Genomic DNA, 56,693 nt, shown 5'->3' on the forward strand with positions numbered 1-56,693 from the left:
AACGTGCACACCCACCCGACCATGAGCGAAGCCATGCAGGAAACGTTCCATGGCGCGATCGGGCACATGATCAACTTGTAGGACGCGCGTTTCGTCGGGGTGGCCATGGCGCGATCGGGCACATGATCAATCTGTAGAGCCCGTCAGGGCACGATGATCAGCGGGCAGCGCGCCGAGTACAACACGCCCTGGCTCGTCGAGCCGAGCAGCAGTCCCGTGAAGCCGCCGCGGCCACGGCTTCCGACGATCAGCAGATCCGAATCGTCGGAGGCCTTGGCCAACGCGGCAACCGGAGCATCGTCGATTACCTGGGTCGTGATCCGCAGGCGAGGCAGTCGTCGCTTGATCGCATTGACATGCACGGCCAGTGCGCTCTCGATCTCGCGTTCGGCGTCGGCGAATGCCCGGTCCGACTGCTGGAACCCCGTCGAGTTCCATGCGGAGATCACGGAGAGCTGTGCGGCCCGATCGGTGGCTTCGTGGGCCGCCCAATCGAGAGCCTCCAGCGATTCGGGAGAACCGTCGACACCCACGGTCACGCGTCCGGTGGGTCGTGGCGGTTCCCCGTTGTCCTTGATGATCGCGAGGGGACAGACCGAATGGGAGGCGAGCGCGGTCGCGACCGACCCCATGAGGGCGGCGGTGAGACGTCCGGTTCCCGACGAGCCGACCGCGACCATCGACGACGAGCGAGACCGGGACAGCAGGGCGCCGCGCGCGGAGTCGACGACGACGTGGGTACGGATCTCGATGTCGGGGCTCTCCGTCTCGGCTACCTGCACTGCCGTCGCCACAGCCGCTTTCGCATACAGTCGCGCGGCGTCGAAATACACTTCCGGCACGGCATAGTCGATGAGTGGGGGCGCCGCGGTCTCCAGCGCGAACACGATGTCGAGGGTGGTCTGATGAATCGTCGCGGCGTGTGCTGCCCAGCGGACCGCGCCCAGTGCATTCGATGAACCGTCGATGCCTACGGTTATTGCTTCTGAGTACCTCATGGATCGAGTGTGCGCCGCTGCCGGCCTGCGGTAACGGGGCCAAGGTCCCATAGGGGCCGGGTCGGTGTCCCCACACCAGAACTCCCCTGATCAGCGGGGCAGCACGTCCGGATTCAAAATGCCACTCGGGTCGAAGGCCGCCCTGATCGCACGCATCGCCGCGAGATCGGTTGCGTCGCGGGCCAAGTCGATCCACTCCAGCTTGGCTCTCCCTATGCCGTGTTCTGCGCTGATGCTCCCGCCGTGTGCGACGACCAGCCGCAGCACGTGGTCGGTGACCCGCTCCCGCTCGTCCGCGGCGACGTCGAGCAGGTTGACGTGCACGTTGCCGTCGCCGGCATGCCCGAACACGATCGGGCGGACCGTCGGGAACTGTCGACGCAGTTCTGTGCCGAGCTCCGAGACGAACTCGTCGAGTTCGCGCAGCGGCGTCGACACGTCGAGTTTCACCGGCGGGGTCGTCGACGACGCGCTGATGGATTCGGTATGGCTCTCCCGGTATGTCCACAAGCGTGTGGCCGGACCCGGTTCGGCGACGGCGTCGAGTACGAGTTCGCCGCATTCGGCAAGAACTTCCACGAGGGCGTCGGTGGGATGTCCCGGGCCGGAGACCTCGACGAGGAAATACCACGGAGCGTCGACGTCCAACGGGGCGCGGAGGTCATGGTGTCGTCGAACCAGATCGATCCCGTCGGAACCCATGAGTTCTGAGGCCTCGAGCGTCAGTCCGGCGTGCGCGAGTCTGTCGGTCAGAGTCAGGCCCGACGCGATGTCGGGTACCGCGACCAGTGCGACGGCGGTCGTCGATGCGGGAGTCACCAGGTGCATCAGCACGCGGGTGATCACTCCGAGGGTGCCTTCGGCGCCGGTGAACAATCCCGGGAGATCGTAGCCGACGTTGTCTTTGACAAGGTGTTTCCACCGCAGGAGCACGCTGCCGTCGGCGAGGACCGCCTCGACTCCCAGCACACGACTTCGGGTGCCGCCGTATCTGATCATGCGGACACCGCCCGCATTGGTCGAGACGATCCCACCGAGTGTCGCCGAGTCGCGTGAGGCGAGATCGGTACCGAGCGCCAGGCCGTGCTCGCCAGCCGCGGCGTCGGCCTGTGCGACGGTGACCCCGGCACCCGCGGCGAGTATGCGGCCGACCGGGTCGATCTCCTCGATCGTGCGTAAACGTGTTGTGCTGAGGACGATTTCACCGTTCATGGGTATCGAGCCGCCGACCAGTCCGGTGTTTCCGCCCTGTGGGACGACCTGCACCGACGCGCGATGACATGCCGCGAGTACGGACGACACCTCCGTGGTGTCCGCGGGTCGCACCACCGCCGTGGTGTGTCCGATCCAATTGCCGGTCCAGTCGGTCACGTAGCCCGCGACGAGATCGGGATCGGTCAGTACATTGGCAGAGCCGACTATGGAGTTCAGCTCGTCGACGATGGCGTTGTCGCTCACGTTCGGCCCTCCGGAGACGCGCGGACGCTACGCGCCCGCTGCCAGCGTTACGTCATCAACGCTTCCGGTGGAAGCCTATAAGTTCGCCTGAGTCGACGCGCGATTCACTTCTTGGTTGGCTGTGTCTTCTCTGCGTCCTCGAGTTGCTTGAGCAGTGCGAACGAGAGGAACGTCATCGGACCGTGGTCCTCGAAGTCGCCTGCGACATTGCCTGCGATGCCGCCCTCGAGTGCGAGCTTGCTGGTCAGCTCGAGTTTGAGCTGTGGCGAGCCCTCCTTCAGATCGAGCTCATCGAGATCGACCCACACGATGTTCGGCCGTGTCGTCGACTCGAATACATAGCGCTTGTTTGTCAGGTCGAGAACGACCTGCCAAATCGTCTGCGAGGCATCGGGTTTGCCCGGGTCGGGGATGCGGAACGGCTGTGCAGCGTTGCGGATCACGCTGAACATGCTTGCCACCGACTCGAGTTGCGAACTCGGCTTCGGCAGACGCGACGAGTAGTAGGCGGCCCGCGCGAAGCGGTGCTCGGCCAGGGTGTCGCCCGGTAAGGTCTGGTCGCCGCCGAGACCTTCCCATTGCTTGAGCAACTCGATTTGTTGGTCGTAGGTGGGTGAATTGGTCATCACGTGATACCGCTTGTTGTGATAGACGTGCGGCTTCCCATCGAGATACTCGATGATCGCCGAGTCACCGGCCGCGTCGTCGAGCGCGAGGTGGATGGTCGGGGGCGTGCCGCCCGTGGGGTCTGGCATCTGGATGACCTGGACGTCGGTCTTCTCGATCCACTCCACTGCGTCTGCGACGGTTGCGAAGTTGTCGAGGAAGTACTGCAGCCAGATCGCCTGGCTCAGCGCAGGGCGTGATTCGTCGTACTCGCCGTAGGTCGACTCGGCCAGCCACAGCACGTGGCCGGCAAGGCCCACCTCGTTGAGACCGTCGACCGAGATGATGTCGAATGCCGCGGCGATCACACTGCCGTACTTCGACGTCCAGGTGAGCTCTCCCTTGACTCCGTCGTCGCGGCTGATACCGCGGGGTTGTGTCCACAGGTTGGATTTCAAATCCCTGTGAAAGTCCATGTTGCGGCCCACGACCACCGCTCCGTTGGCGTCCGGCCAGATAACACGTGTGCACATGTCGATGTCCTTGGTGTCGGATGTGGTGTTCTCAGAATCTGACACTAGGCCTGGCTGCGCTGGTCGGGTGGCCGTTCGCGACCTGGGGAGGCATTTTGGTCTCAGATCGGCAGGTTTTGGCGCTCGGATAGCCGCCGGCCGTGTCCCGAGATGGCGACGGCCGGTCGGACATGTCACACGCTACGACTAGAGTCGACGTGCTCGACCTAGGAGAACTCGATGGGCTGGACAGAACTGACGCGGTCATGGACGCCGCCGTGGTCCGTCGACATCCGCTCGACGCTGGGGCTACACCGGCGCGGCAGCGGTGACCCTGCGTTCCGGTACGCACCGGACGGCTCGATCTGGCGCGCCGTCCACACACCGGAGGGTCCTGGCACGTTGGCTGTCTCGGCCGACGGATCGTCGATCACCGGACGCGCCTGGGGGGCAGGGGCATCCTGGTTGCTCGACCAGATGCCCGACATGCTGGGCGCCGCCGACAATCCGGAAGAACTGACGCCGCGCGACGACGTCGTGGCCTCGCTCATCGCGTCGTCGGGCGGCTTACGTATCGGGCGGACCGGGCGCATGTGGGAGGCGTTGGTGCCCGCGATTCTGGAGCAGAAAGTGGTCGGCACCGAGGCGTGGCGAGCATGGCGTCATCTGCTCCGGCGGTACGGCGCGCCCGCGCCAGGTCCCGTTCCTCGTGACATGCGTGTGCCTCCGCCGCAGCGGGAGTGGGCCGCGATCCCGGTGTGGGAGTGGCACCGCAGCGGTGCCGAACCCGTGCGGATGCGGACGATACGAGGTGCGACGGCGATGGACGTCGATCGGCACCCGGACAAACTAGAGGTGCTCCGGGGGGTTGGTCCGTGGACGGTTGCCGAAGCGCGTGCACGCGCCGTCGGTGACGCCGATGCCGTGCCCGTCGGCGACTACCACATACCCGCACTCATCGGGCACACGCTGATCGGCGAGCCCGTCGACGACGCCGGAATGCTCGAACTGCTCGAACCCTATGCGGGACATCGCTATCGGATCGTGCGGATGGCAGAACTACATGGCACGTGGGCGCCGCGTCGCGGACATCGCATGTCCGTCCGCGACTACCGCGCCATCTGATCGGGGCTCACCCGATCGGGGCAAGAATACGCACTCGGAGCGCATCGAGACGGAGTGGATGAGTTCGTCTCTCAGACGCGGGTGTCGCGCTGAACCCGCAGCGTGTGCAGTGTGGTGGCCAGTGAGTCGTACTGCAGGGCCAGCAGGATGAATGCGATGACACGACGCTCGTCGAGGTGCCTGCGAAGCGATGTCCAGGTGGTGTCGCTGATGTCCTTGTCGGCGATCAATTCGTCGACGGCGCGTAGCATCCACCTCTCGCGGTCACCCCAGCCTGCGTCCGGGCCCGAAATGATGCGGGCGAATTCGGCGTCGTCGATTCCGGCGCGTTTGCCCAGGCGACGGTGATGATCGAGTTCGTACTCGCTGCCCCGCAGGTGTGCGACACGGATGATGACCATTTCGGAGTCGCGACGTGACAGCGAACCGAAGGGCATCAGCCGACTGGAGTAGAGCAGCCACGAGCGGAAGAGGCCGCGCGTGCGCCCGAGGGTGGAGAAGACGTGCGCGTCCCGAACCCCGATCACGCGGGCAGCGCCCCGGGCGAACACCCAGTTGAGAATTCCGAGCTCGCCCAGTGTGCCTGGCGCAACACGCGGACCCGCTGGCGAGCCACCGTCACTTTTCGTCATGGGCGCAACGGTAGACTACTGAATTCATGACCGACATCACACCACGGACCTTCAACAGCGTCGATGAAATGACGGCGGCGATCGGCGAGGATCTCGGGTACGGCGACTGGCTGGAGATCACCCAGGAGCGTATCGATGCGTTTGCGGACGCGACGGGTGACCACCAGTGGATCCACGTGGATCCCGAGCGGGCGAAGGACGGGCCGTTCGGCAAGACTGTCGCGCATGGCTATCTGACTCTGTCGCTGCTCCCGCTGCTCGCCGGCGGCATCTTCACCGTGAACGGCCCCAAACTCGTGATCAACTACGGCCTGAACAAGGTCCGCTTTCCCAGCCCTGTCACCGTCGGCTCCAGAATTCGTGCCAACGCGGAGATCGTGTCGATCGACGACAGTCCCGCCGGGATCTCCATGGTGGTGCGCAGCACGGTTCAGATCGAGGGCAGCGAGAAGCCTGCCTGCGTGGCCGAGACCGTGCGAGTACTCGTTTACTGATCGGCGGGTACCCGACGGGGCGTGGGAGTTCAGAAAGACATGTAGGGCGAGACGCTGCTGCGGTGCGAGTCGATACGCAGACTCGAGCCTAGTGGCGGGAATGCACGCTGCGCGCAGTTCTGACGTTCGCACACACGGCAACCCGCGCCGATGGGGGTGATGCTCGCCTGCGGGCCGATCTCGAGTCCATCGGAGTAGATCACTCGTGCCGCATGGCGCAGTTCGCAGCCGAGGCCGAGCGCGAATGTCTTGCCCGGCTGTCCATATCGCACGGCGCGACGCTCGACGGTGCGTGCGACCCAGAAATAGTCGCGGCCGTCCGGCATCTCGGCGATCTGTGTGATGATCCTGCCCGGGTAGGCGAAGGTCTCGTACACGTTCCACAGCGGGCACGTTCCGCCGCTCGACGAGAAGTGAAAACCCGTGGCGGATTGACGCTTTGACATGTTTCCCGCACGATCGACGCGAACAAAGGACCACGGCACACCGCGTAGATTCGGCCGCTGCAGCGTCGACAGTCGGTGGCAGATCGTCTCGTAGGAGACGGCGTAGAAGGCCGATAGGCGTTCGATGTCGTATCGGAAATCCTCTGCCGCCCCGTGGAACTGGGTGTAAGGCAATAGCACTGCCGCGGCGAAGTAGTTGGCCAGTCCGGTCTTGGCCAGTGCCCGTGCCTCGTCGTTGGTGAAGTTCGCCTCGTCCACCAGCTCGGTGAGCAGGTCGTCGAACTCGAGCAATGCGAGCTCGGCGGCGAGCTTGAATGCACGCTGTCCGGCAGACAGTGCCGCCGAGACCTCGAGACGCCTTGTGGCGGGGTCGAATTGGTGTAGGAGATAGTCTCCGAGGTCGACGCGGGGCGCGATCGTGACGCCGTGGACGCGTTCGAGACGATCGGTGATCTCTCGTCGGACGTCGCCGGAATGCATACGCATGCGTGCGTTCAGCTCCTCGGCCGCGACGTCGAGGGCGTGAATGTAGTTGCGTCGCTGATAGAAATAGTCACGCACCTCTTCGTGGGGTGCCGTGATCGATCCGCGCATCGCGCGGTCGCTGCGTTCGTCGGTTGCGGCGGCGAGCTGATCGATCGCAATCCGATAGCGGCGATGCAGATTGACCATCGCCTGTGCCATGTCGGGATGGGCGGAGACGATCGCCGTGATCTCCTGTGGGTCGATGGTCGTCGGTGGGGCCTCGACGTCATCGTCGAGCAGCGCCTCACGCAGTTCCGCAACGAGCCGGACGTCGTCTTGTGAGTCGAAGAACCCGCCGTCGACCCCGAAGGCCTCGGTGATCCGCGCCAGTACGGAAGCGGTGAGCGGGCGGGCATCGTGCTCAATCTGATTGAGATACGACGCCGAGATGTTGAGTGTTTGCGCCAGCGAGACCTGCGAGAGCCCGCGCTCGGAGCGCAGTTGGCGGAGGCGGGAACCGACGTAGGTCTTGCTCATCTGCCACCTTCTTGCACAGTTTCGACCGTCGAGGAATGACGACGTCTCGTCGGACAATCCTCAGGGTACGGTGACCCCGTGCGTGGGCGGTGGGATCGACGGTGGGTGCTGGCGGCGGTGGTCGCGTGCACGGTGTGCCTACCGGTCGCCTGTGGTGATGACGCCGCCGCCCCGACCGCGGCAGACGCCGTTCCCGCCGACCTACTGCTACGGCCCGCGCAGTTGCCCTCCGGCTTTGCGACGACCCAACTCAGTATCTCCGATCTCACCGGCGCCGATCGTGCGCAACTCGCTGTCGCCCGAGGCGACCGGGTGGTTCCCGACGAGTGCCGACCGGCAGCGGACGCAGCTTTCGTCGACGCGCTCACCGCGTCGAACTCCGCGGTGCTCGCCGCGAGTGCCGCCGACATCGGGTTGGTCCAGCTGGTGTCGACCGTGCGACGTGACATCGACGACGACATCCGCACCAGGACCGGGCGGTGCCGCAGCACCACGACCATGGTCGCGTCGGGTGCCCTCGCAGGCGCGAGCGTCAGGACGGAATCGACGACGCTCCCCGACCCTCCTGAGGTCGCACAGGGTGCGGGTCGCGGGGTCAGCGTCGAGCGGTCGTTCCTGTCCCGGTCGGACGTCTCAACGACGCTGGCCGACTCCACGGTCAGCACACAGATCGGGTACTCGGGGTACGCGTTGGTGAGGCGTCCCGGCGGAACGGTGTTCACGGTCAGCCTGACGGTCAACGGTCCAGCGAGCCGTGCGCAGAATCCAGCGCCCGACGCGGTGGTTCCGATGCCGTCTGCCACGTTCGTCGACCTCTTCGGGACCGCGTTGAGAGCCGCCGCGAGGTAGTCGGCGACAACGGCGCCGCGGTCCGCAGTGACGGAGCGGTGGTTGCATGCCATCGGAAAGTCGCCGCGCAGTGCTGTGGAGCCGGGGCAAACCGCGCGGCTGGGTGTGAAACACACCACATACGTGGTGTCGGGATTGGTGTGGATCGGCGGCAGGCTTGCGCTCGAACGCGTGACGGGTGGGCACAAGGCGCCACGAAAAAACGCAGTACGCGCGTACTTTTTGGCAGTGGCGGTGCGACTCTTCACATCACGAAATTTGCAAAATTAGCAAACTCTCGCCACCTGATTGGCCTGATTTTGCATCCAAAGGGGATTGGACCTGCGTGTTTTCGGTGTGGCACCCTTGGTTCAGGCGTTTCCGGGAAGTGCCGAAGAGTTCGCAAAAGGAGATCCTCGCCCGTGGCTGGGATCACATTGGCGGACACGACGCAGCTCGGAGGCCTGACACCACCCGGCCTGGGTGCGCACCCTGGCAGCTTCGGTCGGGATCAGAAAGGCCCCGGCATCCAGAGCCGGACAAGCATTCGTTCCGGGCGATCGGGACGAGCAGCACAACGAAAGCGAAGTGGCTAATGAGCAACGTCGGAAAGCCCCGCACCGCCGCGGAAATCCAGCAGGACTGGGACACCAACCCGCGGTGGAAGGGCATCAAGCGCGAATACACTGCCGAGCAGGTTGCCGAACTCCAGGGCAGCGTCGTGGAGGAGCACACCCTCGCACGCCGTGGCGCCGAGATCCTCTGGGAGGGCGTGAACGGCGACAACTACATCAACGCACTCGGTGCCCTCACCGGTAACCAGGCCGTCCAGCAGGTGCGTGCAGGCCTCAAGGCCATCTACCTCTCGGGTTGGCAGGTCGCGGGCGATGCGAACCTCGCAGCGCAGACCTACCCCGACCAGTCGCTCTACCCGGCCAACTCGGTTCCGGCCGTCGTGCGCCGCATCAACAACGCCATGCTGCGCGCCGACGAGATCGCCCGCGTGGAGGGCGACAACTCGGTGGACAACTGGGTTGTGCCGATCGTCGCCGACGGTGAGGCAGGCTTCGGCGGTGCCCTCAACGTCTACGAGCTGCAGAAGGCCATGATCCAGGCCGGCGCTGCCGGAACCCACTGGGAGGACCAGCTCGCGTCGGAGAAGAAGTGCGGCCACCTCGGTGGCAAGGTGCTGATCCCGACCCAGCAGCACATCCGCACCCTGACCTCGGCTCGCCTGGCTGCCGACGTCGCCAACACCCCGACCGTCGTCGTCGCACGTACCGACGCCGAGGCCGCAACCCTGATCACCTCGGACGTTGACGAGCGCGACAAGCCGTTCATCACCGGCGAGCGCACCTCCGAAGGCTTCTACAACGTGAAGAAGGGCATCGAGCCCTGCATCGCGCGTGCGAAGGCCTACGCTCCCTACGCCGACCTCATCTGGATGGAGACCGGCAAGCCCGACCTCGAGCTGGCTCGCCAGTTCGCCGAGGCCGTCAAGAGTGAGTACCCCGACCAGCTCCTGGCCTACAACTGCTCGCCTTCCTTCAACTGGAAGCAGCACCTGGACGACGCGACCATCGCGAAGTTCCAGAACGAGCTCGGCGCGATGGGCTTCAAGTTCCAGTTCATCACTCTCGCCGGCTTCCACGCCCTCAACTACTCGATGTTCGACCTGGCTTACGGCTACGCCCGCGAGCAGATGGCCGCTTACGTCGACCTGCAGGAGCGCGAGTTCGCTGCTGAGGCTCGTGGCTACACCGCCACCAAGCACCAGCGCGAGGTCGGTGCGGGCTACTTCGACCGCATCGCCACCACGGTCGACCCCAACACCTCGACCGCCGCTCTGAAGGGCTCCACCGAGGAAGGCCAGTTCCACTAGGAACCAGTCAGCCTCTCCGGGGTTTGAGCGAATCGGCAGGCGGCCCGCGACTCACGTTGCGGACTAGACCGCCTCTCCGGGGTTTGAGCGAATCGGCAGGCGGCCCGCGACTCACGTTGCGGGCCGCCTGTTGGCATATTCGGCACTCGTGGGCGTTCCCGACGAGTTACCCATGTGCTCGCGAAATCAGTTGTCACGTAATGGAATCTGAGCGGAGATGAGTGTGTCTGAGGCGTGGCGGGTCGGCGTTGTCGGCGCGGGCCAGATGGGTGCCGGAATCGCCGAGGTGTGCGCCCGCTCCGATGCGGACGTCGTGGTCTACGAACCCACACGCGAGCTCGTCGTCGACGGTCGCTCGCGGATTCTGCGGTCGCTCGACCGAGGGGTCTCGAGCGGCAAGCTCACCGAACGGGAGCGCGAACAGGCGTCGTTGCGGTTGCGCTTCACCACAGAGCTCGGCGATCTCGCCGATCGTCAGGTGGTATGCGAGGCTGTCGTCGAGGACGACGCCGTCAAGACCGAGATCTTCGCGGCCCTCGACAAGATCGTCGCCGAGCCGGATGCGGTGCTGGCGTCCAACACGTCGGCGATACCGATCATCACGCTCGGTATGGCGACGCAGAATCCCTCGCGGGTGATCGGATTGCACTTCTTCAATCCGGTCCCGGTGCTGCCCCTGGTCGAGCTCGTGACCACTCTGCACACCGCTCCCGACATCGTCACGCGTGCAGAGTCGTTCGCCAACGTGGTACTCGGCAAGCAGGTCATCCGGTCGGCCGACCGCTCGGGATTCGTTGTGAACGCGATGCTCGTGCCCTACCTTCTGTCGGCAATTCGTCTGGTGGAGAACGGATTTGCCACAGCCGAGGACGTCGATCGGGGAATGGTTCTCGGGTGTGCACACCCGATGGGTCCGCTTCGGCTCGCCGACCTCGTCGGGCTCGACACCGTCAAGGCGATCGCCGATCGCATGTACGAGGAGTCCAGGGAGCCGCTGTACGCGCCGACCCCGCTGCTGTTGCGGATGGTCGCTGCCGGCCATCTCGGCGAGAAGTCGGGGCAGGGCTTCTACCGGTACGTCGAGGCGGATCGGCCGGCGATGCGCTGACCGTGTTGCGGATCACAGGTTCTGCGCAATCCAGTGCTAGCAGATTGCTTGCAATAGCTAGCAAACATGGCATACTGGTCTGTGGAACCACTAGAACGCTGGTGCGGCACCTATCGAGAGCGGGAGCGACAGCGCGGTTCGCTTCTTCGATATGCCGTGTGCCGCAACTTCGTCTGGTGACCAATTGACTAAGGAGATCACCATGACCACCACCACCGAGCGTAACCTCCCCAGCCCGTTCTATGCCGTGGTCGGCGCGGGTGACCTGGCACTCAAGCAGGTGAGCGATGCCGTCGCGCAGATCAAGGAGCGCACCGAGGCTGCTAGCGAGACCGCACAGACCCGCTTCGAGGAGACACGCGGTCGTCTGAACGCGCTCCCCGAGGAGCTTCCGGGCACCATCGAGTCGACCATCGACGACCTGCGCACCAAGCTGTCGCCGGAGGAGCTGCGCAAGCTCGCCGACAGCTACGTCGAATTCGCCACCACCGTCTACACCTCGCTCGCCGAGCGTGGCGAAGAGGCTGTCGGACGTCTGTGGCAGCAGCCGATCGTCCAGGAGGGTCTGACCCGCGCGGAGAAGACCTACAACGACGCAGTCGATCTCACCGAAGACGCCCTCGGCGTCGTCTCGCATCAGACGCGTGCGGTCGGCGAGCAGGCGTCGAAGATTGCGACGCTGGTCAGCACCCGCGTCGGAGAGGCCGGCGACGCCCTCGACGATGCTGTCGACGACCTCGGCGACAAGGTCGATGAGGCCGCGCTCGAGGTGAACGAGAAGCTCGACGAGGCGAGTGCAGCTGTCACCGAGGCAGGCAAGACCGCCAAGGAGCGCAGCGCTGTCGCCGCCGCCAAGATCGACGGCGCGGCAGGCGCAGTCGAGGGCAAGGCGCGCACCGCCAACGCGTCGCCGGCCAAGAAGATGGCCGCGAAGCGGACGAGCACCACGCCGACCAAGTCGACCACTGCGTCGAAGTCGACTGCGACCAAGTCGACCCCGGCCAAGAAGACGACAACCGCCAAGAAGAGCACCAGCTAGTTTCTGGCTACATCCACTCGCATTCCCGCGAACTCGTTTCGTTGCCGCGACCGAAATCTCGGTCGCGGCAACGGAGACGGTTCGCGGGAATGCGCATTTGTGGGGGTCATGGCTGCGTGGCGGAGTCGCGTCGGGCACTGCGCTACGCGGGTGAGTCGATGGTCAGCACGGCCAGGACGTTGTCGTCTGTGCGGTAGGAGTGTGGCCGGTCGCTGATCCAGTGCAGGGATTCTCCTGGTCCCGCAGGCTTCTCGTCGCCTTCGGGACCCGCGATGAGATGTCCGCGCACCACTCGGACATGCTCGACGACGCCCGGCCCGTGCGCGGGCGACCGCCGCACCCCGCCGGATGTCACGTGAAGCCAGAAGACTTCCGTCGTCGCGCCGTCGTCGTGATGCTCGACGTGGAGCAGGCGTGCGGTGAGATGGGTGCCGTCGCCCTCGGTTCCCGACGCCTCGCCGAGAAGCGCAGTCAGAGGTACACCGAGTGGCCCGGCCACGGAATAGAGCGTGTCGAGCGTGGGATTGCGTTGCCCCGCTTCGAGTTCGGAGAGCGACCCTTTCCCGATTCCCGCAGCGCGAGCGAGTGCGGACAGGCTCAGTCCGCGTTCGGTGCGTAGCGCACAGATCCGTTCGCCGACCTCTCTGCGCCGATCGTCGCGCGCCGGTTCTGCGACCACGTGGTCGACACCTACCTTTCGCGGGGTCGTCACGACACCCGAATGGTGTTCTGTTTACGGAACGATACCGCTATGCTGGCCGTCGTGACCACTCCGGAGCGAACGGCGAACAGTGAGCCGATAGTCGCAGGCATCGTGACCGCGCTCGTCGGCTTCACGTCGTCGTTCGTGGTCGTGGTCGCCGGACTGCGCGCAGTGGGGGCGACTTCGACGCAGGCGGCGTCGGGACTGCTGGCACTGACTGTGACGTTCGCGGTCGGCATCATCGTGTTGTGTCTTCGCTACCGCATGCCGATCACTCTCGCATGGTCGACGCCCGGTGCGGCGCTGCTTGCCGCGATGGGAGCGAATTACCACTCGGGTTGGCCCGCCGCGGTCGGGGCGTTCGTGATCGTCGGTGTGCTGATACTCGCCACCGGACTCATTCCCGCGCTCGGTGATCTGATCGCGCGGATTCCGACGCCGATCGCGCAGGCGATGCTGGCCGGTGTGCTGCTGACCCTGTGCCTCGCGCCGATCAAATCCCTTGCCGTGCAACCTCTGCTGACCATCCCCATCCTCGTCGTGTGGTTGGTCGCGACGCGATGGCTGCCGCGCTGGGCGCTCCCGCTCGCGTTGGTCACCGCGCTCGTCGTGATCGGCGTCTACCTCGCGGTGCACGGCGTCGACAAACAGGCGCATACCGCGTGGTTCCCGCAGATGGCCTGGACCACACCACATTTCGACCTTTCCGCGATCGTCGGAATCGCCGTTCCGCTCTACGTGGTCACGATGGCGTCGCAGAATGTGCCCGGGGTCGCGGTACTGAAGTCGTTCGGTTATCACGCCCCCTGGCGGGCGTCGATGTACGTCACCGGTGCCGGTACGGTTGTCGGCGCACCCTTCGGTGGGCACGCGATCAACCTCGCGGCACTCTCGGCAGCGCTCGCCGCAGGTGGCGAGGCGGGACCCGACCGTTCGCGTCGGTGGATAGCCGGTGTCTCGGCAGGTATCTCGTATCTGGTCCTGGCGGCATTGTCCGGAGTGCTGGTCACCATCACGTCGATCGCGCCGAATGGACTGCTCGAGACCGTCGCCGGTCTGGCGCTACTGGGGACCTTCGCGCATGCGCTGCTCGGGGCGTTGTCGCAGGAGGAGTACCTGTTGCCCGCCGCGCTCACGTTCGTCACCGCCGCAGCCGGGATCTCGTTCTGGGGAATCGGAGGAGCATTCTGGGCGCTCGTCGTCGGACTCGTTGCACACGGCGTGCTCCGACGACGCGACGACTCGACCTGACGACGTGAACGAGCTCAGGCGGAGGCGGCGAGACGCTTCTTCTGGACGTCGACGTCGAAGTCGGCTGCGGGCCAGCCGAGATCGAGGCTGTCGAGTGCCTCGATCAACAACTCGCAGACCGTGAGTCGGGCGTACCACTTCTTGTTGGCGGGTATGACGTACCACGGTGCCGAGTCGGTATCGCAGCGATCGAAGATGGCCTGATATGCCTCGAGGTAGTCGTCCCAGTAGGCGCGCTCGTCGATGTCGTCGGGATTGAACTTCCAGTACTTGTCGGGCCGGTCGAGTCGCTCGGCGAGGCGCTTGCGCTGCTCTTCCTTCGACACCACCAGTGCGCACTTGATCACGGTTGTCCCGGTCTCGACCAGATCCTGCTCGAACTCGTTGATCATCTCGTAGTGCTTTTCCCATTCCGACTCGGGCACGAGATTGTGCACACGGACAGGGAGTACGTCTTCGTAGTGCGAACGGTCGAAGATCCCGATATGACCTGCGGGCGGCACTGCTTTGCGGATGCGCCAGAGGAAATCGTGCTCGAGTTCCTCTGCCGTCGGCTTACCGAAAGCCTTGATGGACAGCCCCTGCGGGTCGGCGAGCCCACCGACATGGCGCACGATGCCGCCCTTGCCCGCGGTGTCCATGCCCTGCAAGACCAGCAGCACCGACCGGTGATCACCGGATCGACCGTTGGCGTACAACATGTCCTGCAGGTCGTCGAGCGCTCGGCCGCGCTCGACGAGTGTCTTCTCGCCGAGCGACTTGTCGCCGTCGAATCCCGGTGTCGACCCGGCGTCGAAGTCGGCGATGGGGCCGGTGTTCGACGGACGTAGCGCCACCGAGGGGCGCTCGGTCCACGGTGAATGCTCTTGGTGCTCAGCCATCGAACCTGACCTCCTGCGGTGCAGCGACTTCGGGAAGCGGCGGTGGGTCGGTGACGAACACCTCCCGGGACCCGTTCGCTCCGGCGATCCCGATGATCGCACTCCACACCATCATTGTCAGGTAATCGATGAGTTCGTCGGCCGAGACGTCGCGATCTGTCATCCACCAGTCGACGGCTCGCTGGATGCCGCCGACCAACACGTGTGACCACACCTTCGCGCCGGAGGTGTCGGCCGACCGTTCTTCCATGCGCATCACGATGGCGGCGGTCAGGAGTTGGGCGACGAGACGTTCCGACTCGACCGACCCGACCGACGATGTCGGCGAGTTGGTGAGTGCGAAGCGGTACAGCGCCGGATCGTCGGCGACTGCTCGTACGTAGACGCCGATGACTGTTCTCGTCAGGGTGTACTCGTCGGCGTCGTCGGAGATCGCCTCGGCCAGTCGTGGCATGAGTGTGGTCTCGAAAAAGCGGACGGTCACTGCGGTGCCGAGGTCGTTCTTGTCGCTGAAGTACCGGTAGAGGACGGTCTTCGACACACCGATGTGCGTGGCAATCTCGTCCATTCCGGCGTCTGCTCCGAGGGTGCGCACGGCGTCGATCGTGCCGTCGGTCAACTCGCTTCGCCGCTCGCGCTTGTGCTTCTCCCATCGTTGGCGGCGACCATCGGGTTTGACCGGGTCGTCGGTGACCGCACTCAACAGCGCTTGCTCGACCCCTCGTGTCACATGGGCTGCAGCAGACAACGCGTTGCGCGCCGCGGCTGCCGGGTTGGGTCGATTGGCCATCACCCGGCCAGCCTAATGCCCAGGAGAGGGTAGAACTTATGGAGTGTCGACAGTCATTCCGGACGTATCCGGCCCGGAGGAGCAGCAACCCGTGAAGTCGACGCGGTCAGCACCGGGGTTCGGTGCCACCGACTCCGCGAGCGACGTACGACGACGCCGCGATCTCCGGAAGATGAAGGTGGTCTCGACCGGGTTCCTGGTCGTTGCCGCGATCGTCTACCTGTGCATGCGTTACCTCGAACACCGCGACGGAGCCGACGTCGCGGCATGGGTGGGATATGTGCGGGCGGCGTCGGAGGCAGGCATGGTCGGCGGTCTCGCCGACTGGTTCGCGGTGACCGCGTTGTTCAAGCACCCGCTGGGCATCCCGGTCCCACACACCGCGCTGATCCGCAAGAAGAAGGACGAGATCGGCGACCAACTCGGCGAGTTCATCGAAGAGAACTTCATGACACCGGCCGTCGTCGTCGAACGCGCCGAACAACTCGACATGCCGCGCAGGATCTCCATGTGGCTGGCTGATCCGGCCAACACGCCGAGGGTCTCCGACGAGGCCGCACGCGCGATCAAGCTCGCGTCGGAGATGTTGGGCGACGAAGACATCGAGCAGTTCATCCAGGCGGTCCTGCGGTGGGCCGCGGAGCCCGAGTGGGCGCCACCCATCGGGCGCATCCTCGAACAGCTGATCCACGAGGACCGACTCGAACCGGTCTTCCAGCTGCTGTGCGACCGCGCATACGACTGGGCCGTGGGAAGTCAGGATCTCATCGATCGTGTGGTCGATCAGGATGTGGGTCCCTCGTGGAAACCCAAGTTCGTGACCAATCTCGTCGGCGACAAGATCTATCGCGAACTCGTCGACTTCACCTACAAGGTCAAGACCGACACCGATCACGACATGCGGCGTTCGATGCACCAGTTCGTCGAGCAGTTCTCCCACGACCTGCAGTACGACCCGCAGATGATCGAGCGGTTCGAGGGCATCAAGCGCGACCTGGTCGGAAGCGACGAGGTCGCCGACGCGGCGTCGACGGCGTGGAACACCGGCAAGGCAGTGATCGCCCAGATGCTCGAGGACCCCAACAGCACGCTCCGCAACACGTTGACGGACGCGGTCATCAGACTGGCCGTCAGAATCCGCGACGACCGGCCGCTACAGGAGAAGATGAACGGGTGGGTGGCCCGCGTTGCCCACCACGTCGCCTCGAACTACGCCCGCGAGATCATCTCCGTCATCACCGAGACGGTGCGCAGCTGGGATGCGGACGATACGAGCCGCAAGATCGAGCTGCAGGTCGGCCGCGACCTCCAGTTCATCCGCATCAACGGAACGGTCGTCGGCTCGCTGGCCGGGTTGGCCATCTACACGGTGTCGGAGCTGATCTTCGGCTGACGTGGGGTGTCGGTTGTCGACTGAAGGCTGGGCCGGTCGTCGGCCTTCGGCTGCTTGCACGAGCTAGCACGCGCGCCGATACTGGGCATGCCATGAATTTCGGGAGTGACATGTCTGCAGAGAACGACCACGCGGCGCCGGGCGCCGACGAACACGGCAGCGGTGGTGAATCGACCACGGAGCCTGAGGGCTCGAGCAATCCGGTGGAAACAGTGGCCAATGCGGCACAGGACGTGGTCGCAACCGCTGCGCAGGACATCGGTTCGTTCATCCGCTCACAGCGTGTGGCGGCGGAGGTCTCGCTGCGTCAGCTCGCCGACCGCGCCGGAGTGTCGAACCCCTACCTGAGTCAGATCGAACGCGGTCTCCGCAAACCGTCGGCCGACGTGCTGGCGCAGATCGCCAAGGGTCTGAGATTGTCTGCCGAGGTGCTCTACGTGCGGGCGGGAATCCTCGAGGAACGCCCGGCGAGTCCGGTCCGCGATGCGTTGCTGATCGACACCTCGATCAGCGAACGGCAGAAACAGATGCTGCTCGAGATCTACGAATCCTTCCAACGTGAGAACCGCGAGAACAGCGCCGAGTCCTCGCACGCCGACCCCGATTAGAGTGTGACTTGTGAACTTTGTGAGTTTCATGGCCGCGGGCCAAAGCCTGATCCTCTGGATACTGACGATCGTCGCGGGCGTCGCTTCGCTGGTGTGCCTGATCCATGCGTCGATGCAGCGCGCGGACGCCTTCCCCGCGGTCGGCAAGCAGACCAAGGTCATCTGGGTCCTGATATTGCTGGCCGCGACCCTGTTCATCTGGTTCTTCCAGGCGCCGTCGTTGTTCTACCTGATCGGGGTCGTGGCGATGCTCGTCTACCTGGTCGATGTGCGTCCGCGCGTCGACGAGATCCAGGGCAAGTCCTGGTTCAGCAAGCGTCGCTGAGTTCGCGGCAACCCGCGAGCACACTCGCACCCCGGCTTCTTCGGTCGGTGCTGCGTCGGGTGCGGATACCTCGGGAATACACTTGTCGCCGTGGCTGAGTATCGGATCAACGACCTCGCGGAGGCGTCAGGGGTCAGTGTCCGCAACATCCGCGTCTACCAGGACCGGGGGCTGTTGCCGCCGCCTGCCATCCGTGGCCGCACGGGTTGGTACTCCGACGAGCATCTGGTCCGCCTCAATCTGATCTCCCGCATGCTCGAACGCGGCTACACGTTCGCGACGATCAGCGAGTTGCTCCATGCCGCCCACTACGGGATGAAGGTCGAGCACGTACTGCGCGCTGAACCCCGGGGCGGTCGGTTTCGCAACTTCAAACGCGCCGCGACGATCACGATCACCGAGTTGCGCAAGACGCTCAACGCCTCCGACAAGTCGATCGCGCTCGGACAGAAACTCGGACTTCTGGTCAAGGACGGCGCGCACTACGCTATCAAGAACCCCGAGGTCCTCGAGGGCGCCGAAGTACTGGTCAAGAGCGGCATCGACATCGACGTCCTGCTGGACCGCTTCGTGCGCGTGCAGGACGACCTGGAGGACGCCGCGCGCAGCTTCGTCTCGATCATCACCGACAAGTACTTCGACGAGAAACTGCCCGAACTCGGCGAGGCCAACGTGAGCAAGATGGCCGAACTCATCCAGACGGTCCGGCCCATGGCCCATGACATCGTCGAGACCACGTTCCGCAAGGCGCTCGACGACGAGATCTCCAAGGCGATCGGCGAGGCCTCGACCTACTTCGACGCCGCAGTAGATGTCCCGGACGCTGATGTCCCGAACGCCGATGTCCCGAGCGCTGGCGGCGACGTCGCGTCGACCGGTGATGATGCTCCTCGGATGGATGCAGAAAGAGACCCGGATGTGACAACGGGTAGTGTTACATCGAATGATGTCGTCCGGGAGGGGCGGTCGTCGTCCGGTGTCCGCGAGGATCTGACCGACTAGGTCTCATCGCGTCGACGATGCGACGCCCGACCGGGCGGTCACCGGTGGGTCCACAGTGCGACGGATGGAGAGGTATGAAAACGCGGAATCTGGCGCTCGGTGCCGCAGCGCTCGGGCTCGGCGGCGTGGCCGTCGGGGCCGGTACGAATGTCGCCGGGATCGCGCGCGGGGTGTTGTCCTCTGCTCCCGCCGTCGACGACGGACCCGACGACCTGCTGGCCGACCCCACGGCACCGCGGGTACAGCGTCGGGTCATCAGCGTCGACGCCACCACCCTCAACGTCGAGATCTACGGGCCGGAACCCACAGCTGCCGATACCGGCGACGTGATCGTCGCGGTGCACGGGTGGACCTGCAACACCCACTACTGGAATCCGCAGATCAACCATTTCGCGGAGAAGCGGACCGTTGTCGCCTACGACCAGCGCGGGCACGGTTTGAGTGAACTCGGCCGTCGCCGTCCGACGATCGACACCCTCGGGCAGGATCTCGATGCCGTGCTCGGTGCCGTCGTCCCGCCGGGTCGCCGCGCGATCCTCATCGGGCACAGCATGGGCGGGATGACGATCATGTCCTGGGCCAAGCAGCATCCCGAGAAGGTGTCGACGACGGTGTCGGCGGTGGTGCTCGCATCGACCGCGGCACAGGCGGTGGTCCAGAATCATCTGCTCATCCCCGAGGGATTGCCGCGCTACAGCAAACCGTTCGTGCCCGCGGTCAGTCGGCTCGTCACCAGCGCGTCGACCCCGTTGCCGCACGGACCCTTCACCTCGCGGGTCTCCCAGTACGTGGCACTCGGGTCGTCGGCGCGCGCATCACACGTCGAGTTCGTCGACAAGATGATCATGTCGTGTCCGCCACGCGCGCGTGGGCGGTGGGGTGCCGCGATGGGGCGTCTCGACGTCGCAGCGGGCCTCGATGCGTTGACGGTGCCCACGACCGTGCTCGTGGGCACCGATGACAGGCTCACTCCGCGCAGGCATGCAGACGAGATGTCGGAGATCCTGCGCCGCAGAGGTTCTCTGCGCGATGAGATCGTCTTCGACGGTGTCGGTCACATGTCGACGATCGAGGCTGCCGGGCGGGTCAACGCCATGCTCGACGAGATCGTCGACGAGGTGATGGCTCCGGCCGTCACGAGTCGGATCAGTCCGTCAGCCGGGCACCAGGTCTGACCTCAGAACGAACAGTTGACGAGTACGGGTTCAGGATGCAGTGTGACGCCGAACGCCTGGTGTACGCCGTCGCGTACGTCGCGCGCGAGGTCGAGGAGTTCGTCGGCGGTGGCCGATCCCCGATTGGTCAGTGCGAGAGTGTGTTTGGTCGACAGTCGGGCAGGTGACGAAGGGCCGGGGTACCCCTTCGCGAAACCCGCGCGCTCGATCAGCCACCCTGCGGACAGTTTCACGCCGTCGGCCACCGGGAATGACGGCATCGAGATGTCGGAACCCACACGTTCCCGGATGCGCGACATGATCGCGGGCGCGTCGACGGAATCAAGGATCGGATTGGTGAAGAACGAACCGGCGCTCCACGTGTCGTGGTCGTCGGCGTCGAGCACCATGCCCTTGCCGCGGCGGAGACCCAGCACCGTGTCGCGGACGAGTCTCGCGTCGACTCGTGAGTCCCGAGCGACGTCGAGTCGATCAGCGAGATCGCGATAGCGCAGTGGCTGACTGAGCCGATCCTCGTTCAGCCAGAACGAAACTGCGACGACGACGAAGTCGTTCCGGTATTTGAGGGTGCTGGTCCGATAACCCAGTCCGAGTTCACCCGGTGAGACCCAGCGCAGGGTTCGCGCTCGCCGGTCGAGTACTTGTACGCTGCGCAGGACGTCGGCGACCTCGACGCCGTAGGCTCCGACATTCTGCACCGGGGTGGCGCCCGCAGCGCCGGGTATGCCCGAAAGGTATTCCAGCCCACCAAATCCCGCATCGATGGTGGCGGCGACGAGCGAGTCCCAGACGACACCGGCGTCGGCGGTGACGTATGGACGTCCCGACTCGCGGCCCGTGCCGAAATCGATCCGCTCACTTTCGATGACGACCGCGGTGCCGTCGAACCCGTCGTCGGAGATCAGTAGATTCGATCCACCGCCGATGACGAGTACCGGTTCCGACTCGGCGTCGAGCGCGGTGATCTCTTCGACGACGCTGCGCGTGTCCCGGCAGTGCACGATGGCGTGCGCCGGACCTCCGACCCGCAGGGTGGTCAGATCGGCGAGTGGCGCGGACTGCAGGGCGGAGGGGTTGTCGATCACCGTGTAACGGTAACCGAGCCCGCGTCGCCGGGGCCGATGGTGCGTGGTGGCTCGGGTAGTCTGCTCTGTCATGGCGAGCACGCTGAACCACACCGTGACCTACCCGTTCTCCACCACGCGGTACTGGGAGATCATCACCAACGAGCAGTACTGGCGTGACTTGCTCCAGATCATCAACTCGAGCCACGGGGAGCTCGTGTCGTTCGCGCTCGACGGCGACACCGTGACCGTCGAGATGAAGCAGGGAATCCCCGAGGACAAGCTGCCGTCGATGATCACCAAGGTCCGACCGGGCGACCTCGAGATCCCGCGACGCAACGAGTTCACTCGGAATGGCGACACCATCAGCGGGACCATGACGGCGTCGGTCACGGGGGCACCCGCGACGGTCGAGGCAACGGTGTCGGTCACGGGTGATCCGGCGGCGATGCAGTACTCCGGCAGCGCGAACGTCTCGATCCCCTTCGTCGGCGGCAAGATCGAGAAGGCCGTCATCGACGAGTTGACCAAGCTGCTCGACGCCGAGCACGACGAGACCGTCACCTGGGAAAAAGCAGGTCACTGAACGCGGCTCCGGCACTCGGTGAGTGCTGCGGTGCAGGTGGGCGGTCGTGCCGGCTTTTGGTGGCCGAACCGTGCTCGGTTAGCCTGAAACCCATGGCACGACGGCTCAGTTACTCAGCGCGCTACTCCCATCCCGTGGAGAAACTGTACGAAGCGCAGAGCACAAAGCAGTACTGGGACGACATGATGGCCGGGTTCCAGATGATCTCGCCGCACTGCGAGGTCGAGGATTTCCGATCCGACGAGACCGGCCTGCGCGTTGTCCTCAAGCAGACCATCGGACGCGATCAACTGCCCGCGCTGGCGCAGACGGTGCTGATGAAAGACATGGTCATCACCCGCGAGGAATCGTTCGGCCCGTTCGATCCCGACAACACCAAGGGCGACTACACCGCGTCGATCCCGGCCGGACCGGGCAGCCTCAACGGGTGGCAGGAGCTGTTTCCCACGGAGACCGGCTGCACCATCCGCAAGACCACAGAGGTCAAGGTGTTCATCCCGTTCGTGAACGGCAAGCTCGAGCAGCTCATGCTGGTCAATCTCGTCGATCTGTTCCGCGCCGAGGCGGAGTATGCGGCGGACTGGGTCAAGAAGAACCTCTAGCCTCCCGTGAGCCGGTCCGGCTCGGGTAAGCCAACAGGCCGAATCACTCGCGGTACGACGAACATCAATCGTCTGCGTCGTGTGGATCGGTGGATGGCCAACGACCCGACCGTGCGTGCTGCGTTGCGCAGCTCGGATGCGCCGCTCGTCGTCGACCTCGGTTACGGTGCCCGACCCGATACCACTGTCGAGATGGCGCAGCGGTTGCGCACCGTGGCACCCGACCTGGAGATGGTCGGCCTCGAGATCGACCCCGACCGCGTGGTGGAATCGCGCGACGGTGTCCGATTCGGCCTCGGCGGGTTCGAACTGGCGGGGCTGCGACCGCAACTCGTGCGAGCGTTCAACGTCCTGCGCCAGTACGACGAGGACGAGGTCTGGCCCGCCTGGCGTGAGCTGATGGAACGACTGGGCCCCGGCGGGGCGATCGTGGAGGGAACCTGCGACGAGCTCGGCCGTCGGTGCACCTGGGTCCTTCTCGACGCCGACGGACCGCGCAGCCTCACACTCAGCTGGGCGCCCGCGTACACGAGCCGACCTTCCGACCTCGCTGAACGGCTGCCAAAGGCACTCATTCATCGCAACGTCGACGGTGAACCCGTGCACGACCTACTCGTCGCCGCTGATCGCTGCTGGGATGTGGCGGCGCCGCACGCACCGTTCGGTCCACGGGTGCGATGGAGGGAGACGCTGCGGCTGATGGCAGAGTCGGGCATTCCCGTTGTGCGACCGCGCAAGCAGACCACCGACAACGTGCTGACGGTTCCGTGGTCCCTCGTTCGACCCACCACATAGAAGGTGGGCCCGGCACGCGCACGAGATCCCCTGCGCGAGGTGGTTTCGGGGTCGAGGACGCCACTAGGCTTGCCGCATGCGCATCGCAATGGCACAGATCAATTCAAGCGATGATCCGAGTGCGAATCTCGTCGTCGTCGCCGAAGCCGCAACACAGGCCGCGGCCGATGGCGCCGACCTCGTCGTCTTCCCCGAGGCGACGATGTGCCGGTTCGGGGTTCCACTCGGCCCAGTCGCCGAACCGCTCGACGGTCCCTGGGCGACCCGCGTCGCGCAGATCGCGGTCGACGAGAAGATCGCCATCATCGCGGGCATGTTCACCCCCGCCGATGACGACCGGGTGTTCAACACGCTGCTGATCGCGCATCCCGACGGCCGGATCGACTCCTACGACAAGATCCACCTCTACGACGCCTTCGGGTTCCTCGAGTCGCGGACTGTCGCCGCGGGAGACAAGCCGGTGACCGTCGAGATCGGGGGCACCACGGTCGGCGTGGCAACCTGTTACGACATCCGTTTTCCCGACTTGTTCACCACCCTCGCCGAGAACGGTGCACGGGTCATCGCCGTGCCCGCGTCGTGGGGTGCGGGCCCCGGCAAGGTCGCGCAGTGGGAGGTACTCGCGACCGCGCGAGCACTCGATTGTTCGTCGTTCGTGGTGGCCGTCGGACAAGCGGAACCCGACGATCCGGATCTGCGCGAGGGCAGTGCTCCAACCGGGGTGGGCCACAGCCAAATCACAGATCCCTTGGGTACGGTGGTCGCCGCGTACGGGTCCGGAAAATGTGTCCGGGCTCACGACATCGACCTAGCGGCGGTGGAGACGGCACGGACGCGCATCGCCGTCCTCGCCAACCGGAAATCCATCTGACCGGTCTCGGCACACGAACCGAAGAGGTAGAGACCGACGACCACGGACTGAAGGTGCTCATGACCGACAACGAGAACGAACCGCACTCGCGGCCAGGCGACATCGACGGCCCTGCCAGTCCTCGAGAATCGGCAGCACCGTCGAATGCGGAGACCCGCTCGGAGCCGACGGCGGGGCGCAGCGATGGCCATGCGGGTGCGCAGGATTCCGGTAGCGAATGGGTCCCGGTCGCAGACCGGGGTCCGGCGCCGGAGCCGACCGGACCGACATCATCACCCGCGGGCGGACCATCACCCGCGGGCGGACCATCACCCGCGGGCGGACCATCACCCGCGGGCGGACCGTCGCCCGCGCCCGGCGATCTGCCTTCGACCGATCACTCGCCCACGCAGCGTTTCGCCGCGGCGCCGACAGAGCCGGGACCGCGGGCGTACTCGGCGACCTCAGGTGGCACCCGGTCATTCGAACCCGGTGCGGCGACAACGGTCATCGACCCCCCGAACGAACCGGTCCTCACCTCGCCCGTGCGGCGACGTCGTACCGGCAAGATCATCGGAATCACCGCCGCTGCACTCGTTCTGGTGCTCGTCATCGGAGCGGTGGCTTCGGAGTTGATCCTGCGCAAGCGTGTGACCGACTGTCTCGACCAGCAGTTCAGCAGTCTCACCGGTGTGCCGACGAGCGTCTCGCTCAGCAAGAAGCCGATGCTCCTGCAAGCCACCGGAAGTGAGATCCCGTGGGTTCAGGTCGACACGCAGAACGATTCGGGCGGTACCCGACTACACATACGTGCCGACAGGATCGACGCCGACGGCGACACGACGAAGGTCGGCTCGCTCGACGGCACCGGCTACGTGCCCTTCTCCCACGTCGTTGATCTGGGCAAGCAGGAGATGAGTGGTGGCGGGTCCGGGACAGGGACAGGTGCTGGGCCCGACCAGAGCGGCGCGGGCGGCGCGATCGCGGGCGCGAGCATCGAATCCATCACCGGCAACGAGGCCGACGGCACCGTCGACGTCAGTACGTCCTTCAATCTGGGCATCATCCCGATTCCCGTGAGCGCGACCATCAAACCAACGGTCGACGCCGGACACATCAAGTTCGAAGTGGTGAAGGCGAGTGCGTTCATCTTCGGTATCCCCTCCGACTACGCGCAGCAGATCGTCGACGGAGTGTCCAAGTCGATGTTCGGTCCATTCTTCGACCAGGTGAACGTCAAGAATCTGAAGGTGACCAACGACGGCGTCGACTTCGCGGTCGACGGTGAGAATCTCTCACTGACCAACTCCGCCACGGGTGCGGACGGAAACGCGGGGACCTGCAACGTGCTCTGACGGGTGGTGACAGCGTCGTCGCCGACCCGACACGTCCGACATCGGTACTCTCGAAGAGGAATGTCCGATTTTCCCGGGGCCGATCACGTCCCCGCATGCTGGAGGAGAACATGAGCGCGCTGCTCCTGATCATCATCGTCGTCGTCCTCGTGGTGGGGGTGGTGGTGATTTCGCAGCAGCGGTCGGGCGCGAGCAAGGCCCGCAGCCTCGACGACGCGAAGGCCGACGCCCGTCAGGTCATCGAACGCCTCGGCGGTCAGGTGTACATGCTGGTCGGTGACTCGCCCGCGTCCAAGCAGGCGTTGGCGGACGCCGGTGAGCGTTACACGGCCGCCGGGTCGCAGATCGAGCAGGCCAACTCGCCCGCGCAGGCGCGGCTCGCCAAGCAGACCGCGATCGAAGGGCTGTACTACATCCGAGCTGCGCGGACCGCGATGAACATGGACCCGGGGCCGGCCATTCCGGAACTCGACGGCCAGCGCAGCGCGGGCGCGGTGACAGAGGACCGCACGGTCGATTTCGACGGACGTCAGGTCGAGGCGTCGCCGAGTCCGTCGTCACGCACCCCGAACTACTACCCGGGCGGTCGTGTCGCGGGGCGTCCGGTTCCTGCGGGCTGGTATTCGGAGCCGTGGTGGAAGCCCGCGCTCGTCGCAGGTGCCTGGGGCGTCGGTTCGATGCTGCTCTTCTCGACGCTGTTCTCCGGCATGCACGGCGTTCCCTACGACGCAGCCGCGTTCGAGAGTGGGGCGGGCGACGGCTCGGACATGTCAGGTATCGACGGCGGTGACGGTGGCGGCGACTTCGGCGGAGATTCCGGCGATGGTGGCGGCGGCGACTGGGGCGGCGGCGATTCGGGTGGCGACTTCGGCGGAGGTGGCGACTGGGGCGGTGGCGACTTCGGTGGTGGCGACTTCGGGGGCTTCGACTTCTGACCGTCGACCGTGCGCTCTCTGCGGCCGACTGTGCGCCCCGTGCACCCGACCGTGCGCTCTCTGCAGCCGACTGTGCGCGAGGTCAGTTGAACACGACGGTCTTTCGGCCGTGCACCAGCACGCGGTCCTCCAGATGCCACCGCAGTCCGCGTGAGAGGACCAACGTCTCGATATCCCGACCCTGACGGACCATGTCGCTCACGGTGTCGCCGTGGTCGATGCGGGTGACATCCTGCTCGATGATCGGCCCGGCGTCGAGGTCTGCCGTCACGTAGTGGCATGTCGCGCCGATCAGCTTCACGCCACGCGCGAATGCCTGGTGGTACGGGCGTGCTCCGACGAAGCTCGGCAAGAAGCTGTGATGGATGTTGATGGCTCTGCCCGCCCAGCGGTCACACAACTGAGGCGGGACGATCTGCATGAATCGTGCCAGCACCACGGCGTCGGGATCGAGGTCGTCGACGATCGACGCCACGGTCTCGAACGACTTCTGCTTGTCACCGGCCGGAAAGGGCACGTAGTGGAAGGGCACTCCGAACCGTGTCGTGAGTCCCTCGAGGTCGCGATGATTCCCGACGACAGCCGCGATGCGGGCGGGCAGCTCGCCGCGGTCCGCGCGACCGAGCAGATCGGTGAGACAGTGCCCCTCTCTGCTGACGAGTAGCACCGCTGACTTCTGGGCGCCACTGTCGGTGAGCTTCCACACCGTGTCCGGTCCGAAATCGGCGATGGCCGCGGCGAACCGTTCGCGCAGCTCGTCGATGCCGCTTGCGATGGAGTCGGCGCGCACCGCCTGGCGAGTGAAGAACCAGCCCGTGTCGGGGTCCGAATGGTAGGCGGCCTCGGTGATCCAGCCGCCGACATCGGCGAGGAAAGTCGAGATGCGTGCCACAATGCCTGTGCGGTCCGGACAGCCGAGGGTCAGGACGTAACGGCGGCCGGAGGTGTCTGCGAGAGTCACAACCGACAGTGTGCCAAGCTCGCCTATGTGACCAACACCGACCTCAGACGTGCCGACGTCGCCGCAATCGTCGACCACACGCTGCTGAAGCCCGAAGCCACCCGTGCCGATGCCGAGGCCACCGTCGCCGAAGCCGCCGACCTCGGCGTTTACGCGGTATGTCTGTCTCCCTCGATGCTGCCGATCCGGACGGGTGAGCGGAAGTCGTGTGTGGTCGCGGGCTTCCCGTCAGGCAAACACCATTCGCTGGTCAAAGCCGCAGAGGCGCGACTGGCCGTCGACTCCGGCGCCGACGAGGTCGACATGGTCATCGACGTCGGTGCCGCGCTCGCCGGTGACTTCGACGAGGTGTTCACCGACGTGCTCACGGTGCACGAGGCGATCGGCGACTCCGCGGTGCTGAAGGTCATTGTGGAGTCAGCGGTACTTCTCGATGTCGCAGGCCCTGAGACGCTTGCCGAGGTGTGCCGCCGCGCTGTCGCCGCCGGAGCCGCCTTCGTCAAGACCTCGACGGGCTTCCATCCGGCGGGTGGTGCGTCGATCGAGGCCGTGCGGATCATGCGCGACACTGTCGGGCCGACGGTCGGCGTGAAGGCCAGCGGTGGCATCCGGTCGGCCGACTTCGCGGCCGAACTCATCGAGGCGGGCGCGACGAGGCTAGGACTCTCCGGGAGTAGGGCCGTGCTGGAGGGCTTTCCCGAGTAGGACGGTGGCCTCGTGGTCGTCGTCGTCCGCCTCCTCAGGTGGCGCTGATGGTCGTCTCACGGGCCACCGCTGCCCGTGCGTCGGTGGCCGCGAGGTCGGCGTTGATCATGCCGCCCGCCTGTGTGCCCGCCGCAGCGGACGCGCCGACCATGGCAGCGAGATCTGCGGAATTGCCGGCCGCCCACACCCCGTCGATCGGACTGCGACCTCCGGGACCGGTTGGTATGAACCGGCCCATCGGGGTCTCCGTCAGCCGGCCGCCGAGCGACTCGTACAGTTCGCCGCGGGCCACGAATCGCGGTGCGACCACAAGTGTGTCGAGCTCGAGTTCGCGCCCGTCGTCGAATACCGCGGCACGCAGACGTCCCGACGTGTTGGTCGCCAGTTGCCTCATGCGACCAGCGACGAGATCCACGCCGAGTGCGTTGAGTTGTGCGCGCTCGTCGTCGGAGAGTGGTGGCATGCCCTGATCGATCAGCGCCACGCGTGGGCTGAGTTGGCGAAACAGCAGCGTCTGATGCATCGCCGAGGGACCCGTGCCCAGGATGCCGATGCGCGTGCCGCGCACTTCGTAGCCGTGGCAGTACGGACAGTGCAAGACATCTCGTCCCCACAGCGGCGCGAGGCCATCGACGTCCGGTAGTTCGTCGACGAGGCCGCTGGCCAGCAGCAGGCGGCGGGCACGCACTGTCGATCCGTCGGCCAGAATCGCGTCGAACGCGACGTCGGTGCCGGACACGACACGGGTGACGGAGTTCACCTCGCCTGATACGATCTGTGCGCCATAGGATTCCGCCTCTCGACGGCCAGCTCGGAGCAGTTCGAGCGGCGCGATGCCCTCCCGGCCGAGGACATTGTGCGCACCTTGCGCAGAGGCGTTGCGTTGGTGTCCCGAATCGATCACGCTCACCGAGCGCAGTGACCGCGCCAGTGCGATGGCTGCGGCAAGTCCGGCTGGGCCGCCACCGATCACAAGGGTGTCGATGCACGGTGTGGAAGCGAAACTCATGGCAAGATCTCCGATCTGTCGTCGGTGTACTCGGTGATGTCCCGCGGCTCGGTGGTGTTCCGCGGCTTGGCGATCCACATGGTGCGACCGCCGCGTACGGCGAGGTCGGTGCGGCGGCGGATGGAGCCGGGCGACTCGGCGGAGACCAGTGCGTCGAGCGTCGCACGGTCGTCCTCGGAGAGTTCGTCGGCAAGTCCCAGCCGTACACGTGAGAACCATGCGTCCGCATACCGGAACACGTTGTCGGACAACATATCCACCTCGACGGTCAGGTCGACACGGTCGACGACGTCGAGTCCGGCCTTCTCGATGGCGCCGGTCCAGTCGGGGAATGAATTCCACTGCTGAGTGTCCATTGCGGCCACGATGTGCACTTCGAGTGGGTCGTCGCCCGGGAGAAACCTTGGCGGGCCGGTCATTTCGATGACCGCCAACACGCCGCCCGTCCGGAGGTAGGCGGCTGCTTCACGCAAGAAGACCTCCGGAGCCGCGACGTGATGCAGCGAGGACGACGCCCAGATGATGTCGGCGGTCGGAACCCCTGCGGGCCAACCGTTGTTGACGTCGGCCGTGACAGTCCGGACGTTGTCTGGCGCTTGCGACCCCGCGCGGATGGCCATCTCGGGCGAGGCGTCGACGCCGAACACCTCAGAATCCGGAAAGGCTCGAGCCAGAGCGCGAAGCCCCACGCCGGTTCCGGCGCCGACGTCCACGATCACGGTTGGCTCGCGGTCGAGGGCGTGTCTGATGTGAGCGATGGCGGTGTCGAGGTAAGCACCCATCACCGCGGCGTCGAGTTCCAGCATGTCGCCAACAGCCGAGTCGTCCGGATCGTGCTCGTGCGGGTGGGAATGGTACGCGGAGTGCTGCATGAACGGCAGGGTAGCGGCTTTGTGCACCTTACGCATCTACTCTTGCGTCTGACGCAATACCGAAGTACCCATCCTAGGCAGGTGGGTGCGCTGTGCCGTTACTCATTGCCGTGATCGAGGGGGCGAGCCAGGTACGCAGGAACGCTCGGATCTCTGATCCGCCCGGGAATTCGCCCTGTTGCCGACTGGCGAATCCCTCGAAGATCAGTAGAAGCCACGCCGCCAACTCGTCGAGACGATCGTCGTCGATGCCATTGGCTACCCAGTCGACGTCGAGATGCCGGAGGACGTCCACGGTGAACTCACGAGACGCGGAGCCCGTGACCGCGACCACGGGATTGGTTGGGGCCGAACGTGTCAGACCGTCAGCGACAACAGGATTTGCACGCACCGTCTCGATCGCGGATGCGAGGAGTTCGACGATCGCGTCGACGGGGTCGGTGATTCCCGCCAACTGGGATGTGAGCATCTCGCCGATCTCGGTGCCGATGTCGATGGCGACGGCATTCGTCAGCGCCTCGACGCCCGGGAAGTAGCGGTAGACGGTTTGACGAGTGATCTGCAGTTCGCGCGTCACTTCACTGACGGATGCCGCGCGACCCGTTTCCTCGACGATGCGGCGCGCCGCCGCGACAATGCGCTGCGCCGCCTCATCGTCGTCGGCGGGCAGTGCACCGCCCCAGCCGCTTCTTCGTGCCACGTCACCACCTTGACAGACGCCATCGATCACCGGAGTGGGTTGGGTCCCTGCACAACCGGTCGTCTCGACCCATTGCGTTCCGGGTGAGAACACGTTCTAATAATCCTGCTCGATCTGAACACACAGTGTGATGCTAACTGTATGCTCTGGACCAATCGAGGGTGGAGTTGCTGATGGCGATCAAAGAAGCCGTCTCAGGCGCTGCGGGCGCTCGGGGCGTACGCGACGGCGGCGGCCGTACTGCCGCGTCGACAGCTCGATCCGGATGGAATTCTTTGCAACGCAGGGTATCCGGTGGTGTCGACGGTGTGGGTGGCTTCTTCGCGATGACTCTGGACACCTTCCGCTACACGTTCGCGCGGCCGGTCCAATACCGGGAGTTCGTCGATCAGGTGTGGTTCATCGCGCGGGTGTCGACCTTCCCGACCGTGCTCGTCGCCATCCCGTTCACCGTGCTGGTCACGTTCATCCTGAACATACTGCTGCGCGAGTTGGGTGCTGCTGACCTGAGCGGCGCGAGTGCTGCGTTCGGCACGATCACGCAGATCGGCCCCATGGTCACCGTGCTGATCGTCGCGGGTGCAGGCGCAACCGCACTGTGTGCCGACCTCGGATCGAGAACGATCCACGACGAGATCTCCGCACTCGAGGTGATGGGAGTGGATCCGGTCAAAAGGCTTGTCGTGCCGCGGGTATGGGCGTCGGCGTTCGTGGGTGTCCTCCTCAACGGGTTGGTGTGCACGATCGGTATCCTCGGGGGCTTCGCCTTCTCCGTCCTGTTCCAGGACGTCAATCCCGGAGCCTTCGTCGGAAATCTGACGCTGTTGACCGGGCTGTCTCAACTGCTGATCGCAGTCGTCAAGGCCGGTCTGTTCGGCCTGTTGGCCGGGTTGGTCGGTTGCTATCGGGGCCTCACCGCCAGAGGCGGTGCGAAAGGCGTGGGCGAAGCGGTCAACGAGACAGTCGTGTATGCGTTCATCGGTCTGTTCGTGGTGAACATCCTCGTCACCGCGGTCGGCGTGAAGGTGGCGGGCTCATGATGGTGGCCGGAGCCGATCTGACGATTCGTACTCGACGACGAGCCGCCGCGGCATCGCACTCGGTCGACCGGGTCGGAGCGGAGGTCGAGTTCTTCGTCGAAGCGCTGCGCACGGTGCCCGTGGCGTTGCGTCACTATCGCAAGGACGTGCTCCGATTGATCGCCGAGATCGGCATGGGGACAGGCACGTTGGCGGTCATCGGGGGAACCGTGGTCATCGTCGCCTCGCTCACGTTGTTCACCGGCGGGACCATCGCGATACAGGGCTACAGTTCGCTCGGCGACATCGGTATCGAATCGCTGACCGGCTTCCTGGCGGCTTTCATCAACGTCCGGGTCGCCGCACCCGTGGTCGCGGGAATCGGATTGTCGGCCACGATCGGTGCAGGCTCTACCGCACAACTTGGCGCGATGCGAATCAGTGAGGAGATCGACGCCCTCGACTCGATGGGTATCCGCCCGCTCCCATATCTGGTCAGCACCAGGATCATCGCAGGCACGCTTGTCGTCGTGCCGTTGTACTCGGCGGCGATGATCGCCTCCTTCTACGCGTGCCGATTCGCCACCGTGACGGTGTACGGCCAATCCGGCGGTCTCTATGATCACTACTTCCGGACGTTCCTCCAGCCCGTCGACATTCTGTGGTCGTTCCTGCAAGCGCTCGCGATGGGGATGGCGGTGATGCTGGTGCACACGTACTACGGGTACACGGCCAGTGGCGGACCCGACGGCGTCGGCCGCGCGGTCGGCCGCGCGGTGCGCACCTCGCTGATCGTGGTCGTCAGTGTGACCCTGATGATCTCGCTCGCCGTCTACGGTGCGAGTGGCAACTTCCATCTCGCCGGGTGACCTGGATGGGACGTTTCCGGTTGAAGTTCTATGCGCTGGGCCTCGTGGTCGTGCTCGCGCTGGGGGTGATGATCACCGCCATCTCCTTCTCCGGTGGCTTCACAAATTCGTCGACGGTGACCGTCGTCGCACCGCGTTCGGGCCTGCTGATGAATCCCGGTGCCAAGGTCACATTCCGGGGTCTGCAGGTCGGACGGGTGGCGGCGGTCGAGTCCCACGACGACGGTGTCGCCATCGTCCTCGCCGTCGACGCGAACGAACTCGACGAGATCCCGGACAACGCTCGCGTCGATATCTCGTCCTCCACGGTGTTCGGTGCGAAGTATGTCAATTTCATTGCTCCGCAACAGCAGTCGTATTCTGCACTCCGACCTGGAGCGACGATCAACACCGACGACGTGATGGTCGAGATCAACACGGTGTTCCAGAACCTCACAGGTGTCCTGCGTCAGGTGGAGCCCGAGAAGCTGAACGAGATACTCGGTGCACTGTCGGGGGCACTCGGTAACGGTGGCGGTGCGAGCCTCGGCACGACCATCGACGAGGTGACCGCACTCCTCACCCGACTGAACTCCCCGCGCACCCGACTCGGTCCGACGCTCGACGCCGCGGCGGACGCGATCATGGCGTACGCGCCGAGCGCGCCCGAACTGGAGTCGCTCGTCAGCCACGTTCGATCGACGGCGTCGACGGTCACCGACAAGAACCCGGAGATCGACCTGATGCTCGCCGGTGTCATGGGGTTCACGCGCACGGGGACCGACTTCCTGAAGAACAACGGGGACAGAACAATCGAAGCGCTACGAGTACTGAATCCGACCACCGACCTGCTCCGCGTCTATGCGCCGGCGTTCACCTGCACGATCATCGGAATGGATCACGTTCTGCAGACGGGGCTGCCGGCATTGGGGTCCAAGGACTACCCGGGGATCCACCTCGACATCGGGTTCCTGCCCGGGGTCCGACTCTACGGCTATCCCGACAATCTTCCCGTGGTCGGCGCATCGGGTGGTCCACGCTGCTTCGGGCTCCCCGACGTCCCGATGGGCACCAACGCGCCCTATCTGGTCACCAACACTGGTGTGAATCCCTACCGGGGCGAGCCGAAATCGCAGACGGTGCAACCGGAGAACCTGTTGACAAGTCTGCTCGGCCAGACCAACGGAGGTCGGCGATGAGCTACGCCGCCGGCCGCGCACCCTACTTGAAGGTCGGTTGTTACACGGTGGTCATGCTGATGATTCTCGGTGGGCTGATCGTCGTGTTCGGTGACTTCCGTTCCGGCACAACCGAGTCGTACTCGGCCGTGTTCGCCGATGCGTCGGGGCTGAAGAAGGGGCAGAAGGTGCGCGTCGCGGGGGTTGAGGTCGGAAAGGTCTCCGACGTCGAGTTGCAGTCGGACGCCTCGGTCCGTGTCGACTTCACTGTCGCGTCCACACGGCCTCTCGACACCGCGACTCGCGCGCAGGTCCGCTACGAGAACCTGACCGGCGACCGCTACCTCGACATCGGCAAGGGGGCTGACACGCAACAGGTATCGACGCTCGCACCCGGCGGTGTGATCCCGGAGGCGAGCACGTCACCGGCGCTCGACATCGATTCTCTCGTCGGTGGTTTCAAGCCGTTGTTCCGCTCGGTGACCGGCGACGAACTCAACAAACTCACCGCCGCACTCATCGGGACACTGCAGGGGCAGGGCGGTGAAGTGCGCACACTGCTCGACACGGTCGGATCGTCGACGTCGATGCTGGCCGAGCAGGACTCCGTTATCGGGGAGTTGGTCGACAACCTCAACACCGTGTTGACAGTGGCGGACAAGCGCCGCGACGAACTCTCGCAGTCGGTCGGCGACCTCCAGGCGATAGTGAGTCAGTTCGCGAATCAGGCCGATCCGATGGACCAGATCATCGATCATCTGGAGGGGGCGACGCTGGCCGGCGGCGGATTGCTGGGGAACATCCGACCCGATATCCGCGAGTCGGTGATCCACCTCGACACCACCACCGCGAATCTCGTTGACGGGCAGGAGATGCTCGACAGCACGCTTTCGAAGCTGCCGGAAGCGTATCGGCGTCTCGGACGCATGGGCGGCAGTGGCGCGGCCTTCCAGATGTACGCGTGCCAGGCAATTCTGCGACTCACCGGTACGGACGGCAAGGACATCGACATCCCACTTCTCGACCAGACCACGGGGCGGTGCGCCAAATGAGGCGGCTCGACATCCCGACGTTCCGCGAGATGTCGCGCCGGCGGGTTGCGGCGATCGGACTCCTGCTCGTCGCGATACTCGTGGTCGGGTCGTTGACGTACGACAAGATCCCGGGGTTGTTCTCCGACAACCGGTATCGCGCCTACTTCGTGGAGGTCGGCAACCTGCGGCCCGGCGACGCAGTCACGATATCGGGTGTCGAGGTCGGCAAGGTGTCGAGCATCGCGCTCGACGGGAATCGGGTCCTCGTCACGTTCGGAGTGGACGGTCCGGTCCCGCTGCGCGACGCGACACGAGCCGCGATCGTCACCACGTCGGTCCTCGGTAAGAGGGGATTGAAGGTGACCTCCGCAGGTGTCGGCGAGCTGTCGCACGACACGCCGATCCCGCTCGGCCGGACGACCCCGCCGTATTCGTTGACCGATGCACTCGACGACGCGGGCTCGACACTGTCGGAAACCAGTGGTGCCCAGCTCGACACGGCGATCAGGGCGGCGACTTCGACCCTCGACGCGGCATCCCCCTCGCTGGCCGATGCGATGGCAGGGGCGTCGGGGCTGTCGCAGACGATTGGTTCCCGCGACCAACAGTTGCGTGAGCTGTTGCGCCGCACCCATTCACTGTCCGGGGTACTCGCGGATCGGAGTGCGCAGCTCACCACGCTGGTCCGGGACGCGACCGCGCTACTCGGTGAAGTACAGTCCCGCAGGGACGAACTGCAGCGGCTCATCATCGGGACGCGCTATCTCGCCGACCAGCTATCCGGAACGATCGCCGAGAATCAGCAGCAGGTCGGTCCGGCTCTGACTCAACTACGCACCGTACTCGGGGTGTTGGAGAAGAATCGCGACAACATCAGCAAATCGATTCCGGGACTGCGCAGTTTCGCCATGGCACTCGGTGAGAGTGTCGGAACGGGGCCCTTCTTCACCGCACTCGTCGGAAACCTGGCTCCTGTTGCCTACCTGCAGCCACTCGTCGACGCGATCGTCGCCAACTCGCCACCGGGTGCCGGTCCCACAGCTCCCGCAGGCGGTGGTCCCCGATGAAGAAGGGCATGTTCGTGATCGCCGTGATCGTGGTGGTGGCAGCCCTGGTCTGGGCAGGCGTCGCCCACGGCGCGCGTGAAGACGGACCGAACATCGTGACCGCCCGCTTCACGTCGGCCACGGGGATCTATCCCGGCGATCAGGTGACTGTACTCGGTGTCCCGGTGGGGAAAGTGGAATCCCTGCATCCAGCAGCTGGTTTCGTCGAAGTGCGGATGTCGGTCGACGATTCGGTCAGGATTCCCCGGGATGCGCGGGCTGCCCTCGTCTCGCAGAGCCTCGTGGCCGGTCGCACGATCCAGTTGACACCCGCGTACACCAGTGGTCCCACGCTGGGTTCCGGGACCATCCCGTTGCAGCGGACGGTGGTTCCCATGGAATGGGACGACATCAAGAACTCCCTGCGCGACATCACCACCGAGGTCTCGAGTAAGGGGCCCACAGATCCGGGCTCGGCGAAGAAACTCGTCGACGCAGCAGCAGACGACCTCGCCCCGCACGCCGACGACGTCAACAACACGATCACCAAACTCTCGCAAGCCATGACGGTCGTCGCCGATGGGCGCGACGACCTGTTCGCCGTCGTCCGCAACCTTCAGGTCTTCGTCAGCGCGATGTCGGGCAGCAACGACCAGGTGGCCGTACTCCATCAGCGACTCGCGACCATCTCCCAGGTGCTCGGCAGCAGCCGGACCGACGTCGCCGGGGCGCTCCGATCTCTCGATCGCACCATGGACGACGTCACGACGTTCATCTCGCAGAACCGGGATGCGGTGTCGTCGAATCTGCGTCAAGCGGCGGACCTGGCCAGCGTGATCCAGTCGCAGAAGGCGGCAGTGGAGGGAATACTCCACCAGGCGCCCACCCAACTCGCCAATTTCTACAACATCTACAAGCCGTCCGTCGGAGGCATGACAGGTGTGTTCACCGCAGCCAATTTCGAGAATCCGGTGCAGGCCGTTTGCGGAGGGTTCGCATCCATCGGAACCCAGAACAGTCAACGAGGTGCGGATCTGTGCACTCAGTATCTCGGCGCCTACCTCACGACCCTCAAGACGTCGTATCCCAACTTCCTGACCTCGCCGACCTCAGCTGGGTTCGCCGACTCAGGACAGCAGATCGCCAGTGAGCCAGGGGTTTTGACGTCCGTGCCCGGTCTCACGGGCCCACCGCCGCAGAACCGCACCGTGCCGCGGTCGCTGTCGGCACTGTTGTTGCCGGGAGGTGGGAGTCGATGAGAACGATCGCCCGGTGTGGGCCCATCGGCCCAGCGATCCGGTGGCGCGCACTAATCGCCACCGCGTCGGCGGCGTTGGTGGTGTGTGTGGCGTCCGGCTGTGGATGGCACGGCGTCGAATCCGTCCGGTTGCCGGGCGGTCAGGGGACGGGTGCCGGGGCGTATTCCATCACAGTGGACATGCCGGATGTCACCAACATCACCGCCAACTCTCCCGTGTTGGTCGACAATGTCGAAGTCGGTCGGATCACGTCCATCTCGCTGGTGGATTGGCATGCACGGCTGCACCTTTCGCTCAATGGTGAGGTGAGTCTGCCCGCGAATGCGGTGGCCTCGATCGGCCAGACGAGTCTGTTGGGATCCCAGCACATCGAACTCGCACCACCGCCGGGTACCGCTCCGATCGGCCATCTGGAGCCGAACGCGGTGATCCCCATCGAGCGGGCAGGGGCGTATCCGACCACCGAGCAGACGCTTTCGGCGCTGTCGGTGGTCGTCAACGGCGGTGGGCTCGCCCAACTGGGTGACATCGTCGACGGTGCGAACGATGCGCTGGCCGGTCGCACCGACACGGTGAAAGATCTCGTCGCACAACTGACCAAGACCTCCAAGACGATCGAGGCGCGGCGAGGTCAGATCAGCACTGCACTCAACGGGCTCGACCATCTCGCATCCGTGTTCGCCGACGACGCGCCGACACTCGACGACGCGATCTCGCGGATCTCTCCCGCGTTGACAGAACTGGTCTCCCGTCGTCAGCGTCTCAGCGACGCACTCACCGCGCTCGACCGGTTCTCCGACAGTGCAGAACATGTCATCACTGCGAGCGCTTCCAACGTCAGGAGCGTCGTGTCCGACGTGGCTCCGTTTCTGAAATCTCTGGCGGACTCGGGTGGTTCGATCACGAGTCGCTCGACATGGCATTCACCCTGCCGTTCCCGGTGTCCCGCCTCGACCGGATCGTGCGAGGCGACTACGCGAATCTCTTCGCGCTCCTCGACTTCACGGTCCCGCGCATGCGATCCGATCTCCTGCGCGGTACTCCGCTCGGAATCACCGTGTCGGGCCCGTCCGGTGCGCTCGGAGGCAACGCCGGTAACGGGGGAGAGGCGTCAGATCCCATCACGGGGCCGTTGAAGACGCCCGCGCCCTCTGCTGCTTCCTCGGGAGGTCGGTGACATGAGGCCGTTGGTCAGGTTCCAACTCGCCGTTCTCTTGGTGGTTGCGGTGGTCGCGGTATCGATCATGACGTTCTCCTACATCCAGGTGCAGTCCGTCGTCGGAGTGGGGAAGATGACCGTGACCGCACTCCTACCCAACGGTGGCGGACTCTACGAGCGGTCCAACGTGACCTACCGCGGCGTCACCATCGGACTGGTCAAGAGCATCGGCCTCGACGGTGATCGCGTTTCGGCGCGCATGGAGATCGATGACGACGTCGAGATTCCCCGCGACGGTCTGAAGGTCAACGTGCACAGCATGTCCGCGATCGGCGAGCAGTTTCTCGACCTGGTGCCCACCCGCGATTCCGGGCCGCTTGTCTCTGATGGCACTGTGCTTCCCGAGTCGAATGCCACCATCCCCGCCCAGATCGGGCCGGTACTCGACCAGGCCAATGCGCTCCTGGCGTCCATTCCCCAGGACCGGTTGCGCACAGCACTCGATGGTGCGTTTCGCGCGTTCGTGGGAACCAGGGATGACCTCGTGAAGCTGGTGTCCTCCGCACGCCGGATCGTTGACGCGGCCAACCAGAACTCCGACGAGACCGTCGATCTCGTCACGAGGCTGGGTCCGTTCCTGCGGCCTCAGGGACAGTCGCGGGAGGCGATCCAACAGTGGACGAAGGGATTGTCCGACTTCGTCGTCGAACTCGAGAAGTCCGACGGACATGTGCGTTCGATCATCGACAGATCACCGGCGGCACTCTCGCAGGCGCAGAAGCTGTTCGACGATCTCGCACCCACGATGCCGATCCTGCTGCGAGATCTCGTGAGCCTGGGCCAGGTGGCGGTCACCTACAACGCGGGCATCGAACAGATGCTCGTGCTGACTCCTCCGTTGGTCGCAGCGGTGCGGACGATGGTCAACCGGGGTCTTTCCGACCAGGCGGTCACCGCTCAGTTCCACACCATGGCGGTCCCGCTCTGCACCACCGGCTACCTCCCAGCCGATCAGCGACGAGACCCGGGCGACACCTCGTACGCTCCGCTGCCCGCCAGCATGTATTGCGCAGTACCGCAGAACTCGCCCGTCGTGGTCCGCGGTGCGCGGAATCTGCCGTGCATGGAGGTTCCCGGGAAACGAGCGCCGACCCCGGAGGCGTGCCGCGATCCGCGGCCGTACCAACCGAAGGGCGAGATGCCGTCGAGTATCGACGGCTCCGGTCGACCCGACAGGCAGGGTCTGGCGGGTGCGATCCCGCAGCCCGCCTATGAACCGTCGAGCGGCAACTACGTCGCTCCCGACGCGAATGTCTACCAGTACAAGACGATCAAAGGAGGCTCCGGATGGCAAAGCCTGCTGAACACCCCACAAGGGTGACGGGTGCCGATGAGGCACGCGTGACGGACCGACGAGATTCTGAGGACGCGACCGTCGTTGCACGCGATCGCGGCGCCGTGGGTGTCATCGACCCACCCGAGCCGACCGATCCAGATGATCTGGTGGGTTCAACCGATCCCGGCGATGCACCCGATCCCGTCGATTCACCCGAAACCGCCGACTCGTCCGAGGGCGGAGATCGTTCCGCAGTGGTCTACGGGACCGAGGCCACCACCGACGAGCACCGCGGCCTGGCGCGGCGGTCTGTGCTCGCCGTGCGCGCACGCTGGATTCCCATCGTCGCCGTGCTGCTCGTCGCGGGGAGCCTGGCTTTCGCGTCGTACGAGTTCTGGCAGCACCGCGAACTCGACAGCGCCGATGCGCTGCGCGGTCAGTACATCGACACCGCACGCACGGGGGTCGTCGCGCTGACGACCATCAGCTCGGCGTCGGCCGAGGCCGACGTGAAGCGCCTCGCGAATCTGTCGAGCGGCTCGTTCAAGACGGACTTCACGAGCCGCTCGGGGTCGTACACGCAGATCGTGAAGGAAGCGCAGGTCGCGTCCAAGGGCACCATCATCGCGGTGGGTGTCGAGAAGATCAGCGACACGTCGGCGACGATGCTCGTCGCAGCACACGCCGAGGTGACCAACGAGGGAACCAAGACGCCGGAACCGCGTGACTACCGCTTCCGCGTCGTCGTGTCCAACGGCGATCCCATGACCATCACGAAGGTGGATTTCGTCCCATGAGCTCAGTGAATCTCGGTCGATTCGGCCGTATCACCATCACTCGCGACAACACCGACACCAATCGCGACACCGACGGCGACGCTGCCACGGAGGAGGCGCCCACCGAAGACGCGACCCCCTCAGCCGAGCGCGACGACATCAGCACCGACGTAAAGCGTGCAGTCGAGAGCACTGCAGAACAGGGTTCAGCCGAATCGGGTGACGAACCAGCGGACGAGTCCGGCGGCGTGGCCGGATCGAGGCCTCGGCCATTGGCAAGGGTGATGCTGCTGGCCGTGACAGGAGTCGTCGTGATCGCGGCTCTGACGATCGGCACCGTGCTCGCCGTCGCGAACCAGCGCCGGACCGATGTCAACGCTGCAGCGGGCGAGGTGACGTCCACAGTCGATCGCCAGGTCACGGCGATGCTGTCCTATGACCATGCCACTGTGCAGAAACAACTCGATGCCGCAGGTAGCGGGCTCACACCGCAGTTTCGACCGGAATTCTCGAGACTGGTCGCCGATGCGGTCATCCCAGGCGCGCGCGAGAAGCAGATCAACACCAAGGTGATCGTCGCGGGAAGTTCGATCGTCTCGCTCGAGCGTGATCGCGCGGAACTGTTGATGATGCTCAACCAGTTGACCACGTCTGCCGCGGCACCCGACCCGTCGACCACAGGCAGTCGTGTCCTCGTGACAGCCGTGCGCAGTGGTGACACGTGGCTCGTCGACAGTCTCAAGCCCATCTGAGCGAGGCCTGTCGCCTCAGCGACGTCCCAGGCGTGCGCCTGCTCGCGTACGCGTGGGTATAGTTGTAACTCGTGGTGGCGCAGAGTGTTTCGAACGACGATGATTCCGAACGTCCGGCGGCGGATGCCGAGCTGACCCCCGATGTCACCGAAGAGGTCCTCGTTTCGCTGCTGCGCGTCATCAACAAGATCCAGCTCGGCCGCCGCACCACACATTCCTACGGTGAGAACGGCATTCCGATGACGCTCGTCGAGGCTGAGATGTGCGCGCTGATCAACCGCAACCAGGGAATCACCGGAGGTGAACTGTCGACGCTCCTCGGTGTCACCAGATCAGCGACGTCACAAGTCATCTCGAAGCTCAAGGCTCGTGGGTTCGTCGTCGACATGACTCACCCGGGTGACGCGAAGCGGCGGCGTCTGTATCTCACAGATCAGGGCAAGATGGCTGCAGACGTCGCAGACCATTATTCAGAGTTGTTGGTCAGCAGGCTTTTCGAGGGTGTGAGTGGCGCGGAGATCACGGCATACCTGAAAGTGATGCGGAACCTCGAAGCCTTCCACGACGAGATCAGCCAGCACAAACGACTGTGAGAAGGCCGACCTCGTCATGGAAGGCGGTCATCGGTCCCGGTCGGCTGCCAGAGCCTCTGAGAGCTCTGTCATCTCACTGTCGAGCATCGTGACGAACGGATCGCCCTCGTGGGGCAACACCCAGAAGCGCTTGTGTGCGAGCGCGTCGAGTACATCGGCTGCGACGGCTGCGGGCGCGACACCTGCCTCGTTGAGCACCCGATGGCCACCTTCGACGAGTTCTTCGGGCAGGGCCGCGGATTCGGGAGCAGACGTCGCGGAGGTGCGGATCAGGTTGGTGCGCACCATCCCGGGGTTCAACAGAGCGACATGGATGAAGGGTGCCGCGACGGCAACCTCGGCGCGCAGTGCTTTGGCCAGTGCGACTGCGCCCGCCTTGCTGGCGCCGTAGGCGCCGCTGTACCCCGACGCCACGATGCCGGCCATCGATGCCGTGATGACGATGTCGGCGGGCGTCCCCTGGTCGACGAGCGGCGGCACGAGTGCGCGGATGGAATTCTGCAGGCCGCCGAGGTTCACCGACATCACGAAGTCGAACGTCTCGTCGGTGGTGTCCCAGAGGGTGGATCCGGTACTCGTCACACCCGCGTTCATGCACACGGTGTCGATCCGTCCCAGTGCGCGCGCTGAATCCGCGAGTTCTGCAAGGGATGACCGATTGCGCACGTCGACGGCGTGTGTCTGCACCCGAAGGCCCAGATCACGGAGCTGGGTGGCCGCTGCAGCCAACGCCTGCTCGTCACGATCGGCTATGAGGACGTGTTGACCGCGTGCCCCCAGCGCCGCGGCGAGAGCGAATCCGATACCGCTTGCGCCGCCGGTGACGACTGCGACCCCCGCTCCGGTCGCGTCACGGTCGTAGCCGGGATTCTCGTCTGCCACGTCCACCTACCGATAACTCGGGATGAGCTCGTTGCCGATCAGTTCGATCGACTCCATGATGCGGTCGTGCGGGGTATCGCCCATCTGCATGTGGATGATCACCTGATCGACATCGCTCTTCGCGAATGCATCGAACACCGTCGCGCAGTCGTCGGGATTGCCCGCCATGACGAAACCACCCTCGGTCATCATGGTCTCGAGTGCGTGCCGGTCGGTCTTGATGAGGTCATTGACCATTTTGGTGACGCCGGAGTTGAGATGTTCGAAGCTCGGGCTCGGCTTCCCGTCGGGCCATCCGTTGAGCATGTGTTCCGACCCGTGCAGTGTGTGATCGACGACCTTCTGTACGGCCAGTTGTCGAATGGCGTCGCGGTCATGGCTGCACAGTCCGTTGATGAAGCCGGCGGTCTGCTTGTTCACCACACCAGCGATGGGTTGGGCATTGTCGATGTTCGCGTAGTACGCCTCCGTCGACGCCTTGAGCAGTTCGTAGTCCACCGACTGGGCGAAGAACAGCATTCCCAAACCCTTCGCGGCCGCGCGTTCGGCGTTACCCGGACCTACACCCCCGACCCACAGCGGCGGGTGCGGGGTCTGTACCGGTCGGGGCACGACCGTCCGGCTGGGGATGTTGACGTATTCGCCGTCGAAGCTGACCGGATCGTAGGCGAGGCAGTGGACGACGGCCTCGAGGCCCTCGTCCCACTGCGCGCGTGACTGCTCGGGATCGAGGCCGAAACCGTACAGCTCGGCAGGCGTCGTCGAGCGTCCCGAGCCGAGGTCGACCCGGCCGTCGCTGAGGCAGTCGAGCATCGCGACCTTCTCGGCGACCCTGACCGGGTGGTTGTAGGCGGGCGGAGTCAGTGCGAGACCGAAACCGAAACGAATGTGTTGCGTCTGATAGGCGGCGGCGCCGAAAATCACCTCGGGTGCCGACATGTGCGAGAAGCCCTGCAGGAAATGATGTTCCGAAAGCCAGACGTAGTCGAATCCATGCCGATCGGCGTGCACGATCTGGTCGACGGTCTGCCGGACGATGCGCGCCTCGGCGTGCGGATCGTCCGGCGACACCGCCATCTCGTAGAACAGTCCGAACTTCATGGGTGTACTCCTCTTCGTGTGTGAGATCACTGATGTAGTGGTGAATAGTGTTGTGTCGCAGTGTCAATGACCGGACATTGTCTGTGAGTCATCGAGGACCCACCGCATCACTCGACGTAGCGGATAGAAGCCGTCGTGTGGCAGCCCCTCGATGTTGGACGCGACGGCCCCGAGCCCGACCACTCGCTGCACCCCCATCGAGGCGAGCGCGTCGCGCAGACCTGTGATGCGGGACGCGGGATAGACGCCGACCGTCTGGGTTGCCACGTTCGCATGCCGGACGGCCTCGGCCAGGCTGGGTACGGTGACCACATTCACGGTCTTCGACGTGGGATAGAAGTCGACCGGTTCATCCGAGCGCACCACGAGTCCGGAGCCGTCGTAGTCTCCCCAGACCCGGTAGACGGGTTCGAGCCCGCGCAGCACGTCGATCTCGTTGCGGATCTCGTTGCCCAGCGGCGTCGCGTATGCCGACGAGAGCGGCCGTTCGGCACGGAGTTCGTCGGCGAGGGCTCCGCAGAATGCATCGACCTGAACATCATCTCCCTCGATGTAGACGAAACGACTTGCCGCGCAGGCATCCTGATTGAACAACGACACGTCGGTCGCTGCGGCTGCGGCCGCGGCCGCGCGGGTGTCGTCGGACTCGTGGGCTTCGCGTCCGACGAATGACATCGACACCTTCGGATCGAACGACACGATCTCGAACCCGGGCCCGGCGTAGCGATGCGCACTGCGAATGGCCGAGTCCGCACCCCAGACGACGAGTTTGTCGAAGAACTGCGGGCGGAAGATCGCGCTCTCGACCCTCGTGTCGCCGCCACGCCAGTACACGGCGGAGAACGATCGAGTGGTGGGGTGATCGGGGTCGACGTCGGCCATGGTGCGCAGTACCGCGCCGGCGGTGAAGAGGTCGTTCGCGGGAACCTTCAGAAGGTGCACACCCTTGCTGAGAGCACCACGAACGATCGTGGTGACCGCGACGGCGGGGGTGTTGCCTGCGGTGATGTGGGCCAACCGCGGTGGGAATGCCCGAACGTGGGCAGCGGGCAGTCCATGTGGCCGATCGATGGGCGCCCACCCGTCGATGGCGTCCCAGCCGACGTCGGTGGCGATCTGGAACTCCAGATTCGTGCGGTCGAAGAACAGGGGCATCGCCCGATAGGTGTTCTCCAGGATACGACGTTCGAGAGTGTTGAAGACGAGCGAATGCTCAAGTGCCTCTTGGAGATAGGGGTTCGAATCGAACTGCAGGCGCGTACCGACCTCCACGAGGAAGTCGATGACGTCGGCGACAGGGGTGTCGAACGCTGGCCCCGGCTCGCGGCGCGGCCACACCAGCGCATCAATGTCGAGCGCGGGTGTGCTGAATCCTCCGTGGTCGACATCGGCCCCGACGACCGTGCGTCCCTTGATGACGTGCGGCACCGCGGTCGCGGTACTCAGGTGGGTCGGAGCATTCATCAGACGCCTGCCTGTTCTCGAACTGCGGATCGCGCCACGCTGTCGGCCACGGGAAGGTAGCCGCCCGCGTGCAGTCCGAGATCCAGTCGTGTGATGATCCCGGGTGGTGCAGCGCAGACCGGTTCGACGGCATTCACCGCGTGCATCGCGGTGGCGATGGATGTGCCGCGACCGGACGGCGACGTGATGTCGAGTCGCACGTCGATGCGGGGGTCTCCCTGTAGGGACAGCTCGTAATGCGCTGCCCCGGAGGGCCATTCAGGTGCCACGTCGTCCGAGACGCGCCATACCATGTGATAGCCGAGGCGTCGTGTACCATCGACGATTCCCTCGATGTCTATTCGACGCGCAGCCACGGTGCCTGCGTCGATTGTGCCCCACGGCAGGGTCACCGGGACGGGTGTGGTGGCCTTCTCGCACGTGATGGCGAAGTCCTCGAATGTGACCGAAAAGGCTTGCTGTAGCAGTGCTATACACGCGTAGTAGGGACTCCACGTGACATCGGTGAGGAAGTCCATCGGTGCGAGCGTGTCGGGGGAGAGACCCATGCCGATCATGTCCCGCACCACCGAGGCGGAGTCGTAGCCCGACATGTCGACGAGTTCGGTGATGTCGATCGAGTCGATTCGGTCTCCGATCGTCGACACCACGACCGGCAGGATGTCGAAGGCGAATCCCGGGTTGACGCCCGAACTGTGGAAGCTGGCGTTCCCGGCAGCGCAGGCGGCCGAGATCCGATCGGCGACACCCGGCGGCATCGACGCGGGGTGGATGTGGGTGCTCACCGCGGTCGACACCACGTTCTTGCCCGACGCGAGTAGCGCGCAGATGTCGTCGACGCATTGTTCGGCATCGCCGGTGTCGCCGAGGGCGTTGTAGACCACGGCGTCCGCGTCGAGAGCCAGAATGGCCTCCCGGTCGTGTGTCGCCCGCAGGGCTGCGGGCGCGAGACCCGCGAGCTCACCGACGTCGCGACCCTCCTTGTCGTCGGAGTAGACGTAGACGCCGACGAGGTCGAATGCCGGATTGCCGATCAGTGCACGCAGCGACGCCTGTCCGACGTTGCCCGTCGCCCACTGGATGACGCGCAGCGGGCGGGTGGCTGCTGATGAGGAGTCTGCTGACGACTCGCTGACGGAGGTCATTCGCCCACCGCGCCGCGGACGAAGGAATCGATTGTGCCCGCACAGGTGAGCTTGTCGTCGCCACCCTCGAGTTCGGAGTAGCGGGCGATCTCGGTCACCGCGGGTACGGCGCGTCCGGTTGGACTGGCGTCGTAGTCGATTGTGACGCGGTCACCGCTGATGATGCCGCCCCAACGACCGTCGATCGAGACGTCGAAGAGCGCCATGCGTCCGGTCGAGGTGCCGCTCGACGCGCGCTGGAGTCTCTCCCCGGAGTCGTCGAGCAGCAGCGGCACGATCCATCCGGGGAATTCGTAGCGGCCCCACTCGTTCATCCGGGCACCACTGCTCGCCTCCTGCATGCCGTAGCCCTGGGTGAAATTCTTCAGATCGATGCCGAGGAACGTCATGATCTGCTGCACGTGGTCGGCAGGCAGGTTCACACCCTTGGCTCCACCACCGCTGATCACCTGCGTGTCTGGGTGGAAGGTACCGTCGGGGACACCACGTTCACGCGCGGTCTCGACGATGCGATAGAGCTGCGGTGTCAGGCCCACGAGGAGCATGGGCTCGTTCCGGTAACTCAGTACCTTGTCGACGAGGTCGACCGTCATGGCGTCGGCGAACTCCTGGCGTAGCTTCACATTCGCCTCGAACTCGGCGATCTCCGACGGTGTCGCGGTGCCGTCGCCGATCCGGCGTCGCATCCGCGTCATCTGCGAGAGGTCGGTGATAGTCAGCTCGGCATCTGTCAGGAAGTACACGGCATCTTCTCGACCGCACACCGACACGAGGTTGGTGAAGGTGGCCGACGCCCGGTTGGGTGCCCGGCGTGGTCCCAGCACGAAGATGGGGAGTGAGTTGTCCGTCGGTAGACCGGGCGGAATCGTTGCGGCATTGGCAAATTCGACGTCATGTGCGCTCTGATTGAGGAACGAGTTCTTGCCGCTGGTGCCGCTCGTGGCGAAGACGTGGTGTCCAGCGGCATGACACCTCTCGATCCAGTCGTCGGCATTCCGGATCCCGTCGACGTCGACTCCCTCGACGGGATTGACCGAGAGTGTGTCGAGCCAGAGATTCATCCGGTCCCACCGTCCGTTGTCGATGAAGGACTCGGGGTAGCTCTTGTATGCCGTGTGCGCGAAGAGCAGCGGAACGACGTCCTCGAGTGAACCGATCGTGTCGATCCCTGCGCGTTCCGCGAGCTGGTCGAGGATCTTGATTCTCGGTCGGCACTGCTGGAAGCGCTGGTTGATGGCATCCACCCAGAGCTCCTCGAGTTCTGCGTGTGGCGTGTTGAACGGATCGTCGGCGTTCGCCAATGCGGTGAGCGTCTCGATGCTGTCGGCCATGTGAGGTCCTCTCGGCGGTGATGGGAGCCGGTGACGGGTCGTCGGATGTCGACGAATCAGACACGTCGGCGGGGGGTGAGTCGGCGCAATAGTTAAGGAACTTAATCAAGGACGCTAGTGCTATTGATCGAGGGGTGTCAATAGGTTTGCGCTCCTTTGGGGTGGCCGTTTATGCAGTTAGAGGCGATTAACCAGAAACGCGAGGCATTCCATCGCCTGCTGTTCTTGGATTCGTTCGGGTGATCCTCTTGCGTGCGTGTGTACTCTTTGTTAAGAACTATACAAAAGTTTGTGGCACTTCTGGCCCTTCGCATCTGGACGGGACGGGCGGTCTGTCTTCGACTCGGGACCGCGTGAAAGAGAGCATTCATGACCCAGGCGCCTGCCCACGAGGAGCGTGCCGAGGTGGCTGAGTCCGCTTCGCGCGACTTTCATTGGTTGTCGGCCAATCCCGGTAAACGACGAACCGAGATCATCTACCTGATCTGGTTCCTCGTGACGGTGCCGATCCAGGGCGCCATCGTGATGACCTTGAGCTACGACAGCTACAACGACGTCGCGTTGATCGCGCAGTCGCTCGTCATGGGCCTCGGAACGCTACTGTTGCCCTTGATCTTTCGCGCACCGCAGGACAGGGGGGTGCCACTCACTGAGCTCTATGGATTCCGGATGGGCGTGTTCCTCGTCATCTGGGCGGTGCTCGGTGGATTCGTCGGAACCGATCCCTGGTACGAGGTGCTCCACGGGCACTTCGCGTTCAACACCGCGGTCAACCCCAACGGCGTCCCGCTGTTCATGCTGTTCATGACCATCTCGGTCTTCGGGTTCTACTCGGTCATCCTCGGCACGCTATACCGGGTGATCACCCAGCTCCTCGACCGCACATCCGGCTACCTCGGTCGTGACAGCATCCTCCGTCACGGGTTGGTGTGCCTGGTTCTCGCGCCCCTGATGCCCCTCGTGGAGACCTTCGCCTACACCTCGGCGGTGCCGCACAACTACTGCTTCGACAACGGGATAGGGATGTGGGGACTCAACGTCCTCGTGTACGGCGCGTGGCATTTTTCGTCGCTGATCTTCTACACGAAATTCGACACTCAACCGGGGCTACGCACCCCACTGTCGATCGTGATGCTCAGCGGCTTCGCGACCATCGGCATCCTCATCTGCATCATGGCCGTGACGAAGACATTCATCGCACCGCACTTCGTCGAGGTCAATCACGGCGTACGCATGCTCAACGACTGGAGCCCCGACAACTGCCTGGGTCCCAAACCCTCCTGAGTACAGCGTGTTTCGCTCATGGCCACTCCTCGGTAGACACACACCACGAATGAGAGAAGACGTATGGGACTCCTCGACGATCGCGTAGCACTGATCACCGGAGCAGCTCGTGGGCAAGGACGAGCGCATGCCGTGACCTCGGCGCGGGAAGGTGCGGATGTCGTCCTCGTCGACATCGACACGCAGATCTCGACAGTGAGCTACCCACTGGCCGACGCCGACGACATGGCCGAGACCGTGCGGCTGGTCGAGGCGTTGGGGCGCAAGGCCGTCGCGATCACGGCGGACGTCCGCGAGCAGTCTCAGCTCGATGCTGCCGTCGCCACGGCGATCACGGAGCTCGGCCACATCGACATCCTCATCGCCAATGCGGGCATCTGGACCAGGGAACTGTTCTACGAGATGACCGAGCAGATGTGGCGGGACATGATCGACGTCAATCTCAGCGGAGTGTGGCGGTCGGCGAAAGCCGTTGCGCCGCACATGATCGAACGGCAGACAGGGTCCATCGTCATCACGTCGTCAGTCAACGGAATCGAGCCGGGTCCGACCTATGCGCACTACACGTCGGCGAAGCACGGTGTCCTGGGGCTGATGAAGAACATCGCGCTCGAGTTGGCCCCGCACGGTGTGCGGTGCAACGCCGTCTGCCCAGGTGCGGTGTTGACCCCCATGGTCGACCAGCCTGACACCTGGAACATCTTCGCAGGCGGATCGGGCGGAACCCACGAACAGATGATGGAGGGCGGTCACCACTACGGCGCGTTGAAGGCGACGACCTTCCTGCCGCCGGAGGCCATCGCCGATACCGCCCTCTATCTCAATTCGGATCTCGCCGCCTCGGTCACCGGGGTGACCATTCCGGTCGAGGCGGGTCATCTGCTCCTGACGGGAGTCAATCTCGCTCCGACCCGCTGAGGCGGCATCGACGCGACACCACGCCTCGAGGACTCGCCGGGATATGACGAAAGACAAAGAAAGGCACGACAAGTGAAGACCAAAGGTGCCCTCCTGTGGGGCCTGAACGAACCGTGGTCGGTCGAGGAGATCGAGATCGGTGATCCGCGCAAGGGTGAGGTCAAGGTACGCGTGGAAGCTGCGGGCATCTGCCACTCCGATCACCACCTGGTGACCGGTGCGTCACCGATGCCCGCGTTCCCGATTCTCGGTGGACACGAGGGTGCAGGCGTGGTCACCGAGGTCGGCGAGGGAGTCGACCGCTATGTGCCCGGTGATCACATCGTGTTCTCGTTCATTCCGGCATGTGGGCACTGCCCCGCGTGTCAGGAGGGATACCGCAACCTCTGCGATCTCGGCGCCGGGCTGCTCATGGGAGCGTCGATCTCCGACGGTTCCTTTCGTATCCGGGCTCGCGGCGCAGACGCCTACCCTATGTCGCTGCTCGGAACCTTCTCGCCGTACGCGGTGGTGCATCAGGATTCGGTGGTCAAGATCGACCCGACCATTCCGTTCGAGTACGCCTGTCTCGTCGGTTGCGGCGTCACAACGGGTTTCGGGTCCGCGGTGCACACCGCAGACATCCAGCCAGGGCACGACGTGGGCGTGATCGGCATCGGAGGCGTCGGCGCCGCTGCCATCCAGGGGGCGGTTCGGGCGGGCGCACGAAACATCGTCGCCATTGATCCGGTGCCCTGGAAGTTGGAGCAGGCCAAGAAGTTCGGTGCAACCCACACCTTCGCTTCCGTGGCCGAGGCGATGGGACCCGTTGTCGAGCTGACCCACGGCAGGATGCTGCGCAAGGTCATCGTGACCGCGGGTGACGTGAAGGGTGCAGAACTCGATTCGTGGATGTCGATCACGAGTAAAGCGGACGACTGCGTGCTCACCGGCGTCGGAAATCTGCTCGATTCCGATGTGACACTGACGTTGTCGATGCTCACGCTCATGCAGAAGAGTCTCCGCGGATCGATTTTCGGGGGAGCCAATCCACAGTTCGACATCCCGATGCTGTTGTCGCTCTACCAGAACCAACAACTCGACCTGGAGGGCATGGTCACCAGGACGTACACGCTCGAACAGATCAACGACGCTTTCGACGACATGTTGGACGGCCGCAACATCCGTGGTGTCATCCGCTACGCCGAGGCTGATTGGTGAACGCGAGTTCCACATTCGTCGTCACGGGCTCCGCGTCGGGAATCGGGGCGGCGGTCGCGGCACGGTTGCGCGGTGGCGGCCACACCGTGATCGGTGTGGACCTCCACGATGCCGATGTCGTCGCCGACCTCGCGGCGCAGTCGGGGCGCCGAGCTGCGATCGACGGCGTTCTGGCGCTGTGTGGCGGCCACCTCGACGGGGCCGTGATGGTGGCGGGCGTGGGGCCCGGCGCAGGCGCCGAGGATCAGATTGCCACGGTCAACGTCCTCGGGGTCACCGACTTGTTGTCGGGCTGGCGCGATGCCCTGTGTGCCGACGGAGGAGGCAAGGTCGTCGTCTTCGGTTCGAATTCGTCGACGACGACGCCGTTCGTCCCCGAAAGTGCGGTGCGGCGACTCGTGCGCGGCGAGGTCGATGCCGCCGTGGCACAGATCCGCAGGCGCAAAGGACTCTCGGCCGCCATCGCGTATGCGGCGTCGAAACTGGCGGTGACGCGTTGGGCGCGCACGCAGGCGGCGAGTCCCGCGTGGGCGGGGTGCGGCGTGCGTATCAACGTGGTGACCCCGGGGCCGGTGTTGACGCCGATGCTGCGTGCACAACTCGACGGGCCGGAGGGTCGTCGGGTTCGCGCCTTTCCGGTTCCCGTCGGAGGCTTCGGCGATCCCGAACAGTTCGCGGCCGTCGTCGAGTTCCTGTTGTCGCCGGAGGCCGATTTCATCGCGGGAGCCGTCCTGACCGTCGACGGCGGGACCGAGGCTCTGCTCCGTGACGACTGGCCACGTCGTCTCCCCGTGACGAAGCTTCCGCGGTTGCTGATGTCGATGCGCTCGCGCCGGTCGTCCCGTGGCCTCCTGGTGGGATCGTCGTCGGCCTGACGGATGAGCGAAACGCGCGAGAGGCATAGACTCTTGCGCATGGAGCAAGAGCTTGACGACGTCGTGCGCCGGCGCATCAGAGGTCTGCGCATGGCGAAGGGGTGGACGCTGGATTCGCTCGCCTCCCGATGCGACATGAGTCCGTCGACCCTGAGTCGCATCGAGACGGGTGGACGACGCGTCGCGCTCGATCAGATCGTGGCGATCTCCCGCGCGTTGGGAACCACCGTCGACCAGCTGATGGAGCCCGCCGCCGACGAGGACGTAGTGATCCGACCCGAACCACACTCAGCTGCCGACGGTGTGATCGTGTGGCCGCTGTCGGGGTCGGACACACCCGGAGGTGTCTCGGTCGCCAAGATGCGCATCGATCCCGGACGTCCGATCGACCCGAAGGCACTCGGGGTGCACCCTGGCAGGGAGTGGTTCACCGTGCTGTCGGGCACCGTCGAGCTCTGGCTGGGTGACCGCGTCATCCTGATTCCCGCAGGCCAGGCGGCGGAGTTCGCGACGATGATCCCCCATGCGATAGGCGCGCGTGGGGGACCGGCCGAGATCGTGTCGATCTTCGACCACGACGGCGAACGCGCCCATTTGGGTCCGATTCGTCGGGCTCGCCGCGACGGGCGGACACCCCGACGGTCGTCGGAAATCTGAGGGAGATCACAGGTCTTCGACGGCGAGCCCTCATATGCGATCGCTATTGTGTATTCGATGTCCGAGAACACAATGCCCACTCGTCGTGCGGTGCTCGTCACCGGCGGCCTCGCCACGATGGCGGGACTCGTCGTTGCCGCGTGCGGTCGGTCGAACGACACGCAGAAGGCCAGCGGCCCTGCGAAGCCCACGGTAGGCGTCCAGTACACGCCGTCGCTGACCGACGAGAAAGCGCCGAATCCGACCGCGAAGGTCGAGGTCAAGGCCACCGACGGGGTGCTCAACCCGGACGTCAAACTCCTCAACCCGGCAGGCAAGGCCGTCGCCGGGACGATGTCGGACGACCGTAAGACGTTCACCATCACCGAGGCACTCGGCTACGGCACCACCTACACCTGGCAGGGCAGTGCCACCGGATACGACCGGGTCAGCACACCGGTGGAGGGCAAGTTCACCACTCTCGACCCGAAGACGCAGCTGAACGTCGTCGTCAACATCGCCGACGGCCAAGAGGTGGGCATCGCGGCACCGTTGATCCTCAAGTTCGACGGCACAGTCGACGACAAGGAAGCCGTCGAACGTGCGCTGACGTTGACCACCGAGCCGCCGACCGAGGGTGCCTGGGCGTGGCTCGGTGAGGACAACGGTTCGCGTGTGCACTGGCGCTCCAAGGAGTACATGGCACCCGGCACCAAGATCCACATGTCGGCGAAGCTTTACGGACTCGACCACGGCGACGGCGCCTACGGGGCCGCCGACGTCACGAGTGACTACACCGTCGGACGGTCGCAGATCGTGAAGGCCGACGCGGGAAGCCACCAGATCGTCGTCGTCCGTGACGGCGCGACGTTGATGACGCTGCCCTGCAGTTACGGACAGGGCGACGTCGACCGCAACGTCACCCGCTCCGGTATCCACGTGGTCAGCGAAAAGCACGAAGACTTCTACATGAGCAATCCTGCCGCGGGGTACTTCAACATCCACGAGCGCTGGGCTGTGCGTATCTCCAACAACGGCGAGTTCATCCACGCCAACCCGGAAACCGTTGGTGTGCAAGGTGCGTCGAACGTCACCAACGGCTGCATCAACCTCTCCCTGGAGAACGCGCAGCAATACTTCAACACCGCTGTCTACGGCGATCCGGTAGAGGTGACCGGTACCCGAATCGATCTGTCGGAGGCCGACGGCGACATCTTCGACTGGACCTACGACTGGCCGACGTGGAAGTCCATGTCGGCGATCAAGGGTGAACCGCGAACCGCGTCGGCGCCCGCGACACCGAAGGGCGCCCCGACCTCGGTGGGCGCGCCGAACTGACTCGATTGAGATCCCGGGTCACCCGTGCGGGGTCGGCGGTCAGCCGGTTTTGACGTTCCGGCGTGACGACGCCTGGTCGCGCGGACGGATGATGATCTGGTCGAGATCGACGTGCGGCGGCCGTGAGGCGACGAATCCGACGACCTCTGCGATGTCGTCCGCCCGCAGTGGTGTCATCCCCGAGTAGACCGCGTCGGCGCGCTCCTTGTCGCCGCCGAACCGCACCAGCGAGAAATCCGTCTCGACCATCCCGGGGCAGATCTCGGTGAGCCGGATCGGCTTTCCCAACAGCTCGAAGCGCAGCGTGCGGTGCAGCACGCCCTCGGCATGCTTGGCCGACGTGTATCCCGAACCGTTGTCGTAGACCTCGAGCGCGGCGGTCGAGGTGATCGTGACGATCAGCCCGTCGCCTGACGCCTCGAGCGCGGGCAGGAGTGCCTTGGTGATGCGCAATGTGCCCAGCACGTTGGTCTCCCACATCCAGCGCCAGTCGTCGAGGTCGGCGGTCGCGACGGGGTCGAGTCCCTTCGCGCCGCCCGCGTTGTTGACCAGGACGTCGACGTGGCCGAGGCCGTCGACGAACCGAGCGACCGACTCGTCGTCGGTGATGTCGAGTTGTCTTCCGGTGCCACGATTTCAGTCGCGAGTTCGGTGATGCGGTCGACGCGTCGCGCGCCGACCACCACGTGATAACCCGCGGCGGCGAGCGTGCGGGCCACGGCTTCGCCGATACCGGAGCTTGCGCCGGTCACCACGGCGGTCTTCGCGCCGTCGGTGGTCGACGCCGGGTGGTCGGCACCCCCGTTCGGTCTCGCTACAGAAGTCGGGTCGTCGGAGGATGTGGTCATGGTTCAACCCTAACGACAGCAGCGGTGGCGTGAGCAGGTGTCGTCGCGTGGGTGTGCCTTGTCGATCGCCCGCCGCTGCTACATTCAGCGCATGCTGCGAGGAGTCGTCCCGGCGACATTGCAGATCGGCTCGACGCCCGCTGCGGCCGTGCTGCACGCGATCCGGGTTGGTGCGCCGGTCACCCGTGACCGGCTGGCCGACATCACCGGGCTGTCACCGGCAACCATCAATCGGCAGGTCACAGCGCTCGCCGGACTGGGGCTGATCACCGAGCGACCAGATCTCGTCAGCCCGGGCAGCATCGGACGTCCGAAGAACCCGCTCACCCTCGATCGCGATGCTCTGTGTGCGGCGGGCATGCACATCGGCGCGCGGCGGACCCTGCTGACCATCGTGGACATGGGTGGACGTCCGCTCTACAGCCACGCCGTCCTGACCCCGCAGGGCGACGCCGACGCCGCGCTCGACGAACTCTGCGGACAACTGCGCGAACTCGCCGACCGTTTCTCCGGACGACGCCTGCTGTGGGGTGGGGCGGCGATCGGCGGGTCGGTCGACGCGGTGTCCGGCCACGTCGATCATCCGATCCTCGGATGGCGTCGGGCGCCACTCGGCACCGTCCTGGCCGACGCGCTCGCGGTACCTGTCTCGGTCTGTGAGCACGTCGAGGCCATGGCTGCCGCCGAGTTGCTACTCGGCCAGACGATCGTCGACGCCGCGTCGGGCCTGTTCTTCTACGCGCGCGAGACCACCGGCATGGCGATGACTCTCAACGGTCGTGTGCACATCCCGGTACGGGGCGCGGGCAGTATCGCGCACATCAGGGTCGACGCCCCGGTGCTGTGTCCCGGCCCGGGTGCGACGCTCTCCGACGTCATCGGCAGCGAGGCGACGCTGCGTGCCGCGCACCGGCTCCGGGTCGCGCCCGACGCGTCGCCGATCGTCGACGAACGGGCGCGCATCCTCGGTGAGGTGGTCGCGACATTCCGCGATGCGCTCAACCCCGATTCCGTCGTCGTCGCGGGCGACGCCTTCGCGGCGCATCCGCACGGACTCGCCCCGGTGCAGGCGGCGTTCGACGCCGCGTCGAAAGTCGGCTGGCCGCTGGAACTCACGCCGTCGCTCTTCGGGGTCACAGTGCCCGAGGGCGCGGCAATCGTCGTGGCGCTCAGCGTGATCTACGCCGACCCGGTCGCCTCGCTCACGTAGGCGATACACGTCCGAAGCCGAGGTTTTGGGCTACTTGGACGGCGCGCCGCCTGTGTCGACACCGCACGTGTTCACGTCGTGTCCAACCGTCGATTGCGCGCCCGCGCCAATTCACCCTTACAGTGAGCGACATGTCGACTTCTCCCCTCACGCTTCCGCGCGACGTCTCAGCAGCCATGACGATCTCCGTCACCGCCCCCACCGAACTCGAGATGCAGATAGCCGTGGCACGTATGCCAGGACTCGAACTCGACGAGAAACTCGTCGTCGCCGTCAACGGCGACGAGATCACACCCGACGAGATCATCGATCCGCACGGTGGTCGTATCCATCGCATGAAGGTCGAATCGGGTGTCGTCGCCATCAACTACAGCGCTGCGGTGACCGCTCCGGCCAATCCGGTCGCGGTGGAACCGACCGATCGCTCGATGTATCTGCGGCCCAGCCGATATGCAGAGTGCGACAAGTTCTTCGGCTTCGCCGCCGGACAGTTCGACGCAGGCCTTCCCGACGGCGAACTGCTCGACCAGGTGACCGCCTTCGTCGAAGACCGCCTCGATTACATCCCCGGCGCCAGCGACCCCATCGACGGTGCCGTCGACACACTCCTGGCCGGCGCGGGTGTGTGCCGCGACTACGCGCACCTCGTCGTCGCGCTGCTGCGCGCCTTGAACATTCCCGCCCGGCTGGTGGCGGTCTACGCACCCGGCTGTGACCCGATGGACTTCCACGCCGTCGCCGAGGCGCTCATCGAAGGGGAGTGGGTCGT

General features: G+C 65.1%; 57 protein-coding genes and 1 pseudogene (1 of these 58 running past the window's edge). 39 read left to right on the top strand and 19 right to left on the bottom strand.

The window, feature by feature from the left end; all coding sequences use genetic code 11:
• Positions 1–81 (top strand): hypothetical protein (locus GOOTI_RS26825; RefSeq protein WP_233425503.1); only part of this gene is annotated, 81 nt, incomplete at its 5' end.
• 62 nt (positions 82–143) lie between these two features.
• Here GOOTI_RS26825 and GOOTI_RS13395 read toward each other — a convergent pair.
• From GOOTI_RS13395 to GOOTI_RS13405, 3 genes are all read right to left on the bottom strand, one after another.
• Positions 144–998 (bottom strand): universal stress protein, encoded by an 855-nt coding sequence (locus tag GOOTI_RS13395; RefSeq protein WP_007239136.1) that lies wholly within the window; start codon positions 996–998, stop codon positions 144–146.
• A gap of 90 nt (positions 999–1,088) precedes the next feature.
• Positions 1,089–2,456 (bottom strand): FAD-binding oxidoreductase, encoded by a 1,368-nt coding sequence (locus tag GOOTI_RS13400; protein ID WP_007239137.1) that lies wholly within the window; start codon positions 2,454–2,456, stop codon positions 1,089–1,091.
• A gap of 104 nt (positions 2,457–2,560) precedes the next feature.
• Positions 2,561–3,595, bottom strand: a complete 1,035-nt coding sequence (locus tag GOOTI_RS13405; RefSeq protein ID WP_007239138.1) for a linear amide C-N hydrolase — start codon at positions 3,593–3,595, stop codon at positions 2,561–2,563.
• Between the two features lie 219 nt (positions 3,596–3,814).
• Here GOOTI_RS13405 and GOOTI_RS13410 point away from each other — a divergent pair, with 219 nt between their 5' ends.
• Entirely contained in the window at positions 3,815–4,699 is an 885-nt protein-coding gene (locus GOOTI_RS13410; RefSeq protein ID WP_007239139.1) for a DNA-3-methyladenine glycosylase family protein, read from the top strand.
• 71 nt (positions 4,700–4,770) lie between these two features.
• Here GOOTI_RS13410 and GOOTI_RS13415 read toward each other — a convergent pair whose 3' ends face one another.
• Complete coding sequence (locus tag GOOTI_RS13415) at positions 4,771–5,331, bottom strand: carboxymuconolactone decarboxylase family protein (RefSeq protein ID WP_007239140.1); 561 nt, start codon at positions 5,329–5,331, stop codon at positions 4,771–4,773.
• A gap of 26 nt (positions 5,332–5,357) precedes the next feature.
• Between GOOTI_RS13415 and GOOTI_RS13420 the strand changes: the two genes are divergently transcribed.
• Positions 5,358–5,825 carry a MaoC family dehydratase gene (locus tag GOOTI_RS13420; RefSeq protein ID WP_007239141.1) on the top strand — a complete coding sequence of 156 codons (468 nt, stop codon included), beginning with the start codon at positions 5,358–5,360 and terminating at the stop codon, positions 5,823–5,825.
• Positions 5,826–5,854: 29 nt separating this feature from the next.
• Here GOOTI_RS13420 and ramB read toward each other — a convergent pair whose 3' ends face one another.
• The gene (gene ramB, locus GOOTI_RS13425) at positions 5,855–7,273 is read right to left on the bottom strand and encodes an acetate metabolism transcriptional regulator RamB (RefSeq protein ID WP_007239142.1); all 1,419 of its coding nucleotides are present in this window, start codon (positions 7,271–7,273) and stop codon (positions 5,855–5,857) included.
• Between the two features lie 78 nt (positions 7,274–7,351).
• Between ramB and GOOTI_RS13430 the strand changes: the two genes are divergently transcribed.
• From GOOTI_RS13430 to GOOTI_RS13445, 4 genes are all read left to right on the top strand, one after another.
• Complete coding sequence (locus GOOTI_RS13430) at positions 7,352–8,122, top strand: hypothetical protein (protein ID WP_039994098.1); 771 nt, start codon at positions 7,352–7,354, stop codon at positions 8,120–8,122.
• A 574-nt stretch (positions 8,123–8,696) separates the two neighbouring features.
• Positions 8,697–9,983: an isocitrate lyase gene (gene aceA, locus GOOTI_RS13435; protein WP_007239144.1), complete on the top strand. Its 1,287-nt coding sequence runs from the start codon at positions 8,697–8,699 to the stop codon at positions 9,981–9,983.
• A gap of 217 nt (positions 9,984–10,200) precedes the next feature.
• The gene (locus GOOTI_RS13440; protein ID WP_007239145.1) at positions 10,201–11,091 is read left to right on the top strand and encodes a 3-hydroxybutyryl-CoA dehydrogenase; all 891 of its coding nucleotides are present in this window, start codon (positions 10,201–10,203) and stop codon (positions 11,089–11,091) included.
• A 202-nt stretch (positions 11,092–11,293) separates the two neighbouring features.
• On the top strand, positions 11,294–12,130 hold the full coding sequence (locus GOOTI_RS13445; RefSeq protein WP_007239146.1) for a prolipoprotein diacylglyceryl transferase: 837 nt from the start codon (positions 11,294–11,296) through the stop codon (positions 12,128–12,130).
• A 142-nt stretch (positions 12,131–12,272) separates the two neighbouring features.
• Here the strand turns inward: GOOTI_RS13445 and GOOTI_RS13450 are convergent, their stop codons facing one another.
• Positions 12,273–12,809 (bottom strand): helix-turn-helix domain-containing protein, encoded by a 537-nt coding sequence (locus GOOTI_RS13450; RefSeq protein WP_007239147.1) that lies wholly within the window; start codon positions 12,807–12,809, stop codon positions 12,273–12,275.
• Positions 12,810–12,881: 72 nt separating this feature from the next.
• On the opposite strand from GOOTI_RS13450, the gene GOOTI_RS13455 reads away from it, so the two are divergent.
• On the top strand, positions 12,882–14,084 hold the full coding sequence (locus GOOTI_RS13455) for a benzoate/H(+) symporter BenE family transporter (protein WP_007239148.1): 1,203 nt from the start codon (positions 12,882–12,884) through the stop codon (positions 14,082–14,084).
• Positions 14,085–14,098: 14 nt separating this feature from the next.
• Here the strand turns inward: GOOTI_RS13455 and GOOTI_RS13460 are convergent, their stop codons facing one another.
• Positions 14,099–14,965, bottom strand: a complete 867-nt coding sequence (locus tag GOOTI_RS13460) for a PPK2 family polyphosphate kinase (protein ID WP_007239149.1) — start codon at positions 14,963–14,965, stop codon at positions 14,099–14,101.
• Positions 14,958–15,755 carry a TetR/AcrR family transcriptional regulator gene (locus tag GOOTI_RS13465; RefSeq protein ID WP_174299139.1) on the bottom strand — a complete coding sequence of 266 codons (798 nt, stop codon included), beginning with the start codon at positions 15,753–15,755 and terminating at the stop codon, positions 14,958–14,960. Before GOOTI_RS13465 ends, GOOTI_RS13460 begins: the two co-directional genes overlap by 8 nt.
• Positions 15,756–15,798: 43 nt before the next feature.
• Here GOOTI_RS13465 and GOOTI_RS13470 point away from each other — a divergent pair, with 43 nt between their 5' ends.
• The 5 genes from GOOTI_RS13470 to GOOTI_RS13490 all read left to right on the top strand — a co-directional run bounded on the left by GOOTI_RS13470 (position 15,799) and on the right by GOOTI_RS13490 (position 20,258).
• A complete protein-coding gene (locus GOOTI_RS13470; RefSeq protein WP_039994099.1) occupies positions 15,799–17,148 on the top strand; it encodes a DUF445 domain-containing protein in 1,350 nt (449 codons plus the stop codon).
• Between the two features lie 110 nt (positions 17,149–17,258).
• Positions 17,259–17,756 carry a helix-turn-helix domain-containing protein gene (locus GOOTI_RS13475; RefSeq protein WP_227922267.1) on the top strand — a complete coding sequence of 166 codons (498 nt, stop codon included), beginning with the start codon at positions 17,259–17,261 and terminating at the stop codon, positions 17,754–17,756.
• A gap of 10 nt (positions 17,757–17,766) precedes the next feature.
• Positions 17,767–18,081, top strand: a complete 315-nt coding sequence (locus GOOTI_RS13480) for a DUF2516 family protein (RefSeq protein WP_007239153.1) — start codon at positions 17,767–17,769, stop codon at positions 18,079–18,081.
• A gap of 90 nt (positions 18,082–18,171) precedes the next feature.
• On the top strand, positions 18,172–19,083 hold the full coding sequence (locus GOOTI_RS13485) for a MerR family transcriptional regulator (RefSeq protein WP_007239154.1): 912 nt from the start codon (positions 18,172–18,174) through the stop codon (positions 19,081–19,083).
• 74 nt (positions 19,084–19,157) lie between these two features.
• Positions 19,158–20,258 (top strand): alpha/beta fold hydrolase, encoded by a 1,101-nt coding sequence (locus GOOTI_RS13490; protein WP_007239155.1) that lies wholly within the window; start codon positions 19,158–19,160, stop codon positions 20,256–20,258.
• Between the two features lie 2 nt (positions 20,259–20,260).
• Here the strand turns inward: GOOTI_RS13490 and GOOTI_RS13495 are convergent, their stop codons facing one another.
• Positions 20,261–21,415 (bottom strand): UDP-N-acetylmuramate dehydrogenase, encoded by a 1,155-nt coding sequence (locus GOOTI_RS13495; RefSeq protein ID WP_373279025.1) that lies wholly within the window; start codon positions 21,413–21,415, stop codon positions 20,261–20,263.
• Here GOOTI_RS13495 and GOOTI_RS13500 point away from each other — a divergent pair.
• The 6 genes from GOOTI_RS13500 (at position 21,414) to GOOTI_RS13525 (ending at position 26,445) form a co-directional block, all read left to right on the top strand.
• Positions 21,414–21,908, top strand: a complete 495-nt coding sequence (locus tag GOOTI_RS13500; RefSeq protein WP_007239157.1) for a DUF2505 domain-containing protein — start codon at positions 21,414–21,416, stop codon at positions 21,906–21,908. The genes GOOTI_RS13495 and GOOTI_RS13500 overlap by 2 nt on opposite strands.
• Positions 21,909–22,000: 92 nt before the next feature.
• Positions 22,001–22,510, top strand: coding sequence for a DUF2505 domain-containing protein (locus GOOTI_RS13505; protein ID WP_007239158.1), 510 nt, complete (start codon positions 22,001–22,003; stop codon positions 22,508–22,510).
• A gap of 93 nt (positions 22,511–22,603) precedes the next feature.
• Positions 22,604–23,305 carry a hypothetical protein gene (locus GOOTI_RS13510; RefSeq protein ID WP_007239159.1) on the top strand — a complete coding sequence of 234 codons (702 nt, stop codon included), beginning with the start codon at positions 22,604–22,606 and terminating at the stop codon, positions 23,303–23,305.
• Positions 23,306–23,381: 76 nt separating this feature from the next.
• A complete protein-coding gene (locus GOOTI_RS13515; RefSeq protein ID WP_007239160.1) occupies positions 23,382–24,176 on the top strand; it encodes a carbon-nitrogen hydrolase family protein in 795 nt (264 codons plus the stop codon).
• 59 nt (positions 24,177–24,235) lie between these two features.
• Positions 24,236–25,510 (top strand): LmeA family phospholipid-binding protein, encoded by a 1,275-nt coding sequence (locus GOOTI_RS13520; RefSeq protein WP_007239161.1) that lies wholly within the window; start codon positions 24,236–24,238, stop codon positions 25,508–25,510.
• A gap of 110 nt (positions 25,511–25,620) precedes the next feature.
• The gene (locus GOOTI_RS13525) at positions 25,621–26,445 is read left to right on the top strand and encodes a hypothetical protein (protein ID WP_007239162.1); all 825 of its coding nucleotides are present in this window, start codon (positions 25,621–25,623) and stop codon (positions 26,443–26,445) included.
• 82 nt (positions 26,446–26,527) lie between these two features.
• Here the strand turns inward: GOOTI_RS13525 and purU are convergent, their stop codons facing one another.
• A complete protein-coding gene (gene purU / locus GOOTI_RS13530) occupies positions 26,528–27,406 on the bottom strand; it encodes a formyltetrahydrofolate deformylase (protein WP_138985281.1) in 879 nt (292 codons plus the stop codon).
• 27 nt (positions 27,407–27,433) lie between these two features.
• Here purU and deoC point away from each other — a divergent pair, with 27 nt between their 5' ends.
• A complete protein-coding gene (gene deoC / locus GOOTI_RS13535; RefSeq protein WP_007239164.1) occupies positions 27,434–28,111 on the top strand; it encodes a deoxyribose-phosphate aldolase in 678 nt (225 codons plus the stop codon).
• A 34-nt stretch (positions 28,112–28,145) separates the two neighbouring features.
• On the opposite strand, the gene GOOTI_RS13540 is transcribed toward deoC, so the two are convergent.
• The 3 genes from GOOTI_RS13540 to GOOTI_RS13550 all read right to left on the bottom strand — a co-directional run bounded on the left by GOOTI_RS13540 (position 28,146) and on the right by GOOTI_RS13550 (position 30,692).
• Positions 28,146–29,120, bottom strand: coding sequence for an NAD(P)/FAD-dependent oxidoreductase (locus GOOTI_RS13540; protein WP_039994100.1), 975 nt, complete (start codon positions 29,118–29,120; stop codon positions 28,146–28,148).
• A complete protein-coding gene (locus GOOTI_RS13545; RefSeq protein WP_227922263.1) occupies positions 29,117–29,992 on the bottom strand; it encodes a class I SAM-dependent methyltransferase in 876 nt (291 codons plus the stop codon). The genes GOOTI_RS13540 and GOOTI_RS13545 overlap by 4 nt, the downstream gene beginning before the upstream one ends.
• A gap of 73 nt (positions 29,993–30,065) precedes the next feature.
• Positions 30,066–30,692 (bottom strand): TetR/AcrR family transcriptional regulator, encoded by a 627-nt coding sequence (locus GOOTI_RS13550; RefSeq protein WP_039994109.1) that lies wholly within the window; start codon positions 30,690–30,692, stop codon positions 30,066–30,068.
• Positions 30,693–31,018: 326 nt separating this feature from the next.
• Here GOOTI_RS13550 and GOOTI_RS13555 point away from each other — a divergent pair, with 326 nt between their 5' ends.
• The 11 genes from GOOTI_RS13555 (at position 31,019) to GOOTI_RS13605 (ending at position 41,692) form a co-directional block, all read left to right on the top strand.
• The gene (locus GOOTI_RS13555) at positions 31,019–31,732 is read left to right on the top strand and encodes an MlaE family ABC transporter permease (RefSeq protein ID WP_051997974.1); all 714 of its coding nucleotides are present in this window, start codon (positions 31,019–31,021) and stop codon (positions 31,730–31,732) included.
• Positions 31,729–32,580, top strand: coding sequence for an ABC transporter permease (locus tag GOOTI_RS13560; protein WP_007239169.1), 852 nt, complete (start codon positions 31,729–31,731; stop codon positions 32,578–32,580). Before GOOTI_RS13555 ends, GOOTI_RS13560 begins: the two co-directional genes overlap by 4 nt.
• A 5-nt stretch (positions 32,581–32,585) precedes the next feature.
• Positions 32,586–33,758 carry an MCE family protein gene (locus tag GOOTI_RS13565; protein ID WP_007239170.1) on the top strand — a complete coding sequence of 391 codons (1,173 nt, stop codon included), beginning with the start codon at positions 32,586–32,588 and terminating at the stop codon, positions 33,756–33,758.
• A complete protein-coding gene (locus tag GOOTI_RS13570; RefSeq protein WP_007239171.1) occupies positions 33,755–34,789 on the top strand; it encodes an MCE family protein in 1,035 nt (344 codons plus the stop codon). Before GOOTI_RS13565 ends, GOOTI_RS13570 begins: the two co-directional genes overlap by 4 nt.
• Positions 34,786–35,838 (top strand): MCE family protein, encoded by a 1,053-nt coding sequence (locus GOOTI_RS13575; RefSeq protein WP_007239172.1) that lies wholly within the window; start codon positions 34,786–34,788, stop codon positions 35,836–35,838. Before GOOTI_RS13570 ends, GOOTI_RS13575 begins: the two co-directional genes overlap by 4 nt.
• Positions 35,835–37,076: an MCE family protein gene (locus tag GOOTI_RS13580; RefSeq protein WP_007239173.1), complete on the top strand. Its 1,242-nt coding sequence runs from the start codon at positions 35,835–35,837 to the stop codon at positions 37,074–37,076. Before GOOTI_RS13575 ends, GOOTI_RS13580 begins: the two co-directional genes overlap by 4 nt.
• Entirely contained in the window at positions 37,073–38,212 is a 1,140-nt protein-coding gene (locus tag GOOTI_RS13585) for an MCE family protein (protein WP_085949799.1), read from the top strand. The genes GOOTI_RS13580 and GOOTI_RS13585 overlap by 4 nt, the downstream gene beginning before the upstream one ends.
• Positions 38,213–38,254: 42 nt before the next feature.
• Positions 38,255–39,616: an MCE family protein gene (locus tag GOOTI_RS13590; protein ID WP_007239175.1), complete on the top strand. Its 1,362-nt coding sequence runs from the start codon at positions 38,255–38,257 to the stop codon at positions 39,614–39,616.
• Positions 39,617–39,636: 20 nt separating this feature from the next.
• Entirely contained in the window at positions 39,637–40,368 is a 732-nt protein-coding gene (locus tag GOOTI_RS13595) for an Rv1363c family protein (protein ID WP_233425502.1), read from the top strand.
• Positions 40,365–41,099 (top strand): hypothetical protein, encoded by a 735-nt coding sequence (locus GOOTI_RS13600; RefSeq protein WP_007239177.1) that lies wholly within the window; start codon positions 40,365–40,367, stop codon positions 41,097–41,099. The genes GOOTI_RS13595 and GOOTI_RS13600 overlap by 4 nt, the downstream gene beginning before the upstream one ends.
• A gap of 74 nt (positions 41,100–41,173) precedes the next feature.
• Positions 41,174–41,692: a MarR family winged helix-turn-helix transcriptional regulator gene (locus tag GOOTI_RS13605; protein WP_227922258.1), complete on the top strand. Its 519-nt coding sequence runs from the start codon at positions 41,174–41,176 to the stop codon at positions 41,690–41,692.
• A 27-nt stretch (positions 41,693–41,719) separates the two neighbouring features.
• On the opposite strand, the gene GOOTI_RS13610 is transcribed toward GOOTI_RS13605, so the two are convergent.
• The 5 genes from GOOTI_RS13610 to GOOTI_RS13630 all read right to left on the bottom strand — a co-directional run bounded on the left by GOOTI_RS13610 (position 41,720) and on the right by GOOTI_RS13630 (position 47,615).
• Complete coding sequence (locus tag GOOTI_RS13610; RefSeq protein ID WP_007239179.1) at positions 41,720–42,574, bottom strand: SDR family NAD(P)-dependent oxidoreductase; 855 nt, start codon at positions 42,572–42,574, stop codon at positions 41,720–41,722.
• Positions 42,575–42,580: 6 nt separating this feature from the next.
• Positions 42,581–43,675, bottom strand: coding sequence for an LLM class flavin-dependent oxidoreductase (locus tag GOOTI_RS13615; protein WP_007239180.1), 1,095 nt, complete (start codon positions 43,673–43,675; stop codon positions 42,581–42,583).
• Between the two features lie 63 nt (positions 43,676–43,738).
• Positions 43,739–45,139, bottom strand: coding sequence for an acyl-CoA reductase (locus GOOTI_RS13620; protein ID WP_007239181.1), 1,401 nt, complete (start codon positions 45,137–45,139; stop codon positions 43,739–43,741).
• On the bottom strand, positions 45,139–46,284 hold the full coding sequence (locus tag GOOTI_RS13625; protein WP_007239182.1) for an NAD(P)H-dependent amine dehydrogenase family protein: 1,146 nt from the start codon (positions 46,282–46,284) through the stop codon (positions 45,139–45,141). Before GOOTI_RS13625 ends, GOOTI_RS13620 begins: the two co-directional genes overlap by 1 nt.
• Positions 46,281–47,615: a hypothetical protein gene (locus GOOTI_RS13630; RefSeq protein WP_007239183.1), complete on the bottom strand. Its 1,335-nt coding sequence runs from the start codon at positions 47,613–47,615 to the stop codon at positions 46,281–46,283. The genes GOOTI_RS13625 and GOOTI_RS13630 overlap by 4 nt, the downstream gene beginning before the upstream one ends.
• Positions 47,616–47,984: 369 nt before the next feature.
• Between GOOTI_RS13630 and GOOTI_RS13635 the strand changes: the two genes are divergently transcribed.
• The 6 genes from GOOTI_RS13635 to GOOTI_RS13660 all read left to right on the top strand — a co-directional run bounded on the left by GOOTI_RS13635 (position 47,985) and on the right by GOOTI_RS13660 (position 53,866).
• Positions 47,985–48,899 (top strand): CbtA family protein, encoded by a 915-nt coding sequence (locus GOOTI_RS13635; protein WP_007239184.1) that lies wholly within the window; start codon positions 47,985–47,987, stop codon positions 48,897–48,899.
• 63 nt (positions 48,900–48,962) lie between these two features.
• Entirely contained in the window at positions 48,963–49,817 is an 855-nt protein-coding gene (locus tag GOOTI_RS13640; protein ID WP_007239185.1) for a mycofactocin-coupled SDR family oxidoreductase, read from the top strand.
• Between the two features lie 72 nt (positions 49,818–49,889).
• Positions 49,890–51,017, top strand: coding sequence for an NDMA-dependent alcohol dehydrogenase (locus GOOTI_RS13645; RefSeq protein WP_007239186.1), 1,128 nt, complete (start codon positions 49,890–49,892; stop codon positions 51,015–51,017).
• Positions 51,014–51,892 (top strand): SDR family oxidoreductase, encoded by an 879-nt coding sequence (locus GOOTI_RS13650; protein ID WP_007239187.1) that lies wholly within the window; start codon positions 51,014–51,016, stop codon positions 51,890–51,892. The genes GOOTI_RS13645 and GOOTI_RS13650 overlap by 4 nt, the downstream gene beginning before the upstream one ends.
• Before the next feature lie 39 nt (positions 51,893–51,931).
• Positions 51,932–52,549, top strand: a complete 618-nt coding sequence (locus tag GOOTI_RS13655) for a helix-turn-helix domain-containing protein (RefSeq protein WP_039994101.1) — start codon at positions 51,932–51,934, stop codon at positions 52,547–52,549.
• Between the two features lie 72 nt (positions 52,550–52,621).
• Complete coding sequence (locus GOOTI_RS13660; RefSeq protein WP_007239189.1) at positions 52,622–53,866, top strand: L,D-transpeptidase; 1,245 nt, start codon at positions 52,622–52,624, stop codon at positions 53,864–53,866.
• A 39-nt stretch (positions 53,867–53,905) separates the two neighbouring features.
• Here the strand turns inward: GOOTI_RS13660 and GOOTI_RS13665 are convergent.
• Positions 53,906–54,714: pseudogene (locus GOOTI_RS13665) on the bottom strand (SDR family NAD(P)-dependent oxidoreductase).
• A 91-nt stretch (positions 54,715–54,805) separates the two neighbouring features.
• On the opposite strand from GOOTI_RS13665, the gene GOOTI_RS13670 reads away from it, so the two are divergent.
• Together GOOTI_RS13670 and GOOTI_RS13675 are read left to right on the top strand one after the other, a co-directional pair.
• Positions 54,806–55,924 carry an ROK family transcriptional regulator gene (locus GOOTI_RS13670; RefSeq protein ID WP_039994102.1) on the top strand — a complete coding sequence of 373 codons (1,119 nt, stop codon included), beginning with the start codon at positions 54,806–54,808 and terminating at the stop codon, positions 55,922–55,924.
• Between the two features lie 131 nt (positions 55,925–56,055).
• Positions 56,056–56,693: the 5' portion of a transglutaminase-like domain-containing protein gene (locus tag GOOTI_RS13675; RefSeq protein ID WP_007239192.1), read on the top strand. The gene runs 187 nt beyond the window's last position; the window shows 638 of its 825 coding nt (coding positions 1–638); its start codon is at positions 56,056–56,058; its stop codon lies beyond the right edge, outside the window.

The organism is Gordonia otitidis NBRC 100426 (assembly GCF_000248075.1).
GTDB lineage: Bacteria > Actinomycetota > Actinomycetes > Mycobacteriales > Mycobacteriaceae > Gordonia > Gordonia otitidis.

Bases quoted from the DNA above. Each gene is read 5' to 3' on its own strand.
- GOOTI_RS13580 (WP_007239173.1), top strand. From the start codon at position 35,835: ATGAAGAAGGGCATGTTCGTGATCGCCGTGATCGTGGTGGTGGCAGCC.
- GOOTI_RS13445 (WP_007239146.1), top strand. From the start codon at position 11,294: ATGACCACCACCACCGAGCGTAACCTCCCCAGCCCGTTCTATGCCGTG.
- GOOTI_RS13540 (WP_039994100.1), bottom strand. From the start codon at position 29,120: ATGAGTTTCGCTTCCACACCGTGCATCGACACCCTTGTGATCGGTGGC.
- GOOTI_RS13590 (WP_007239175.1), top strand. From the start codon at position 38,255: ATGAGGCCGTTGGTCAGGTTCCAACTCGCCGTTCTCTTGGTGGTTGCG.
- GOOTI_RS13560 (WP_007239169.1), top strand. From the start codon at position 31,729: ATGATGGTGGCCGGAGCCGATCTGACGATTCGTACTCGACGACGAGCC.
- aceA (WP_007239144.1), top strand. From the start codon at position 8,697: ATGAGCAACGTCGGAAAGCCCCGCACCGCCGCGGAAATCCAGCAGGAC.
- GOOTI_RS13660 (WP_007239189.1), top strand. From the start codon at position 52,622: ATGCCCACTCGTCGTGCGGTGCTCGTCACCGGCGGCCTCGCCACGATG.
- GOOTI_RS13575 (WP_007239172.1), top strand. From the start codon at position 34,786: ATGAGGCGGCTCGACATCCCGACGTTCCGCGAGATGTCGCGCCGGCGG.
- GOOTI_RS13625 (WP_007239182.1), bottom strand. From the start codon at position 46,284: ATGACCTCCGTCAGCGAGTCGTCAGCAGACTCCTCATCAGCAGCCACC.
- GOOTI_RS13405 (WP_007239138.1), bottom strand. From the start codon at position 3,595: ATGTGCACACGTGTTATCTGGCCGGACGCCAACGGAGCGGTGGTCGTG.
- GOOTI_RS13465 (WP_174299139.1), bottom strand. From the start codon at position 15,755: ATGGCCAATCGACCCAACCCGGCAGCCGCGGCGCGCAACGCGTTGTCT.
- GOOTI_RS13490 (WP_007239155.1), top strand. From the start codon at position 19,158: ATGAAAACGCGGAATCTGGCGCTCGGTGCCGCAGCGCTCGGGCTCGGC.
- GOOTI_RS13670 (WP_039994102.1), top strand. From the start codon at position 54,806: ATGCTGCGAGGAGTCGTCCCGGCGACATTGCAGATCGGCTCGACGCCC.
- GOOTI_RS13615 (WP_007239180.1), bottom strand. From the start codon at position 43,675: ATGAAGTTCGGACTGTTCTACGAGATGGCGGTGTCGCCGGACGATCCG.
- GOOTI_RS13600 (WP_007239177.1), top strand. From the start codon at position 40,365: ATGAGCTCAGTGAATCTCGGTCGATTCGGCCGTATCACCATCACTCGC.
- GOOTI_RS13410 (WP_007239139.1), top strand. From the start codon at position 3,815: ATGGGCTGGACAGAACTGACGCGGTCATGGACGCCGCCGTGGTCCGTC.
- GOOTI_RS13565 (WP_007239170.1), top strand. From the start codon at position 32,586: ATGGGACGTTTCCGGTTGAAGTTCTATGCGCTGGGCCTCGTGGTCGTG.
- GOOTI_RS13555 (WP_051997974.1), top strand. From the start codon at position 31,019: ATGACTCTGGACACCTTCCGCTACACGTTCGCGCGGCCGGTCCAATAC.
- GOOTI_RS13585 (WP_085949799.1), top strand. From the start codon at position 37,073: ATGAGAACGATCGCCCGGTGTGGGCCCATCGGCCCAGCGATCCGGTGG.
- GOOTI_RS13520 (WP_007239161.1), top strand. From the start codon at position 24,236: ATGACCGACAACGAGAACGAACCGCACTCGCGGCCAGGCGACATCGAC.
- GOOTI_RS13500 (WP_007239157.1), top strand. From the start codon at position 21,414: ATGGCGAGCACGCTGAACCACACCGTGACCTACCCGTTCTCCACCACG.
- GOOTI_RS13655 (WP_039994101.1), top strand. From the start codon at position 51,932: ATGGAGCAAGAGCTTGACGACGTCGTGCGCCGGCGCATCAGAGGTCTG.
- GOOTI_RS13475 (WP_227922267.1), top strand. From the start codon at position 17,259: ATGTCTGCAGAGAACGACCACGCGGCGCCGGGCGCCGACGAACACGGC.
- GOOTI_RS13515 (WP_007239160.1), top strand. From the start codon at position 23,382: ATGCGCATCGCAATGGCACAGATCAATTCAAGCGATGATCCGAGTGCG.
- GOOTI_RS13510 (WP_007239159.1), top strand. From the start codon at position 22,604: ATGGCCAACGACCCGACCGTGCGTGCTGCGTTGCGCAGCTCGGATGCG.
- GOOTI_RS13455 (WP_007239148.1), top strand. From the start codon at position 12,882: ATGCTGGCCGTCGTGACCACTCCGGAGCGAACGGCGAACAGTGAGCCG.
- GOOTI_RS13635 (WP_007239184.1), top strand. From the start codon at position 47,985: ATGACCCAGGCGCCTGCCCACGAGGAGCGTGCCGAGGTGGCTGAGTCC.
- GOOTI_RS13440 (WP_007239145.1), top strand. From the start codon at position 10,201: ATGAGTGTGTCTGAGGCGTGGCGGGTCGGCGTTGTCGGCGCGGGCCAG.
- GOOTI_RS13620 (WP_007239181.1), bottom strand. From the start codon at position 45,139: ATGAATGCTCCGACCCACCTGAGTACCGCGACCGCGGTGCCGCACGTC.
- GOOTI_RS13495 (WP_373279025.1), bottom strand. From the start codon at position 21,415: ATGACAGAGCAGACTACCCGAGCCACCACGCACCATCGGCCCCGGCGA.
- ramB (WP_007239142.1), bottom strand. From the start codon at position 7,273: ATGAGCAAGACCTACGTCGGTTCCCGCCTCCGCCAACTGCGCTCCGAG.
- GOOTI_RS13525 (WP_007239162.1), top strand. From the start codon at position 25,621: ATGAGCGCGCTGCTCCTGATCATCATCGTCGTCGTCCTCGTGGTGGGG.
- GOOTI_RS13460 (WP_007239149.1), bottom strand. From the start codon at position 14,965: ATGGCTGAGCACCAAGAGCATTCACCGTGGACCGAGCGCCCCTCGGTG.
- GOOTI_RS13505 (WP_007239158.1), top strand. From the start codon at position 22,001: ATGGCACGACGGCTCAGTTACTCAGCGCGCTACTCCCATCCCGTGGAG.
- GOOTI_RS13420 (WP_007239141.1), top strand. From the start codon at position 5,358: ATGACCGACATCACACCACGGACCTTCAACAGCGTCGATGAAATGACG.
- GOOTI_RS13395 (WP_007239136.1), bottom strand. From the start codon at position 998: ATGAGGTACTCAGAAGCAATAACCGTAGGCATCGACGGTTCATCGAAT.
- GOOTI_RS13630 (WP_007239183.1), bottom strand. From the start codon at position 47,615: ATGGCCGACAGCATCGAGACGCTCACCGCATTGGCGAACGCCGACGAT.
- GOOTI_RS13415 (WP_007239140.1), bottom strand. From the start codon at position 5,331: ATGACGAAAAGTGACGGTGGCTCGCCAGCGGGTCCGCGTGTTGCGCCA.
- GOOTI_RS13545 (WP_227922263.1), bottom strand. From the start codon at position 29,992: ATGCAGCACTCCGCGTACCATTCCCACCCGCACGAGCACGATCCGGAC.
- GOOTI_RS13640 (WP_007239185.1), top strand. From the start codon at position 48,963: ATGGGACTCCTCGACGATCGCGTAGCACTGATCACCGGAGCAGCTCGT.
- GOOTI_RS13570 (WP_007239171.1), top strand. From the start codon at position 33,755: ATGAGCTACGCCGCCGGCCGCGCACCCTACTTGAAGGTCGGTTGTTAC.